This window comes from Dysgonomonas sp. Marseille-Q5470 (assembly GCF_951230145.1).
Classification (GTDB): domain Bacteria; phylum Bacteroidota; class Bacteroidia; order Bacteroidales; family Dysgonomonadaceae; genus Dysgonomonas.
The window spans coordinates 519045-576715 of sequence record NZ_CATNVE010000001.1 but is presented as its reverse complement, the minus strand read 5'-3'; the positions used below and the strand labels follow the sequence as shown (position 1 = coordinate 576715).

Annotated in this window: 48 protein-coding genes (2 of these 48 cut by a window edge); 31 read left to right on the top strand and 17 right to left on the bottom strand. The window is 38.4% G+C overall.

All coding sequences use genetic code 11. From position 1 onward, the window contains the following. From QOX35_RS02505 to tatC, 10 genes are all read left to right on the top strand, one after another. On the top strand, positions 1 to 880 hold the 3' portion of the coding sequence (locus QOX35_RS02505; RefSeq protein WP_283685651.1) for a RagB/SusD family nutrient uptake outer membrane protein. The gene continues 833 nt to the left of window position 1, outside the view; 880 of the gene's 1713 nt are visible here — the last part of the coding sequence; its start codon lies off the left edge, out of view; the stop codon is at positions 878 to 880. Positions 881 to 1073: 193 nt separating this feature from the next. Then, the gene (locus QOX35_RS02500) at positions 1074 to 2087 is read left to right on the top strand and encodes a Gfo/Idh/MocA family protein (RefSeq protein WP_283685650.1); all 1014 of its coding nucleotides are present in this window, start codon (positions 1074 to 1076) and stop codon (positions 2085 to 2087) included. Positions 2088 to 2465: 378 nt separating this feature from the next. Continuing rightward, the gene (locus QOX35_RS02495) at positions 2466 to 2960 is read left to right on the top strand and encodes a DoxX family protein (RefSeq protein ID WP_135106623.1); all 495 of its coding nucleotides are present in this window, start codon (positions 2466 to 2468) and stop codon (positions 2958 to 2960) included. A 5-nt stretch (positions 2961 to 2965) separates the two neighbouring features. Continuing rightward, entirely contained in the window at positions 2966 to 4657 is a 1692-nt protein-coding gene (locus QOX35_RS02490) for a Gfo/Idh/MocA family protein (RefSeq protein ID WP_283685649.1), read from the top strand. 79 nt (positions 4658 to 4736) lie between these two features. Further along, on the top strand, positions 4737 to 6212 hold the full coding sequence (locus QOX35_RS02485; protein ID WP_283685648.1) for a glycoside 3-dehydrogenase: 1476 nt from the start codon (positions 4737 to 4739) through the stop codon (positions 6210 to 6212). Positions 6213 to 6250: 38 nt separating this feature from the next. Continuing rightward, positions 6251 to 7138 carry a 3-keto-disaccharide hydrolase gene (locus tag QOX35_RS02480; RefSeq protein ID WP_135106617.1) on the top strand — a complete coding sequence of 296 codons (888 nt, stop codon included), beginning with the start codon at positions 6251 to 6253 and terminating at the stop codon, positions 7136 to 7138. A gap of 88 nt (positions 7139 to 7226) precedes the next feature. After that, positions 7227 to 8117: a sugar phosphate isomerase/epimerase family protein gene (locus QOX35_RS02475; protein ID WP_283685647.1), complete on the top strand. Its 891-nt coding sequence runs from the start codon at positions 7227 to 7229 to the stop codon at positions 8115 to 8117. A gap of 138 nt (positions 8118 to 8255) precedes the next feature. Continuing rightward, on the top strand, positions 8256 to 9224 hold the full coding sequence (locus QOX35_RS02470) for an FAD:protein FMN transferase (RefSeq protein WP_283685646.1): 969 nt from the start codon (positions 8256 to 8258) through the stop codon (positions 9222 to 9224). A 135-nt stretch (positions 9225 to 9359) separates the two neighbouring features. Beyond that, on the top strand, positions 9360 to 9563 hold the full coding sequence (tatA, locus tag QOX35_RS02465) for a twin-arginine translocase TatA/TatE family subunit (protein ID WP_006841533.1): 204 nt from the start codon (positions 9360 to 9362) through the stop codon (positions 9561 to 9563). A gap of 14 nt (positions 9564 to 9577) precedes the next feature. Further along, complete coding sequence (gene tatC / locus QOX35_RS02460; protein ID WP_283685645.1) at positions 9578 to 10426, top strand: twin-arginine translocase subunit TatC; 849 nt, start codon at positions 9578 to 9580, stop codon at positions 10424 to 10426. A gap of 132 nt (positions 10427 to 10558) precedes the next feature. On the opposite strand, the gene pnp is transcribed toward tatC, so the two are convergent. Further along, positions 10559 to 12730 (bottom strand): polyribonucleotide nucleotidyltransferase, encoded by a 2172-nt coding sequence (pnp, locus tag QOX35_RS02455; RefSeq protein ID WP_283685644.1) that lies wholly within the window; start codon positions 12728 to 12730, stop codon positions 10559 to 10561. A 289-nt stretch (positions 12731 to 13019) separates the two neighbouring features. Here pnp and QOX35_RS02450 point away from each other — a divergent pair, with 289 nt between their 5' ends. The 4 genes from QOX35_RS02450 to QOX35_RS02435 all read left to right on the top strand — a co-directional run bounded on the left by QOX35_RS02450 (position 13020) and on the right by QOX35_RS02435 (position 18431). Further along, on the top strand, positions 13020 to 15116 hold the full coding sequence (locus QOX35_RS02450; protein ID WP_283685643.1) for a TonB-dependent receptor: 2097 nt from the start codon (positions 13020 to 13022) through the stop codon (positions 15114 to 15116). Between the two features lies 1 nt (position 15117). Further along, the gene (locus QOX35_RS02445) at positions 15118 to 16362 is read left to right on the top strand and encodes an MFS transporter (protein WP_283685642.1); all 1245 of its coding nucleotides are present in this window, start codon (positions 15118 to 15120) and stop codon (positions 16360 to 16362) included. Next, positions 16340 to 17707 (top strand): oxygen-independent coproporphyrinogen III oxidase, encoded by a 1368-nt coding sequence (gene hemN, locus QOX35_RS02440; RefSeq protein ID WP_283685641.1) that lies wholly within the window; start codon positions 16340 to 16342, stop codon positions 17705 to 17707. The genes QOX35_RS02445 and hemN overlap by 23 nt, the downstream gene beginning before the upstream one ends. 223 nt (positions 17708 to 17930) lie before the next feature. Beyond that, a complete protein-coding gene (locus QOX35_RS02435) occupies positions 17931 to 18431 on the top strand; it encodes a hypothetical protein (protein ID WP_283685640.1) in 501 nt (166 codons plus the stop codon). 81 nt (positions 18432 to 18512) lie between these two features. On the opposite strand, the gene fabG is transcribed toward QOX35_RS02435, so the two are convergent. The 3 genes from fabG to QOX35_RS02420 form a co-directional block, all read right to left on the bottom strand. Continuing rightward, complete coding sequence (fabG, locus tag QOX35_RS02430; RefSeq protein ID WP_283685639.1) at positions 18513 to 19253, bottom strand: 3-oxoacyl-[acyl-carrier-protein] reductase; 741 nt, start codon at positions 19251 to 19253, stop codon at positions 18513 to 18515. Positions 19254 to 19290: 37 nt separating this feature from the next. Further along, positions 19291 to 19884 (bottom strand): TetR/AcrR family transcriptional regulator, encoded by a 594-nt coding sequence (locus tag QOX35_RS02425; RefSeq protein WP_135106597.1) that lies wholly within the window; start codon positions 19882 to 19884, stop codon positions 19291 to 19293. 218 nt (positions 19885 to 20102) lie between these two features. Next, complete coding sequence (locus QOX35_RS02420; RefSeq protein WP_283685638.1) at positions 20103 to 20894, bottom strand: TrmH family RNA methyltransferase; 792 nt, start codon at positions 20892 to 20894, stop codon at positions 20103 to 20105. Positions 20895 to 21021: 127 nt separating this feature from the next. Here QOX35_RS02420 and QOX35_RS02415 point away from each other — a divergent pair, with 127 nt between their 5' ends. Genes QOX35_RS02415 through QOX35_RS02395 form a run of 5 tightly spaced genes read left to right on the top strand, consistent with a single transcriptional unit; the run spans position 21022 to position 25201 of the window. Beyond that, positions 21022 to 21678, top strand: coding sequence for a DUF5715 family protein (locus QOX35_RS02415; protein ID WP_006841542.1), 657 nt, complete (start codon positions 21022 to 21024; stop codon positions 21676 to 21678). Positions 21679 to 21711: 33 nt separating this feature from the next. Beyond that, positions 21712 to 22464, top strand: coding sequence for a tRNA pseudouridine(38-40) synthase TruA (gene truA / locus QOX35_RS02410; RefSeq protein ID WP_283685637.1), 753 nt, complete (start codon positions 21712 to 21714; stop codon positions 22462 to 22464). Beyond that, the gene (gene nhaA / locus QOX35_RS02405) at positions 22461 to 23630 is read left to right on the top strand and encodes a Na+/H+ antiporter NhaA (protein ID WP_283685636.1); all 1170 of its coding nucleotides are present in this window, start codon (positions 22461 to 22463) and stop codon (positions 23628 to 23630) included. The genes truA and nhaA overlap by 4 nt, the downstream gene beginning before the upstream one ends. 18 nt (positions 23631 to 23648) lie before the next feature. Continuing rightward, positions 23649 to 24548 carry an EamA family transporter gene (locus tag QOX35_RS02400; protein WP_283685635.1) on the top strand — a complete coding sequence of 300 codons (900 nt, stop codon included), beginning with the start codon at positions 23649 to 23651 and terminating at the stop codon, positions 24546 to 24548. Positions 24549 to 24559: 11 nt separating this feature from the next. After that, positions 24560 to 25201, top strand: coding sequence for a DUF3256 family protein (locus QOX35_RS02395; protein ID WP_283685634.1), 642 nt, complete (start codon positions 24560 to 24562; stop codon positions 25199 to 25201). Positions 25202 to 25204: 3 nt separating this feature from the next. Here the strand turns inward: QOX35_RS02395 and QOX35_RS02390 are convergent, their stop codons facing one another. From QOX35_RS02390 to QOX35_RS02375, 4 genes are all read right to left on the bottom strand, one after another. Next, positions 25205 to 25909 carry a 16S rRNA (uracil(1498)-N(3))-methyltransferase gene (locus QOX35_RS02390; RefSeq protein ID WP_283685632.1) on the bottom strand — a complete coding sequence of 235 codons (705 nt, stop codon included), beginning with the start codon at positions 25907 to 25909 and terminating at the stop codon, positions 25205 to 25207. Between the two features lie 84 nt (positions 25910 to 25993). Next, positions 25994 to 26563: a xanthine phosphoribosyltransferase gene (xpt, locus tag QOX35_RS02385; protein WP_135106583.1), complete on the bottom strand. Its 570-nt coding sequence runs from the start codon at positions 26561 to 26563 to the stop codon at positions 25994 to 25996. A gap of 11 nt (positions 26564 to 26574) precedes the next feature. Next, complete coding sequence (locus tag QOX35_RS02380; protein ID WP_135106581.1) at positions 26575 to 27957, bottom strand: nucleobase:cation symporter-2 family protein; 1383 nt, start codon at positions 27955 to 27957, stop codon at positions 26575 to 26577. A 24-nt stretch (positions 27958 to 27981) separates the two neighbouring features. Beyond that, positions 27982 to 28650 (bottom strand): DUF2625 domain-containing protein, encoded by a 669-nt coding sequence (locus QOX35_RS02375; RefSeq protein WP_283685631.1) that lies wholly within the window; start codon positions 28648 to 28650, stop codon positions 27982 to 27984. Between the two features lie 457 nt (positions 28651 to 29107). Between QOX35_RS02375 and QOX35_RS02370 the strand changes: the two genes are divergently transcribed. The 7 genes from QOX35_RS02370 to QOX35_RS02340 all read left to right on the top strand — a co-directional run bounded on the left by QOX35_RS02370 (position 29108) and on the right by QOX35_RS02340 (position 39760). Continuing rightward, on the top strand, positions 29108 to 31429 hold the full coding sequence (locus QOX35_RS02370; protein WP_283685630.1) for a monovalent cation:proton antiporter family protein: 2322 nt from the start codon (positions 29108 to 29110) through the stop codon (positions 31427 to 31429). 47 nt (positions 31430 to 31476) lie between these two features. Continuing rightward, positions 31477 to 31941, top strand: a complete 465-nt coding sequence (locus tag QOX35_RS02365) for a GNAT family N-acetyltransferase (protein WP_283685629.1) — start codon at positions 31477 to 31479, stop codon at positions 31939 to 31941. 58 nt (positions 31942 to 31999) lie between these two features. After that, positions 32000 to 33304, top strand: coding sequence for an anaerobic C4-dicarboxylate transporter family protein (locus tag QOX35_RS02360; protein ID WP_283685628.1), 1305 nt, complete (start codon positions 32000 to 32002; stop codon positions 33302 to 33304). 10 nt (positions 33305 to 33314) lie between these two features. Continuing rightward, on the top strand, positions 33315 to 33905 hold the full coding sequence (locus QOX35_RS02355) for a sugar O-acetyltransferase (protein ID WP_006841553.1): 591 nt from the start codon (positions 33315 to 33317) through the stop codon (positions 33903 to 33905). Positions 33906 to 33992: 87 nt separating this feature from the next. After that, entirely contained in the window at positions 33993 to 36557 is a 2565-nt protein-coding gene (locus QOX35_RS02350) for a BamA/TamA family outer membrane protein (RefSeq protein WP_283685627.1), read from the top strand. 392 nt (positions 36558 to 36949) lie between these two features. Further along, positions 36950 to 38977: an OPT family oligopeptide transporter gene (locus QOX35_RS02345; RefSeq protein ID WP_135106572.1), complete on the top strand. Its 2028-nt coding sequence runs from the start codon at positions 36950 to 36952 to the stop codon at positions 38975 to 38977. A 33-nt stretch (positions 38978 to 39010) separates the two neighbouring features. After that, entirely contained in the window at positions 39011 to 39760 is a 750-nt protein-coding gene (locus QOX35_RS02340; protein ID WP_283685626.1) for a GNAT family N-acetyltransferase, read from the top strand. Between the two features lie 12 nt (positions 39761 to 39772). Here the strand turns inward: QOX35_RS02340 and QOX35_RS02335 are convergent, their stop codons facing one another. Further along, entirely contained in the window at positions 39773 to 40681 is a 909-nt protein-coding gene (locus QOX35_RS02335) for a DMT family transporter (RefSeq protein ID WP_135106568.1), read from the bottom strand. A 232-nt stretch (positions 40682 to 40913) separates the two neighbouring features. Between QOX35_RS02335 and fsa the strand changes: the two genes are divergently transcribed. After that, positions 40914 to 41570 (top strand): fructose-6-phosphate aldolase, encoded by a 657-nt coding sequence (fsa, locus tag QOX35_RS02330; protein WP_135106566.1) that lies wholly within the window; start codon positions 40914 to 40916, stop codon positions 41568 to 41570. 128 nt (positions 41571 to 41698) lie between these two features. On the opposite strand, the gene phoR is transcribed toward fsa, so the two are convergent. The 8 genes from phoR to trhO all read right to left on the bottom strand — a co-directional run bounded on the left by phoR (position 41699) and on the right by trhO (position 50003). Then, entirely contained in the window at positions 41699 to 43405 is a 1707-nt protein-coding gene (gene phoR / locus QOX35_RS02325; RefSeq protein WP_283685625.1) for a sensor histidine kinase, read from the bottom strand. Further along, the gene (phoB, locus tag QOX35_RS02320; protein WP_006841561.1) at positions 43405 to 44091 is read right to left on the bottom strand and encodes a two-component system response regulator PhoB; all 687 of its coding nucleotides are present in this window, start codon (positions 44089 to 44091) and stop codon (positions 43405 to 43407) included. Before phoB ends, phoR begins: the two co-directional genes overlap by 1 nt. Before the next feature lie 43 nt (positions 44092 to 44134). Next, positions 44135 to 44827, bottom strand: coding sequence for a phosphate signaling complex protein PhoU (gene phoU / locus QOX35_RS02315; RefSeq protein ID WP_306461441.1), 693 nt, complete (start codon positions 44825 to 44827; stop codon positions 44135 to 44137). A 61-nt stretch (positions 44828 to 44888) separates the two neighbouring features. Continuing rightward, the gene (pstB, locus tag QOX35_RS02310; protein WP_252637033.1) at positions 44889 to 45635 is read right to left on the bottom strand and encodes a phosphate ABC transporter ATP-binding protein PstB; all 747 of its coding nucleotides are present in this window, start codon (positions 45633 to 45635) and stop codon (positions 44889 to 44891) included. Between the two features lie 13 nt (positions 45636 to 45648). After that, positions 45649 to 46503 (bottom strand): phosphate ABC transporter permease PstA, encoded by an 855-nt coding sequence (gene pstA / locus QOX35_RS02305; RefSeq protein ID WP_283685624.1) that lies wholly within the window; start codon positions 46501 to 46503, stop codon positions 45649 to 45651. Between the two features lie 2 nt (positions 46504 to 46505). Further along, positions 46506 to 47714: a phosphate ABC transporter permease subunit PstC gene (gene pstC, locus QOX35_RS02300; RefSeq protein ID WP_283685623.1), complete on the bottom strand. Its 1209-nt coding sequence runs from the start codon at positions 47712 to 47714 to the stop codon at positions 46506 to 46508. 25 nt (positions 47715 to 47739) lie between these two features. Then, positions 47740 to 48555, bottom strand: a complete 816-nt coding sequence (locus QOX35_RS02295; protein WP_283685622.1) for a PstS family phosphate ABC transporter substrate-binding protein — start codon at positions 48553 to 48555, stop codon at positions 47740 to 47742. Between the two features lie 413 nt (positions 48556 to 48968). Further along, positions 48969 to 50003 (bottom strand): oxygen-dependent tRNA uridine(34) hydroxylase TrhO, encoded by a 1035-nt coding sequence (gene trhO, locus QOX35_RS02290; protein WP_283685621.1) that lies wholly within the window; start codon positions 50001 to 50003, stop codon positions 48969 to 48971. An 855-nt stretch (positions 50004 to 50858) separates the two neighbouring features. Between trhO and QOX35_RS02285 the strand changes: the two genes are divergently transcribed. From QOX35_RS02285 to QOX35_RS02270, 4 genes are all read left to right on the top strand, one after another. Beyond that, positions 50859 to 53873 carry a SusC/RagA family TonB-linked outer membrane protein gene (locus QOX35_RS02285; protein ID WP_283685620.1) on the top strand — a complete coding sequence of 1005 codons (3015 nt, stop codon included), beginning with the start codon at positions 50859 to 50861 and terminating at the stop codon, positions 53871 to 53873. 39 nt (positions 53874 to 53912) lie between these two features. Further along, a complete protein-coding gene (locus QOX35_RS02280) occupies positions 53913 to 55265 on the top strand; it encodes a RagB/SusD family nutrient uptake outer membrane protein (protein ID WP_283685619.1) in 1353 nt (450 codons plus the stop codon). Between the two features lie 80 nt (positions 55266 to 55345). Continuing rightward, positions 55346 to 56731: a pyridoxal-phosphate dependent enzyme gene (locus QOX35_RS02275; protein ID WP_283685618.1), complete on the top strand. Its 1386-nt coding sequence runs from the start codon at positions 55346 to 55348 to the stop codon at positions 56729 to 56731. Positions 56732 to 56871: 140 nt separating this feature from the next. Then, positions 56872 to 57671 carry the 5' portion of a cystathionine gamma-synthase gene (locus QOX35_RS02270; protein WP_283685617.1) on the top strand. Its footprint extends 382 nt past the window's final position, so the window shows 800 of its 1182 coding nt (coding positions 1-800); the start codon lies at positions 56872 to 56874; its stop codon lies off the right edge, out of view.

Sequence of the window (57671 nt, the reverse complement as noted above, 5' to 3'; positions counted from 1 at the left end):
CGAAATTATTTGGTCTGTACCAAGCGAGAATGCTAAGCTGGAAACTGATGGTATGTACTGGAGCTATATGGTACCTTACAACTACAAGAATTATTTGGGAGGACTAGAAGGCTCAGGCTCTAATAACGGTATTGGACTAATACCAAGCCTCGATCCGACAGGTAAAAAATATTCTTACAAATTGGGTGGTGCTTATGCCAAATTCAACGATAACGACATTCGCAAACAACTATATGTATACGAAGGAGCCGGCAAGTATCGTGGAATGTTTATTGTAGGAGAACTTGTAAATCCGACAAATCCAAGCTGGACATGTACAGGGAGCCGAGAATACAGCGGAAAAACACTTGTAGTAAGAGATCAGGTTGCTTATTTTGCAAAAGTTGGATCGGCAGAATATCCGACATTGGAGTCACTTCCATCTACAATTGCCACAGCAGAAGAAGCTTCTTGTGTGCGTGTTACCAAACGTAGCCCACGTCCTAATCAGAGTGAGAAAAACCGCAAATTCGATCCGGACGTTCCTGTAATTCGTCTTGCAGAAATTTATTATACATTGGCAGAATGCAAAATGCGGGCAGGAGACAAAGATGGCGCAGCCGAATTGATCAACACCGTACGTAAACGCTATTTTGCAAATGGCAACGACCCTGACCCTGTAACGGGCTCTAAACTGGATAAATACCGCATGCTGGATGAATGGCAATTAGAATTTTTGGCAGAAGGCAGAAGACGAACCGATTTAGTACGTTGGGATGCCTATGTAACAGAAAATTGGTGGGATCATAAAGCAACTAACAATACAGACCTGAATAGATTCCCTATTCACTATAGTCTGATAGGGGCGAACAACTTATTGAAGCAAAATCCCGGATATTAAAAATTAAAAATCTCTGTAGTGCATTCCTCTCTGTTTGCACTACAGAGATAATAATCGATAAAATGACAACTAAATGCCCTCAAAGTCTCTAAAAATCTTTAATTAAGCAACATTTTAAGAACAAATGAAATATTTTTATCTAGTTCCTTAAATAATAAATATTTACCTTTGTCTTTCTATAAATACATTATATATGGAATCGTTGGAAAATGGCTCATTTAAAGTCCGCTTCGGAGTTATAGGCACAAATTTTATAGTAGACAAAGTTCTGGAAGCGGCGAGACTTGACCATCGTTTCGAACTTACAGCAATCTATTCCCGTACACAAGAACGCGCAGATGAATTTGCGAAAAAGCACAACGTTCCCCATACGTTCACTTCTCTTGAAGATATGCTTTCGAGCAATTTGATAGATGCGGTATATATTGCATCGCCGAATTCGCGACATGCTTCACAAAGCATTTTGTGTATGCAACATGGCAAACACGTATTTTGTGAAAAGCCATTTGCATCGAATGCGAATGAAGTAAAAGCCATGATAGCGGCAGCCGAGAAGTATAATGTAACGCTAATGGAAGCAATGAAGCCGACAATGACCCCAAACTTCTCTACAATAAAAGACAACCTAAAAGAAATAGGTACAATACGTAAATATTTCTCTTGTTATTGCCAATACTCCTCTCGGTACGACAAACTAAAAGAAGGTGTTATATTAAATGCCTTCGACCCGTCGTTATCTAACGGAGCAGTAATGGATTTGGGCGTATATACCATATATCCGATGGTGGTCTTATTCGGGCGACCTAAAAAAATTAGTGCTACAGGCCTTAAACTGTTTACAGGGGCCGATGGACAAGGAAGTGTTAATTTTGAATATGAAGGCATGGATGCAACAATCATGTATTCCAAAATAGCAGATTCGAGCCTACCAACAGAGATACAGGGAGAAGAGGGTACAATAACTGCCGACCGGATAAATATCATAAACAAAGTAACACTAAAAAAACGAGGAGGAGAGGAAACTATAATAAGTACTCCCAATCCTACACATGAGTATTATTTTGAAGTCGCAGAATTCATTGACCTAATTCAAAAAAATGAAAGAGAATCGACAATCAATAGCCTTGAAAATTCATTAATTACAATAGAAATTATTGATGAAATAAGGAAACAATTGGAGATAATTTATCCTGCAGATAGCATATAATATTAAATTGTCACAAATACGCGTTTGTTTTATTACATTATTTTGAATAAAAAAAGATTTTTGCTCTAAGAGATTTACTATTGTTATACAATTTATTATAAATACCAACTTTTTTTAACAGTAATGAGAGATTTACTTATTTAAAATATTCCTAGCTTTATTCCGCATTTTCATTTACTTTTTAGGATTGAATAAATGCTACCGTGATTGCACATTATAGCACTCATTAACAAAAACTTAAAGCCGTCTTGTTTGTCATTGACAAAATAGGCTCAAGACAACAAGAAAAATGCTCAGCTTTTTATAAATTATATGAACAATTAAACAATCTATATTTTAACTTTCTTGAAAAAGACAGAACTTATTATTTACTAACCCATGAATAAACTAACATCTTATTCGCGCCCTCAGACCCTCTGGCTGGTAATACTCAGATTACTGATTGGCTGGCATTTTTTATACGAAGGTCTTGTAAAACTCTTCAGTTCAAGTTGGACTGCTTATCCTTACCTTATGGATTCACGAGGATTTATGGCAGACTTCTTCCACAGTATTGCCGAAAACGCAGAATTTCTAGCCTTTTCGAATTATGTTAATATCTACGGATTAACACTTGTCGGACTCGGACTTATACTTGGTTGCTTTTCGCGTTATGCATCTATCGGAGGTATCGTTTTTCTTAGCCTATACTATTTGTCTCACATACCTTATATAGGCGCAAATTCTATGATGCCAACCGAAGGCTCTTATCTATGGATAGACAAGAACCTGATAGAGATAGGAGCATTGATGGTATTAATATATTTCCCTACCTCGCACATTATCGGATTTGACCGATACATTTCAAGATTATTAAAACGCAAAACAGCTTAACAAACATGACATCCGAAGATAAGATAGTTCCAGAGCCAAATAAAGATAACAACGCTCAGTCTAACGACAGTCAACTGCCCGAATCACAAGGCAGACGAGAAGCATTGAAGGCATTAGCTACAGTTCCTGTATTGGGAGCTTTAGCCTATGGTGTTTATAAGAAGCAAAAATATGATAAGACGATGCACGATGTGAGCGACGTCTTTAAATTAAGTAAAGAAACAGCAACTATCCCCGAACTACAGCCAAACGGAAAACAGATTCGATTAGGGATTATTGGTTGCGGCATCAGAGGGAAACAATTGTTAAGAGCTGCAGGATTTGCAACTCCAGAGTCTCTCCAAAAGCTGATTGACTCTTCAAAAAAAGATAAAAAGGATACTAGATACCAACTCTTTAGAGAACAAGAAAACCTCAATATCGTCTTAACAGGCGTGTGCGACATATTCGATACATTTGCCGAAGAAGGTATTGCAGCCGGATCAAATATAAACAGGGAAGGTGTAGGCGGTAAACTGGGACCTGCTCCAAAACGATATCGTCACTATCAGGAAATGCTTGCAGCCGACGACATCGACGCTGTTATTATTGCTACACCCGATCACTGGCATAGCACAATGGCTATGGATGCAGCAAAAGCAGGAAAACATGTCTACGTAGAAAAACCGCTTTCGTGGACTGTACCCGAAACGTACATGATAAGAGAGGTTATTAAACAGACCGGCGTAGTTTTTCAGCTAGGACATCAAGGCAGACAGGTAGACAGCTATCATAAAGCTAAAGAGATATTAGACAAAGGACTACTTGGCCCTGTTACGCTTATAGAAGTTTGTACAAACCGTAATGATCCTAACGGAGCTTGGGTTTATGATATTCATCCTACAGCAAACCCACAGACAGTTGACTGGAAACAATTTGAGGGTGATCCTGAAAGAGTGAAAGAATATATGGACTATATGACAGCGCATAATCTTGCCAAATATGTGGGTCCGGATGCTAGAGATAAGTTTAGCCTCGAACGTTTCTTCCGTTGGCGTTGCTGGTGGGATTACAGTACAGGACTAAGTGGAGACTTGCTTACACACGAGTACGATGCTGTAAACCAATTGATGGGCGTGGGCATTCCTCATTCTGCAACTTCTTCCGGTGGTGTTTATTTCTTCAAGGATGGAAGAACCGTTCCGGATGTGCTGCAAACAACATTCGAATTCCCTGATAAAAATATGACAATGTTATATAGTGCAACATTAGCGAGCAACCGCAATAGGGGAAAAGTAATCATGGGGCACGATGCATCGATGGAAGTCGGAGATACGCTAACCGTTAAAGTAGATAGTGGATCTACAAGATACAAGGAGAAGATTGAAAAAGGAATCATCAAACCCGATGTACCTTTCTATACATACGTTCCGGGCAAAAGCAATGTAGACGCAGTAACTTCTGCCACCGAGTTGTATTTTGCACAACGTGGTCTCTTATATTCGTATCTGGGAGGGAAACGGTATGATACAACATTCCTTCATATCAGAGAATGGCTGGAGTGTATCCGCGACAACAGTAAGAAAACTTCTTGTGGTATCGATGCTGCTTTCGACGAAGCCATTACAGCACACATGGGAACTCGTGCATATCTGGAAGGTCGTACAATGTATTGGGATAAAGACAAAGAGGAAATAGTAAGAGGCGAAATAAATTAATATATTTAGCAGTGAAAAGTGAAAACTAAAATATACCATTAAATCTAAAAACAATATTAACCAAAAAACAAAAAAAATTATGGCATCAGACATTTCGAGAAGAAAGTTCCTCTCAACAGGAGCAAAAGCCGCTATTGGACTGACGATCATCCCAAGCACTGTATTGGGGAAAAACTTTGGGCATGTAGCTCCGAGTGACAAATTGAATATTGCTGCTGTTGGTATTGGCGGCATGGGACATGCTAATATCAAAGCTGTGGAAGCTACAGAAAACATAGTCGGACTATGTGACGTAGACTGGAAATATGCGAAAGGTGTATTTGAAAGATTCCCAAATGCTAAAAAATATTGGGACTTCCGTAAGATGTACGACGAAATGGGTAAATCCATTGATGCGGTAATAGTAGCAACAGCAGACCATACACATGCTATCGTTTCTGCCGATGCAATGACAATGGGCAAACATGTGTACTGTCAAAAACCGCTTACTCATACAGTTTATGAATCACGCTTGCTAACTAAGTTGGCTAAAAAACATAAAGTCGCTACTCAAATGGGTAACCAAGGCTCATCGGGTGAAGGCGTTAACCTCGTTTGCGAATGGATTGCCAATGGCGAGATAGGTGAAGTAACAAAAGTTGAATGTGCTACCGACCGTCCTATTTGGCCACAGGGACTGAATGCCCCTGAAAAAGTAGACAAAATACCAAGCACCCTAAATTGGGACTTATTTTCAGGACCTGCAAAAGTACGCCCTTATAATGCATTATATACTCCTTGGAACTGGCGTGGCTGGTGGGATTATGGTACAGGTGCATTAGGCGACATGGCTTGTCACATCATGCATCCGGTATTCAAAGGCTTGAATTTGGGCTACCCTACTAAAGTACAAGGTTCATCTACCCTGCTGTTGCAGGATTGCGCACCACAAGCACAACACGTTAAATTGACATTCCCTGCTCGCGATAATATGCCGAAAGTGGGTATGCCTGAAGTGGAAGTACATTGGTATGATGGCGGTATGATGCCGGATCGTCCAAAAGGTTTCCCTCAAGGAAAACAATTAATGGGCGAAGGCGGTGGATTGGTTATCTTCCATGGAACAAAAGATACACTGATTTGCGGATGCTACGGAGTGAACCCTTGGTTGTTGTCGGGTCGTGTTCCGAAAGCGCCTAAAACACAACGCCGTGTAGAAACATCTCACGAAATGGATTGGGTACGCGCTTGTAAGGAAGATGCTTCCAGTCGTGTAATAACTAAATCCGATTTCAGCGAAGCAGGCCCATTCAACGAAATGGTAGTAATGGGAGTATTGGCTATTCGTTTGCAGACCTTGAATAAGGAATTATATTGGGATGGAGACAATATGAAGTTCACAAATATCGATCCTAACGAACAAATTAAGATATTAGTTAAGGATGACTTCAAGATCGTTGACGGCGACCCTAAATTCAATAAGATCTGGACTGATCCTATCAATGCTCAGGAGTTTGCAAATGAACTGATCAAGCATACATATCGTCAGGGATGGAAATTGCCTGATATGCCATAACTAAGTAATATTGTTTTAATTTAAAAATCAAAATAAAGATGAAAAAAATTATCTATTCATTAAGCTGTTGCATGATTGCCGGAGCATTTATTGCTTGTGGCGGTGGGGCTAAGAATGCTGAGAAAAAAGGGACTGATACTGATTCAACAAAAACAACTGAAGCAATGAAACCTGAATATACTGTATTAGACAAACCTCAAGTAGACCTGTCTAAATTCAAAAAAGATAAAGACGGTTATATCGTTATCTTCGATGGCAAATCTACTGAAGGATGGAGAGGATACGGAAAAGACGTCCTACCTGGAAAATGGAGTATAGATAACGGAGCTCTGAAATTTACTGGTTCTGGGAAAGGTGAAGCTCAGGAAAAAGACGGTGGCGACATTATCTTTGCTCACAAGTTCAAAAATTTTGAACTGGAACTAGAATGGAAAGTAGCTAAAGGAAGCAACTCCGGTATTTTCTATCTGGCACAAGAGGTTCAAACAAAGGATCCTAAAACAGGAGAGTTAAGAATGGAACCTATATATATTTCAGCTCCTGAAGCTCAAGTATTAGACAACGCAAATCACCCTGATGCAAAATTGGGTAAAGACAACAATCGTCAATCAATGTCATTGTATGATATGATTCCTGCTAAACCACAAAATTCCAAACCTTTTGGTGAATGGAACAAAGCGAAAGTCATGGTTTACAAAGGAACTGTGGTTCATGGACAAAATGGCGAAAACGTAGTTGAATATCACCTATGGACTCCACAATGGACAGAAATGCTTCAAGCAAGCAAATTCAGCGAAGAAAAATGGCCTTTGGCATTCGAACTGCTAAACAACTGTGGTGGACCTAATAGAGAAGGATATATTGGTCTTCAAGATCATAGCGATGATGTTTGGTTCCGTAATATCAGAATCAAAATCCTTGACTAATAACTAGTTTTTTCTATTAAAATATCTTCCAAATCCTTGAAGGGCTTGCCTCTTCTTGGATTTGGCTTTTAAATAATCTTACATTATCATGAAAGTATCAATTATTATAGCTACTACTCTCCTTATGTTAGCTTCTTGCAATCCAAAAGCAGATGCAACTCAGCAACAAGCTGCACCTGTAAAGAAAGATATTTCTCTACAATTGTACTCGTTGAGAGACGATATTGCTAAAGACTACGATGCAACAATCAAGAAAGCCGGAGAAATGGGATTCACATCGGTAGAGGCTGCGAACTATGCAGACGGAAAATTCTATAGAAAAACACCTGAAGAATTTAAGGCAAGCATAGAAAAAGCCGGAATGAAAGTGCTTTCTTCTCATACAGGAAAAGGCCTTACAGAAAAAGAACTGGCTTCTAAAGATTTTACAGAAGCGCTTAAATGGTGGGATCAATGTATTGCAGCACACAAAGCAGCAGGAATGAAATACATTGTAACTCCATGGATGGATACACCTAAAACATTGAAAGACTTACAAACATATTGTGAGTACTATAACGAAATAGGAAAGAGATGCAAAGAAAACGGCATGCTCTTTGGCTATCACAATCACGACTTCGAACTGAAAAATAAGATCGAAGATAAGCTTATGTACGACTACATGCTAGAAAACACAAACCCTGAATATGTATTCTTCGAAATGGATGTATACTGGGTAGTAAGAGGAGGAAAAAGTCCTGTAGATTATTTCAATAAATACAAAAACCGTTTCACTTTATTACATATCAAAGACAACAGAGAACTTGGACAAAGTGGTATGGTAGGCTTTGACGCTATTTTCAACAATACTGATGCTGCAGGAGTTAAACATCTTGTGGTAGAAGTAGAGCAATACAGCTTTACTCCTGAAGAAAGTGTAAAGAAAAGCCTAGACTATTTATTAAATTGTCCTTTAGTAAAAGAAAGCTACGACAAATAAGAAAAATTAGATATGCTTTTGTCAGATTGGACGGAGTGGTTTGAAAATCTATTTAGCAAATGTATATTTCTTTAAAGAAATTCTTCTCTCCGTTCATTATGACAAGCCGCATCGCTAAAAAAGTATATAAGCGAATAGATGAACGCAATAATGGCCGACAACGGCTCCTTCTACTACAATATACAAGGTAGAGCCGAAGGAACCAGTTATAATATTATATATCAAGATAGTGAAGATAGAGATTTTCAACCCGAAATAGAAGAGCTGCTTGCCTACTTTGAGAAATCATTATCGGTATATGACAATGAATCCATTATTTCGCGAGTCAACAGAAATGAAGACGTAGAAATAGATGATTATTTTTATACAGTCTTCAACAAAGCAAAAGAAATAAGTGCCCACACAGAAAATACTTTCGATATCTCGGCAGAGCCGCTATTCAGGGCTTGGGGATTTAGCTCTCAAGAAAAATGTCCGCCCAATAAGGAGCAGATAGAAGAGATGAGGAAGTATATAGGAATGGACAAAATAAGCATCAAGGACAGACGCATTGTAAAAGATCATCCCAACATTGTATTGAATGTAAATGCTATTGCAAAAGGATATTCTGCTGATATTGTAGCTTTATTCTTGGAACAGCATAAATGCCTTAATTATCTTGTAGAGATCGGAGGAGAAATTCGAGTAAGAGGAGAAAACCTTCATGGCGAAGACTGGAGAATAGGTATTGACCGCCCATCCGAAAGCAACCTCATTCCCGGACAAGATATGCAAGCTATTTTACAAATTACAAATAAAGGAATAGCGACTTCCGGAAATTACAGACAATTTTATATCGAAAATGGAGAAAAAATAACGCATACAATCAATCCGGCAACGGGCTATCCGGCACAGCATAATCTACTATCCACAACAGTGATAGCGAACGACTGCCTCACAGCAGATGCTTATGCCACAGCATTTCTGGTTGCGGGAGTAGATAAGTCGTTGGAATGGATAAATAACAACGCTGAGATTGAGGCTATATTTATCTGTGACGAGGATGGAGAATATAAAATGTACTGTACTCCGGCATTAGAAGACAAGATCATTCAAGGAGACGAATAAGATGCCTTTCTTACTGTGTTAAAAAGAAATAAATATTAAAACATATCCGCTTTGTTAGATATTATTTGTATTATTTTGTCAACTGAAAACAATCTAACAGAAATAATATCATAAAGCACTAAAAAAACAAAAATCATGAATACCTTATTATTTTTAGGAAATCTGGGAACAGGTGAAATCATCATCATAGCCATAGTTGTACTTTTACTTTTCGGGGGACGCAAAATACCTGAACTAATGAAAGGACTAGGGAAAGGTATCAAAAACTTCAAAGAGGGAGTTAAAGGTATAGAAGATGATATAACCGGGGATAACGATACAACAACTAAAAAAGATTGATGTAGTATACTTCTATGGAAGAGAACAGTGGAGGAATGTCCTTTTGGGATCATTTAGAAGAACTACGGTGGACCCTTGTCAGGTCTATAATTGCCTTATTTGTTTTTGCGATACTTGGTTTTGCAATCATGCCGTATATATACGACAGCTGGATAATGGGTCCTACCCGTGCCGACTTTGTATTGTATAAATATCTATGTTATGTGACATCATCCGTACCCTTTATGCCCGACTTCTGCGATGATACATTTCATATTAAGATTATAAACTATAATCTTACTTCGCAGTTTTTCAGGCACATGACCACTTCATTTTGGTTTGCTCTAATATTGACATTCCCATACCTTGCATTTGAAGTGTGGCGCTTTGTAAGCCCTGCTCTCTATTCTAATGAGAAGAAGAGTATCAGATGGGTATTTCTGTTCGGAACAGGTATGTTCTTTATCGGATGTGCTGTAGGATATTTTCTTGTATTTCCTATGACATTCCGATTCTTATCGACATACCAGTTAAGTGAGATGATCGAGAATACAATTTCGCTCGATTCATATATGGATAATTTCCTTACATTGATATTCATTATGGGAATTGTATTCGAACTTCCTTTGGTATCGTGGCTTTTATCTCAATTGGGCTTTTTAAATAGATCTTTTTTCAAGAAATTTAGAAGACATGCCATTGTCGGACTATTGGTATTATCTGCCGTAATCACTCCATCAGGAGATCCATTTACCCTTTCGGTTGTATTTGTGCCGCTTTATATGCTCTTTGAATTGAGCCGCTTTATGGTAAAACCTGCACCGAAAGAAACTGATGAGGATGAAGATGAAGATACTGCCGATATAGAAATAAAGACTTCGTAATTGTAAATATTACTTGGGAGAGAAATCATCAAAAGAATCTGTATTTCTATTAAAAGATAAAATATCGATAAATAAAAAACCCCGATTGGTAACCAATCGGGGTTTTTATTATATATAAGATTTCTTATGCGCTTAAGCCTCTGCCGGAGCATCTCCGTTTGCCTTCTGTACAGGCTTCTCTGGTCTTGGAGGACGAGGAAGAAGAACCTTACGAGACAGTTTGAACTTACCTGTCTTAGGGTCGATATCGATGAGTTTCACCTCAATCTTATCACCTTCTTTCAATCCTACTTTTTCCATGTCTTCTACGCGATCCCACGAAATTTCAGAGATATGAAGCAATCCGTCTTTTCCTGGAAGGAATTCACAGAATGCACCGTAAGGCATTACCGAACGTACTTTTGCAGTATATACCTCTCCGACTTCCGGTACAGCAACGATTCCTCTAATCTTAGCCATTGCAGCTTCGATAGCAGTTTTGTTAGTAGCTGAAACTTCAACGCGTCCATAACCATCAATTTCTTCGATAGTAACAGTTGCTCCTGTTTCTTCCTGAATACCTTGAATGATTTTACCACCGGGTCCTATTACAGCTCCGATAAATTCTTTGCTGATAATTAGAACTTCGATACGTGGAGCATTTTCTTTGAAGTCGGCACGTGGTTCAGGTAATGTCTCAAGGATTTTACCCATAATATGTAAACGCCCTTCACGAGCCTGATTCAATGCCTTTTCTAGAATTTCGTAAGAAAGTCCATCTACTTTTATATCCATCTGGGTAGCTGTAATACCATCTTTTGTTCCACAAACCTTAAAGTCCATGTCTCCCAGATGATCTTCGTCACCCAAAATGTCTGAAAGTACAGCAAAGTTAGTACCTTTCTTCTCTGAGATAAGTCCCATTGCTATACCTGTCACCGGCTTTTTAATTTTCACCCCTGCATCCATTAATGCCAATGTACCGGCACAAACTGTAGCCATAGATGAAGAACCGTTCGACTCTAATATATCAGATACCACACGTATAACATAAGGGTAATCGGAAGGAATCATTGGTTTCAATGCACGGTGTGCAAGATTACCATGACCGATTTCACGACGACCTACCCCACGTTGTGGTCTTGCGTCTCCTGTTGAGAACGGAGGGAAATTATAATGTAGAAGGAATCTCTCCTTACCATTGTTCAATACATCATCAATGATTTTCTCATCAAGCTTTGTGCCTAATGTTACAGTTGTCAATGATTGTGTTTCACCACGTGTGAAAACAGCCGATCCGTGAGCTCCCGGAAGATAATCTACTTCGCTCCAGATAGGACGTATCTCTGTTGTTGTACGACCATCAAGACGTTTTCCTTCGTCTAAGATAGAACGACGCATCGCTTCTTTTTCTACATCATGGTAGTAACGAGAAATCAATGCACCTTTTTCTGCAAGCTCTTCCTCAGTAAGGTTCGCTTTATATTCTTCTTCTATAGCCTTGAAGTTATCTACACGCTCATGTTTGTTTGTATTTCCTGATGCTGCTACAGCAAAAGCTTTATCATAACATTTTTCCCAAACATCTTTGCGTAGGTCTTCGTCATTTGTTTCGTGGCTATATTCACGTTTTTTTGTAGTACCAACAAGTTCCATCAATTCGATCTGAGCCTGACATTGTACTTTAATTGCTTCGTGAGCAAACTTGATAGCTTCCAGCATTTCTGCTTCCGAAACTTCTTTCATTTCACCTTCCACCATCATAATGTTATCAATAGTAGCACCTACCATGATATCCATATCAGCTTTAGCTAATTGAGAAAATGTTGGATTTAAAATGAATTGTCCATCAACACGAGCTACTCTTACTTCTGAGATAGGACCATTGAACGGTATATCTGAAACAGCTAAAGCTGCCGAAGCTGCCAATCCGGCCAATGCATCAGGCATATCTTCACCGTCCGAAGAGAATAGAGTCACATTAACAAATACTTCCGCATGATAATCGTCCGGAAACAATGGACGAAGTGCACGGTCTACCAAGCGGCAAACCAATATTTCGTAATCTGAAGCACGTCCTTCTCGGCGTTGAAAACCTCCCGGGAAGCGGCCATATGCTGCAAATTTTTCTTTATACTCTACCTGTAAAGGCATAAAATCAACACCCGGATTTGCATCTTTTGCGGCACATACAGTGGCTAATAACATCGTATTACCCATCCGTACCATTACAGACCCATCAGCCTGTTTTGCCAATTTTCCGGTTTCAATGGTGATAGTCCTTCCATCACCTAAATCGATACTCTTTGTAATCGGATTAATCATAAATTTTTTTCTTAACGTCTTAAAATCAAACAAAGGTAAGTAAAGTTTTTGAAAATTAAGGGAATGGAGATCGAAAACTCCATCGGGAAAGACGAAATACAATAATAATATCAAGGTTTTCTTTTACTTAATTTCATTCATCTAACCACCCGTTTAAGTTCAATATTCCTATTCTAGGCTTATTCTGAGAATAAAAAATATCACTACATGTAGTGATTGACTGCTATTTTAAGTTTTCATACATTTGCAGATCAACTAAAAACTATAAATATCAACACATTAAGAAATAATGAGATCAAAGTCCTTTCTCTTTTTGACCCTCTTATTCTGTGCCATTATCAATAATACTTATGCTGATGATATCGTCATTGATAATGATTCTATCAAAATGAAATACACAGCAAAAGAGGTTGTAATAGAATCATTTAAGCAAAACAGTGATTTATCGATACAACCTGTCTCGGCATCCGTTCTATCTGAAAGTATTATTAAAGAAAACAATATAACCAACATAAAAGAGGTGACGGCTTTTGTACCCAATCTATTCATGGTAGACTATGGCTCTAAAATGTACTGCCCGGTTTTTATACGAGGAATAGGGGCTGCAAAAAACACGCCTTCTGTAGGGCTATATGTAGATGGAGTGCCGTATTTCGACCGCTCAACTTTTGATATGAACATTAGCGATGTAGACCGCATTGAAGTTCTGCGAGGGCCACAAGGAACTATCTATGGCAGAAATACGATGGGGGGCATCATTAATGTTTTCACAAAATCCCCATTAAAGACAAAGGGAACTTTTTTGAATCTCTCTGCCGGTAATTACAATACTTATCAGACCGGAATCTCGCATTATGGAAATGTAGATAATAAAGTAGGCTATTCACTATCCGGTAATTATTCCCATTCGGGAGGCTACTTTATGAATAAAACCACAGGTAAACGAGCCGACCCCATTGATGGTGTTTCCACTCGTGCCCGACTAAGTTGGCGTATTATGCCACGGTTGACGATGAACCTTATTTTTGCTTATGAATATTCCGATCAGGATGGTTATCCTTACCGTATCTATGATAAAAAAACGGGCAAAATAGAAGATATAAATTATAATGAACGGAGTTTCTACCGTCGTAATATGTCTAACAATGGACTGAATATAGAATATGTTACAGATAATTTCAAACTGAGTTCGCAATCATCTTTTCAGTTTTACGACGGGAAACAAGGTATCGATCAGGACTTTTCACCCAAAGACCTTTACTACGTAAACTTCTATCACCGTCAGCAAATGTACTCTCAAGAGTTTAATATCAAATCAATAAAAGAAGACAGCAAGTATAAATGGCAGTTTGGAGTATTTGGATTCCACCAGAATTATTTCCAAACAAACGATACTGACTACCGCACATCGGGAAAACATGCAATCCAAAATGTAAACAATCCGACCGAAGGAATTGCTCTATATCATCAGTCTACTCTGAACGATATCTTCATTCCGGGACTATCGGCTACTCTTGGAATTCGCTACGACTGGGAGAAAACAAAATCTTCATTGACACGCATCACTGCAAATCCGAATGCAGACCCTGTTGTCGATCCCGAAGTAAAGGCTAAGGACGATTTTTCTCAAATTACACCAAAAGCATCTATCCAATATGCGTACAATCAGGATGGATTGACATATTTATCTGTAAGTAAAGGATATAAAACAGGAGGTTTCAACAATACGGCCGATGAAGATAAAGACCGTACGTTTGATCCTGAATATAGCTGGTCTTACGAATTAGGAACAAAATCAAGCTTTCTGAACAACTTGCTTTATCTCGACTTCAGCCTCTTTTATATTAGATGGAGCAACCAACAGATTTCGCAGGTTAAACCCACAGGGCAAGGTTTTTTGACTCGCAATGCAGGGAAATCGGAAAGCAAAGGCTTTGAGTTAACAACTCAGATAAACCCTTCGAGAAATCTGAACTTCCAGATAGCCTATGGTTATACGCATGCTAAATACAAAGAGTATAAAGAAAGTGAGACGGTAAATTATAATAATAATTACTTACTCATGGTGCCTAAGTATACATTGGCGATATCTGCAAATTACACCATAGACACAAACCTGAGATGGCTCGACAATGTTGTGCTTAACGCTCAATATACAGGAGTAGGTAAATTATATTGGAATGATGCCAACGATGTCGAACAACCGTTTTATGGAGTGTATAATGGTAAAGTTTCTTTCGTTAAAAAACAATTTTCACTAGATTTGTGGGCTAAAAATATAGGTTCTAAAGATTACATCGCATATTACTTCGCAACATCAGGTAATAATTTTGTACAAAAAGGGAAGCCTTTCACATGTGGATTAAATCTGAACCTTAAATTCTAATATGGGAATAAACATTCAAAAAGGAGAAAAGCTATTTACATTCTTTTGCCTGTACATTGCACAATCGATACCAATGAGTTTCTTCTCTACGGTGATACCTGTAATTATGCGGCAACAGAACTTCTCGCTCGAAAGTATAGGGATGCTCCAATTGCTAAAACTCCCTTGGATACTAAAATTCCTATGGTCTCCTGCAGTCGACCGTTCCACTTTCAGAATAGGTGATTTTAAAAGATGGATTTTCTCCTCAGAATTAATATATGCATCCATCATATTTGCTGTCTCATTTCTCGATTTTCAAACCACACCTTATCTTATTATTGGGCTTGTAGTATTATCTTTTATCGCTTCGGCCACACAAGATATTGCAACCGACTCACTTGCTGTTCTATCTTTTAGTAAAAAGGACAAAAGCCTTGCAAACAGTATGCAGTCGATGGGAAACTTTGCTGGCGCTATGATTGGCGGCGGCATATTACTGTTACTCTATCATAAATTCGGGTGGGGAAATCTATTACCATTCCTCGCTGTATTTGTTATTATAGCTCTAATTCCTCTAATATTTTTCAAGAGGGGAAATAACCAAGTAATCATAAAAGCAAAACAAGAGAAGAAGCCAACCCCCGACGATCTTCTTGGCTTTTTCAAACAAAAAGGTATCTGGAAACAAGTTGTCTTCTTATTTGTCTATTATGCAGGTCTTATTGGTGTGTTAGCGATGCTTAAGCCCATGCTGGTAGATTATGGCTACAACATGAAAGAAATAGGCGTCATGTCCGGGATTGTGGGTACATCTATTGGCTGCCTTGCTTCTTTTGGGGGAGGCTTTATCGTTCGAAAAATAGGTAGACATTCCGCTCGAATATTGTTTGCCGTTTTCACATTGATTACCACTATCTACTTCTGCCTGTTAGTATCTGCTCTTCCCGTAAATATAGCAACTCTGCATTTAGGCATCTCATTACTTTGGGCAAGCTATGGTATGGCGGTTATTGTTGTATATACCACAGCTATGGACTGTGTACGTCCGGGTTTTGAAGGAACGGACTTCACAATACAAACTGTGATTACACACCTGAGCGGAATTATTATGGGTGTAAGCTCCGGTAAAATAGCAGCAATGATAACATACAAAGGACTCTTTGTTGTGGAAATGTGTATCGCAGCCATATCTCTGGCATTTATCTTATTTGCATTCAAACTTAAAGCACCGAAAGAACAAAATGAAACAAGAATTACTGAATAAATATAGCATCCCGGTTCCAAGATATACAAGCTACCCTCCGGCTAACTTTTTCAATGAATCATTTACTGCCGATTCATATAAGGAAGCTATTATACAATCAAATGAACAAAACCCTCAGCATATATCCATCTATATACATATCCCTTTTTGCTACCACATGTGCTATTATTGCGGCTGCAATTCACAGTTGCTCAAAGACAAAAATGTAGTAAAAGAGTATATAGAAACCTTGAAAAAGGAGATACGGATGGTGCTTCCCCTACTCGACCATAGTCGTAAAATATCACAAATACACTATGGAGGAGGAACACCTACGTCACAGCCCGTCTCCGTTCTAAAAGAGATCAACCGGATAATCTTATCCGAGTTTGAATGCATCGAAAATCCGGAAATTGCAATAGAGTGTCATCCCGGATATCTGGATGAAAACTATTGGAATGATCTGATTGATGCCGGATTCAACCGAATAAGTATTGGCATTCAAGATTTTAACGAAGGAGTTTTGAAGGCTTCCGCCCGTAAGCCATCACGAATGGCGATAGAGGATATAGTACACATACTCAGGAGTAAAGGCGTATCCGTTAACATGGATTTTATATACGGACTACCTCTACAAACTCCTGAATCTTTTGCAGAAACTATTCGGAAAGCAATATCCCTCAAGCCGGACAGAATTGTCACTTTTTCTTACGCCCATGTTCCTTGGGTAAATGAGTTGCAAAAAAATCTCGAAAAGATTGGCTTGCCATCAGTTTCTACAAAAAACGAAATATACGAAACAGCTAAGAAATTGCTAATCGATGCTGGATATAAAACGATAGGGCTCGACCACTTTGTATTAGCAAACGATGAGCTCTACGAGGCTTTACAAACAAAATCACTGCATCGCAATTTTCAAGGATACTGTACCCGCCGCACGACAGGTCAGGTTTATGCATTCGGAAATACCGGGATCAGTCAATTATCTACAGCTTACAGCCAAAATGCAAAAGATCTGAGCACATACATATCATCAGTAAATGAGGGTAAATATCCGATAACTAAAGGGTATATACTGAATAAGGAAGAACAAATTACCCGTGAAGTAATAGCTTCACTAATGTGTAACTATACAGTAAGTTGGTCGGATATAGCGACCCGAATGAATATGTCTGAAAAGGAAGTAAAAAATGCTCTGAACTATAACAAAGAGCAGCTCTTTGATTTTCAAAAAGATGGAATTATCGAATTTTCGGAAGATCACATTACAGTATTACCGGAAGCTGCTCCCTTTGTCCGCAATGTTGCTGCTTCGCTCGACAAACTGATGGTAAATAACGAAAAGCGTTATTCCAAATCGGTATAATCAATTTTTGGGTAATAGTTTATTAAAGAAAAGATCTTTCAAGCATGGCTTAATTAATAAAGAATGTATATCTTTAACAAATAGATTAAAAATTAACATTAATACTATGAAAGCTTATTCACAAATATTACTTCTTTTCATCTTTATGTCTTGTCTTTTTATATCCTGCAGCAATGATAAAGACTTACCAGAAGAAAATAAAACATACACATTTCATTCTATTATGTGGAAGTTAGAAGAGGGAGATAAACAAGAGGTAATAGAAGACCATAGAAGCATCTCTATCCATAACAACGTAGACGAACAAGCTATAATAACAAATAAATCAGAAGATTACATTAAGGACTATTCCCATTTTCATAACTCAGAGGATGCAGAACTATTAACCCAATTAATGGGTGAAGATTATACTGTCTCTATACCATCTGAGATCAGTCTATTATCTTCTGATTATGTTTATTATTCAGGTAAAGAAGCTCCGCTACGCATTGGAGAAAAAGTAGAGCTAGAACCTTCCACGAAGGTTAAAGAATCTACAACATTACCACCACATAGCAAGTTAACTACTAATGTGACGATATATCAGAATAAAATAACAGCCACATATCGCATTCGTCTAGTGGCAGACGATGATTCTTTTGATTACAAAGATATACATGGAAAATGGACCGGCGTATTTTTAAGAAATATGGAAAGTAGCTCTGTCGTTGAAGAAATAAAATAAAAACGAATCATTGGACAACATAATAATAAAAAACGGCTTCAATATAATTTGAAGCCGTTTCTATTTTGATACAATATGTTTTTACATACCTCCTGTAACAGGAATAACTTCTCCTGTAACATAAGCGGACAAATCCGATGCAAGGAATACAGCAACATTCGCTACATCCTCAGGTGTTCCTCCACGACGTAACGGAATTTGCTCTGCCCATTTTTTCTTTACATCCTCAGACAATACTCCTGTCATTTCTGTAATGATGAATCCCGGACAAATACAGTTTGCACGAACATTTCTCGAGCCGAGTTCTTTTGCTACAGATTTAGCCAAGCCAATCATCCCTGCCTTAGATGCAGAATAGTTAGCTTGTCCGGCATTACCGTTAAGCCCAACGATAGAACTCATATTTATGACATTTCCGCTCTTTTGCTTCATAAATATTGGAGTAAGTGCGTGAATAAAGTTGAATGCAGACTTTAAGTTTATATTGATTACCATGTCCCATTGCTGTTCAGTCATACGCATCATCAGTCCGTCACGGGTAATCCCTGCATTATTTACAAGAATATCTATCTGTCCGAAATCTTTAGCTATTTCTTCTACCACTTTATGAGTGTCTTCAAAATTTGCAGCATTAGATGCATATCCTTTTGCTTTCACTCCAAATTTTTCAATCTCTGCTTCAGTCGCTTTTGCGTTGTCATCTATAGCTAAGTCAGTAAATGCAATATTTGCTCCCTGCTCTGCAAATTTAAGTGCGATGGCTTTACCTATACCACGAGCTGCACCTGTAATAATAGCGGTTTTACCTTCTAGTAATTTCATAATTTAAAGTATAAATTAAATTTATATAGTTTACAATCTACTTTTTCTTCTTTTTTATTCCCTCAAATATAAGGTAAGCAATATTTTCTCTTTGCGATTCGGTTTGCAGGCTCTCTGCTCTAATCTGCCCTCTGATGTAAGGTACTTCCAATCCTTTGAGCGCATGGTGAAGTATTTCAGCTGTAGCTTGAGTGTCGGGCATCTCGAAAGTACCCTCTTCCACTCCTTTGTTCAGAATATCTTTCAGTACCTGAATTTCTTTTCTATCAAACGATTTCCTTACATTTTGCACACGCCAGATATCACGGAAGAAATCGGCTTTCAATGTACCATTCCTTGCCACAACATTTTTCACTGCATCAAATCGCGTATAAAAAAACAAAAGAAGTTTCTCGTCTGCGGGAAGATTCTTATTTGCTACAGTCTGCAAAGCATGGAACATCTGATCGAGCTCCGTCTCCAGAACCGCCTGATACACCTCATTCTTATTATTGAAATATGTATATAGTGTCCTCCGCCCTTTGTGCGAAGCTACTGCAATATCATTCATGGTGGTATTTTCCACCCCCAACCTTGCAAATAGCTGACGAGCTACATCTATCAGGATATTTCGGGTTTTGTTTATGGCCATAAACTAAATTTGCACACAAATATTACAAGTGTGCAAATTTAGCATAAAAATATTGAATACATAAGATTTTCCTTTGGTTTTATCACTTTTAGGAATTTTATACATACAGAATAAGTATAAGCCTACTCATGCTTTTTATCCTGTCGACTACGTATATATCAATAGCAAATGCTTAATATAATCAAAATAGACAAATTGCCCTGGGAGATTCCGGAGGTTTAAAAACCTCTCTGTCGCATCGCCTCAAATGTAAGGATGGCAGTAGAAACAGACACATTGAGCGAATCGATCTTACCCCTCATTGGAATCTTTACGCGATAGTCAGCGTTATCGAGCCAAAAGTGAGTCAATCCATCTGCTTCTGTACCCATAACGATAGCAGAGGGTTTAGTAAAATCGGTATCCTGATACCATTGTGAAGCATTCAGTTCAGCAGCATAAGCCTTTATACTTCTGCTTTTCAAATAGCTCAATGCTTCCTGAGATGTACAAACGGCTGTCTGCACAGTAAAAACACATCCTACGCTAGAGCGTATTGCATTCGGATTATAGATATCAGTGGCAGGATCGCAAACAATTACAGCATCAGCTTGCGCTGCATCGGCCGTACGTAGAACAGCTCCTAAATTACCGGGTTTTTCTACAGATTCGAGTATAATAAGGAACGGATTATCTGAAAGTTTAAGATCTGCCAACGTATGTCCTTTGGGTTTAGCCAAAGTTAAAAGCCCATCAGAGCCTTCACGATAGGCTATTTTTTCAAAAACAGCTTCCGAAACTTCAAATTTTTTATTGTCAGATATAGATTCTAGAACATGGGGATAATCTGTTTTCACAAACAGTTCGGGACAGACAAACACTGAGTCTGCCTCATAGCCCGCCATCAGAGCAAGATTTAATTCCCTAGCCCCTTCTATTATAAATAAATTTTGCTCTCTCCGTTCTTTTGCTTTCGAAAGCTTTACAATATTTTTTATCCTCGAATTTTGCAGGCTGACAATTTTTTCCATTATATCCTAATTGTTATCATAATGCAAAAATAAGAATTAATTACCGACAAAATCCTGTTATTTTATACCTTTGTAAGCTTTATTAGACAATCAATTTATATATACAACTCTAAACGATAATTATTTTATGAGATATATCTGGATGCTTTCCGTTGGTATTCTATTCTTAATAAGTTGCAGCACAAAAGGAAAAAACAAAGAAGAGGTTCCAACCGAGCCAAAGAAATATACTCGTTTCAACGGGAATTACAATCTCACATTTAACGATTTACCGGATTTACATATCGAGGCCGCCGAAGCAAACGGCGTAGGACCTTTGGAGACAAGAGCAGACACTGCATTATATCAGGACAAGCTTGTACGTATCCCAATAGAACTGGATATTTACCGTGTTGATAAGCTTACACACTCAATGCCTTTTCTAGTTCCTAAAGCAGCAAATTTACTATCCGAGATCTGTATTAACTTCAGAGACTCGCTCATCAGTAAAAAAATGCCGCTTTATAAGCCGATCATTACGAGCATAACACGCACTAATGATGATGTAAAAGGGCTAAGCAGAAGAAATAGAAATGCAAGTGATAATTCTGCACACCGTTATGGAACAACAATAGATATAGCGTGGACCCGATTTGACAAAGTGAACCCAACAGACAGCCGGGTTTTGGACGACGGCAGACTAAAAGCCATATTGGGGCAGGTTTTGCATGATCTGCATGAACGCGACAGGTGCTATATAAAACATGAGAGAAAACAATCTTGCTTTCATATCACGGTAAGATAATTTTTAAATAAGCAATTAGTTGCTGCTAAAAATATGAAACGCTACTTTATATACCTTGCATACAATGGAGAAAATTACTGTGGTTGGCAGATACAGCCGAATGGCGTATCGGTACAAGAAACCATAGAAAAAGCTCTCACAACGCTACTGCGTACTCCGACAACAATAGTGGGTGCGGGACGTACCGATGCGGGTGTACATGCGCGAATGATGGCAGCACATTTTGACTATGAGACTGAAAATCTTGATTTGCCCCTTCTTGCCAAAAAACTAAATAGCATACTCCCTAAAGATATTTCGATATATAATATTGTAGAAGTAAAACCCGATGCTCACGCACGTTTTGATGCAACAAGCAGACTATACAGATATTATATCACTACAGAAAAAGATCCTTTCTTACATCATTTGAAATATAAAGTACATGGAAATCTTGATATAGATAAGATGAATGCATGTGCCGATATCTTATTCAAATATGAAGATTTTACGAGTTTTAGCAAGTTGCACACCGATGTAAAGACGAATAATTGTACCATTCTAGCTGCACAATGGGAGAAAAAAGGCAATGATTACATCTTCACCATCAAGGCAAATCGCTTCCTGCGCAATATGGTACGCTCCATAGTAGGCACATTGCTGGAAGCAGGAAAAGGGAAGATAGATTCGGGAGAAATGCGAAGGATTATAGAGGCTAAAGACAGAGGTGAAGCCGGAACATCCGTTCCGGGACATGCTCTTTTTTTAGAAGAAATAGAATACAATAATGACATTTTTATACAATGAGAATAAATATTCTTAGCGGTAGGACATTAAGAGGGTTCATGGAAAGTGAAAAGTCAGGAGGACTTGTGCTTATTGTTTGCACAATCGTCTCCATACTTTTGGCAAACTCATCATGGATTGGAGAACAATACAGAGGCATCTGGGAATTTGGGGTAGGAAGCCATAGCATTGCCGAATGGATAAACGATGGTTTGATGGCGGTATTCTTCCTATTGGTAGGACTTGAACTTATACAGGAAATATACGAAGGAGAGCTGTCTAATATAAAACGTGCGATGCTGCCCATATCCGGCGCATTAGGCGGCATGTTAGTACCCGCAGGTATTTATATGTTTCTCAACCACGGCACACCTACTCTATCGGGTTTTGGTATTCCTATGGCTACGGACATTGCTTTTGCATTGGGTATTTTATCCCTGTTGGGCAATCGTGTACCTACTTCCTTGAAAGTGTTCCTTACGGCTCTGGCTGTAATTGACGATCTGGGCGCAATTATCGTAATTGCCATATTTTATACATCCTCTCTATCTTGGGTTAGCTTGCTGATGGCTTTAGGAATATTTGTTCTTTTATTATTGCTGAATAAAAAATTCCATGTAAATAATATGATCCCTTACATTGTCGGGGGGATCGTCATGTGGTATTTTATGCTCAACTCGGGAGTACATGCCACTATCGCCGGTGTATTATTAGCTATAACGATCCCTTTCAAGAAAAGGGAGAAGAGATGCATGTCGAATCGTTGGCAGCACTTTTTGCACTACCCTATAGCTTTCGGAGTATTACCTTTGTTTGCTTTGGCCAATACAGCAATGATAATAGAAGGAAACTGGGATCAGTCGATAGGTGAACCTTTCGCACAAGGTATCCTGCTAGGACTCATTGTAGGAAAACCAATCGGAATCACTCTCTTTAGCTTTATCTTTGTGAAAACAGGTATTTGTGCCTTGCCAAGAGGAATCAATTGGAAGGGGCTATTGGGTGCCGGCATGCTTGGAGGAATCGGATTTACAATGTCCATTTTCATTACTCTTCTTGCCTTCGATGATATACATTATATCAACGAATCAAAATTGATGATACTGCTGGCATCTTTGGCTTCAGGTATTATCGGCTATACATGGCTAAACTTCGTGATGAAAAAAGAAAGAGAACGAATTTCGTAGATAATAAGATTTAAATAAATGTGGCTAGCTCTCGCCTTTGTTTCAGCGTTCTTCCTTGGATGCTATGATATTTGTAAAAAAAAATCAGTAGATGGAAATGCAGTAATTCCCGTATTATTTCTTAACACGCTTTTTTGTTCCTTATTGCTGCTTCCGTTAGTTGTTATATCAAAAATATCTCCTGATATTCTTTATGGAACAATCGGATATGTACCGTCGGTGTCGATAGAAACTCATGGGTATATTTTTGTTAAGTCGGTTATTGTACTTACATCATGGATATTCGGCTATTTCGCCATAAAACATCTTCCCCTGACAATTACAGGGCCCATAAACGCTACACGTCCGGTTATGACTCTGGTGGGAGCATTGCTGATATTCGGTGAGAGGCTCAATTTATATCAATGGATAGGGGTGATTATCACTATTATTTCATTCTTCCTGTTATCCCTTTCGGGCAAAAAGGAGGGAATCAGCTTTCACAAAAACAAATGGATACTCTTTATGATTCTGGCTGCTATAGCCGGTTCAGCAAGCGGGCTATACGATAAATTTCTGATGCAGAAATTCAGTTCTACCGCAGTTCAATTCTGGTTCAACTCGTACCAATGTCTGCTGATGCTGATCGTGATGGTTGTATTATGGTATCCTAAAAAAAAGAACAACACTCCTTTCAGGTGGAAATGGAGTATTATCTTGGTTTCTGTTTTCCTTACAATAGCGGACTTTGTGTACTTCTATGCCCTTACAGACCCGGATGCAATGATCTCAATCGTATCTATGGTAAGGCGCAGCAGCGTGCTTGTTTCTTTTGCCGGAGGAGTACTCTTATTCCATGAAAAAAACTTAAAAGGAAAAGCGATAGACCTTGTTTTAATAATCATAGCAATGTTTTTCCTATATTTGGGGACAAAATAATTCGATACAAAATGAGAAAGTTTATACTTGCAATTATTATCATATTCAGTATTGTTTCCCGAGTTTCGGCTCAGGATCTGAAAACAATTTTTCTTGCTATGCCTGAAAACATGATTACAGGACTCGATGCTGCCGGAAAAGAGAAACTACTTTCGAATCCGAATGATACAACAGGCATTACAGCTCCAAGGGGCTCTTTTGGAGAAGTAGAAAGAATTGGTATTTCTTCTGATTATATATCCCTGCAAACTTCCGAGGCCGGAACAGTTCAGATAAAGCTTTTACCTTTGATAAACGAGTCGAAAATAATTTGCGTTGTAAAGACTGTTTGTGGAAAAGCGTGTGACAGTCAAATACAATTTTATACTACACAATGGTTCCCGATACCTCAAAATGATCTGTTTCCGAAGATAAACAAGGATACTTTCATTATAGCAAATGCAGACAAGAATAGCCAGGAGTTTCGCAACGCTTATGCTGCACTGGATATGAATCCGATAACAATAGATCTTTCGCCCGACAGCACATCGTTAGAAATAAGTTACGATATAGAGAATTATCTTACCGGGGAAGATTACAAGATGATAGAGCCTTTCCTCATCGAAAATCCTAAACGGTATACATGGGATAAGCTCTCTTTCAAGCCCGAATAAGTGCTACCAGTTTAGCACATGAATAGAATGACATGCGGCTAATGCAGCTGTCTCGGTACGCAAGCGGCTTTCCCCTAAAGTAACAGGTTGAAAGCCATTTTTTATTGCCTCTTCTACCTCCTGCTCCGAAAAATCGCCTTCAGGACCAATCAAGATCAGAACATTTTCCCCTAATTTATAAGCATCCTTCAACGATTTTTTTTCAGAGGGGTAGCAATGAGCGATAAATTTTTGTCCTTTAAAATCTTGTTTAACAAACTTCGAAAAAGATTGCATTTCATCCAATTGAGGAAGGATTGCTTTTTGCGATTGCTTCATTGCCGAAACGAGAATTTTCTCTATTCGCTGAAGCTTTATTTCTCTGCGCTCCGAATGTTGACAAAGAAGCGGAGAAAACCGATCTATACCTATTTCTGTTGCCTTCTCGGCAAACCATTCGATGCGATCTATATTTTTTGTAGGGGCAAAAGCAATATGAATATTACATTCCCAGTTTTTGGGCTGTACTATTGTTTTCAGGATATTTACGTGACAATGTTTAGGGTTAGCCTGTATGATTTCAGCATCATAAAAGCACCCTTTCCCGTCTGTTAAAAGGATCTCATCCCCCTCCTTTTTACGCAGTACCTTTATACAATGTTGCGCTTCCTCGAGAGGTAATTCGGGATTACTCAATATATCGGGTGTATAGAAAATTGTCTTATCCATTCTTCTTAAAAATCAGATCCTCTTTACAAAGATACATACTTCTTCATAAAGAGGACACTACCAAAATGTTTAAATCACTTACTTCTATTCTTCAAAAATAATTTTATTCGCTCCCAATTCTTTTATTTTAGCTAGCGACTCTACATGAATCCCGAGCTCGCGCAAACGTCGTCCACCGTCCTGAAAGCTTTTCTCGATGATAAAGCCCATACCGTATAGTTCAGCGCCCGATTGCTTAATAATATCATATACACCTACCGCAGCATTTCCGTTTGCAAGAAAGTCATCAATAAAGACCACCTTATCATCCTTTGTAAGAAAATCACCACTTACCGACACGGTATATTCCTTGTCTTTTGTAAAAGAATATACTGTAGTAGACAACATATTCACCATTGTTTTAGGTACGGCCTTCTTTACGAAAACAACAGGCAGCTCGAGTAAGTATCCCAACATAATAGCCGGAGCAATACCACTAGCTTCAATTGTAACAACTTTGTTGATAGGCATATTCCCAAAACGACGAACAAATTCAACGCCTATCGATTTCATCAGGATAGGATCCATCTGATGATTGATAAAACTATCTACTTTAAGGATTCCCCCTTCAAAACTTTTTCCGTCTTTTAGAATACGATCTTTAAGTAATTTCATTGTAATATTTTTTATTCCTTAATACGGATAACAACATTAGCGATTATAGCAACTACACCTCCTGTAGTAATACCGGACGAGAAAATACCGCTTATGGTAGCAGGCATCTGCGAAAGAATATTAGGTACTAGTTCAACTCCCAGTCCGCATGCAAAGCTTACTGCAAGTACAAGTATTGCTTTTCTGTCGATATCCTGAGAAGCAATAATACGCACACCAGATGCAGCTACCGTACCGAACATCAAAAGTGTAGCTCCACCCAATACAGGCTCAGGCATAATAGAGAATATACCTCCAACAAAAGGGAAAGCACTCAGAATAACCAGAAATGCGGCAATATAATAACCTACACGACGACTGGCAACACCTGTCAACTGTATCAAACCATTATTTTGAGCAAATATTGAATTCGGGAAAGAGTTGAGTACCCCAGCCAAAGCGGAATTTATACCATCGGCCAATACGCCTCCTTGTACACGTTTCATAAATTTAGGACCTTCAATAGGTTCTCCACCAATCATCGAATTGGCAGTAATATCACCATAAGCTTCTATCGAAGTTATAAAGTAGATAAGAGCAACCGCGATAAATGCCGACAGGTCAAAGCCCAGACCGTATTTAAACGGCTGAGGAATTGTTATTGCCCCTATCGCTCCCATCTTAGAGAAATCTATCCAGCCCATAAAATAAGCAGTCACATATCCTATGATAATACCTATGATAATAGAACTCATGCGGATATATTTATTTCTTATACTGTTCAATACAAGTATAGAAACAAGAACAAGTGCTGCCAGACCTAAGTTCTGCATACTGCCAAATGATCTTGCACCCTCAACACTCATTGCATTGAAACCTCCTCCACAAGAAATAATCGCTACTTTTATAAGAGAAAGTCCTATCATTGTAACCACGATACCTGAAACAAGGGGAGTGATAATCTTTTTTGTATATTTAAGTAATCGGCTAACTATCATTTCCACAGGTGATGCGGCAATACATACTCCGAATATAGCGGCAAGTATAGCAGCTTCGCCCATATCACCTTTGGCGGCAAAACTAGCGGTAAGCGCACCAATGAAGGAGAAACTTGTTCCTTGTATACAAAGCAGGCCACAACCTACGGGGCCAAACTTACGGCATTGTATAAATGTAGATATACCCGATGCCAATAAAGCCATAGAAACAAGAAACCCTGTTGTTTCGACTGTAAAATTTAGAGCCTGGGAAATAATCAGCGGAGGGGTTATTATTGCTATAAATATAGCCAAAAGGTGCTGTAGACCGGCAAAGACAGCCTCTTTAAATGGAGGATTATCTTCTATCTGATAAATAAGATCTGTTTTACGAATCGGTTGGATAAATTTATCAACCTCATTTTCTGTCATTTCCATTTGAGCCTCCTTCTTTTTTGATTATTAACCTTTTATATTCATCGATTCCATATTGAAGCTATATACTTCTTCAATCGGAATAGCATTTCTTTCTATAGTATTGATGTCTTTAGCTTCTTCAGTCCACAAAAAAGGGAAAAAACTATATGCATAGTCAGGGCGCAGATGCATTACATCCTGTTGCCAGCCATCCCACCTCATACCGGGATAAAATTCATCCATATCTGTCTCGAAGCAGAATAAAAGAAACTGGCTATATTCCATTTCCAAAGGAATCCATTGAAGCATATCGGGAGCAAAGTAGTACAGGTTTCCGGTGTCTTCTCCCAAAAAACCGCCGTTAATTGCATAAAACCCGCCGATGGCATCGTCTGCAACCAATAAATATGGAGCAGGTTCTCCAAATTCAGAAAAAGATTTGCCCATATTCCAGTCGGGAAGAGTTCTTTTCATACGATCACTGCCTGATCCAAGAATACGAATCCATCCATTGTCGATTAATAGCCCGCCTGTTTCGTAGATAATTGCTCCCATCAGAGAGCGTGTGGTAACTTGTGCGTGTATCAGACTTTTTTCGGCTCGTTGACGCTCGCAAGGCAGAATTTCCACCTTGTTTTTGGCCTGATCAATCCATTTTTTTACAATCGGCCAACCCGGGTCTTCCGTGTTTACAAGCTCTTGTAGCGTACGCATTGGCACATATACTGATGGTAAAACGTCGTTTACCTCATTTTTAATTTAAGGTGCAAAAGTAGTATATTTATAGATATTCTCTAAATAATTAATGAAAGAATAATAGAATATATACGGACACACCACCAAACATACATTTAAACAATTGATTATAAGAACAAAATATCGGCCTAATCAATTATAAAAGAATACAAAATAGCAGCTGTTTGCAGTATTAAAAATCCCATTCAACAAAAAAAGAATGTCCAAGTTCCGACAATTTTTATTAAATTTATACCCATAAAAGCGTGAAATACTGTATTTTTAACCATTTCCTAATTGCTAGGATTACCGAAGGGTTAAATTATATTCACAAATAATAGATTATATAGAGTATTCATTTGTAGATAAATAAACTATCCACATGAAATAGTTTTGTCTAAAAAGAAAGTTCTAGTTCACATATAAAATAAACACAATGACTCATTTACCATCTATAATTAGCGATTTAGCTTTTATATTGATAATTGCGGGAATAATAACCATCATATTCAAATGGTTAAACCAACCTTTAGTATTAGGGTATATAGTTGCTGGATTCTTGACAGGTCCACACTCTAGTTTTTTCCCTACAGTTACCGATGCTGAAAATATAAATATCTGGGCAGAGATTGGTGTTATATTCCTCTTATTTGGTATGGGGCTTGAATTTAGCTTCAAGAAACTCATCAGTAATGGAAAGACAGGATTTATAACACTCATCATGATTGCCATAGGGCTCGGTGTATCCGGTTACTTTATCGGGCTATGGCTCGGATGGGGTACATGGAACAGTCTTATACTGGGCTGTATGCTCTGTTTGTCGTCCACTACTATTATCGTAAAAGGATTCGAAGACCCAAAATATAGAGGCAAACGTTTTACAGAAGTAGTTTTCGGCATACTTATATTTGACGACCTTTTTGCCATCCTCGTCATGGTATTTATGGGAACAATTGCCGTAAGCCGCCACTTTGAAGGCACCGAAATGTTGCTCAGCTTAGGGAAATTGATCTTCTTTATGGTCGTATGGGTTGTATGTGGTATATTCCTTATACCTACCTTTCTCAAAAAAGCAAAAAAATGGCTCAATGATGAAACACTGCTTATCATTTCCTTAGGCTTGTGTTTGGGTATGGTAGTCTTTGCTACAGAAGTTGAACTTTCTTCGGCATTGGGCGCATTTATCATGGGATCTATTTTAGCAGAAACAATAAAGCTCGAAAAAATAGAAACCCTCACCAAACCTATAAAAGACTTTTTCGGAGCTGTCTTTTTTGTTTCGGTGGGTATGATGATGAATCCTACCGTAATACAAGAGAACTTCGTGAGTGTAATCATAATTACATTGGCAGTTTTATTAGGAAAAATAATATTCACTGCTATAGGAGCACGCTTATCCGGCGAATCGATGTTAGTATCCATTCAGTCGGGATTCAGTATGGCTCAGGTTGGCGAGTTTGCTTTTATTGTGGCAAGTTCGGCGATAGCCTATCAATTGGCAGACAATTTTATTTACCCTATTATTATTGCCGTTTCTATACTTACTACGTTTACTACTCCATACCTTATGGCTGCAAGTATTCCTTTTTATAATTGGATGATGAAAACCATACCCGACTCATGGAGGCAGAAAATACTTGAAAAAGACGAAAGGCTTGAAAATCCTAAAAATCAAAGTGACTGGAGTGTATTTCTAACTAATTACATATCGAATGTCATTGTTTTCATATCATTATGTATTGGTGCTATTATCGTTACATCGAGCTTCATCGCTCCATTTATCAACGAACATATAGCAGAACCTTGGGGAAATATTATTTGCCTTGTAATCACTTTTCTGGCTATCTCTCCAATTCTCAAAGGGCTTGTCTATAGAGGAGGGCAACAGCCTTACCTGATATTGAAACTTTGGCAACGAAGTGTAAGAAACAGAATTATACTATCTTCGTTAATACTACTTCGGTTTATCATTGCTTATGCTTTTATCTATGTTCTCTTATGGCTGTTTCTAACCATCCCTATTTGGGTATCGGTACTGATTGCTGGCGTGCTTATCTTCCTTGTGATACAATCGAAGCACCTGCTCAAGCTGTATTGGAAAATAGAATACAGGTTTGTAGTAAACTTTAACCAGAGGATATTGGAAGAAAGACGAAGAAATTCCCTAAAGCAGAACGGTGGAGTAGTCGTTTACGATCTCGACAATACAAACTGGATAGAAAGCAACCTGTATGTAGGGAAATTCAAACTGGAACCCGGCTCGGAATATGAGCATAAAATGCTTAAGGATACCGACTTCAGGCAACGATACGATCTGATTATCATAACAGTACGTAGAGGCGAAGAAGATCTATATTTTCCCAATGGAGACTTTGTGCTAGAGTCCGGCGACCTGCTCTTAGTGGCCGGAAACATTATGAATATCGACCGCCTGATGACTATGAAGAATTGCATAACAATGTTCAAGAGCACCTTGCGCACAATACACGAATTCTCTAAGCAGCAAGACAATGATCCGCATTCTAACATCAAATGTATATCCCTCATCGTGGAAGAAAATTCTGTTCTGAATAACAAAAGCCTATACGAATCGGAAATGGGCAAAGAAAAGAAATGCTTTGTTGTGGGATTTGAGAGTAAAGGAACTGTTAAGATCAATCCCCCGGCAAATACAACCTTCTCTACAGGAGATATTTTGTGGATTATTGGAGATAAGCAAAGTATATATGGTTTTGTAAAAGAAAATCTTCATCTATAAAAAGTTAGAAAGATAAATCGGGATATAATTTTTTAGCAACAACAATAATGAATATTTACAAAGCAACTTTGGATGATATTAGCGATCTGATCCAACTTCGGATTGATTTCTTGACAATGGATCAGGGACGTTTATCAGATCAGAACGAAAAGGATATCCGGGCTCAACTAAAAGTTTATTTGGCAAAGCATATCCCGTTGGAAGATTTCATAGCTGTGATAGCTAAACACCCAACAGGCAAAATAGCATCTGCCGCATTCCTCATCATACAAGAAAGGCCTGCAAACCCTTCTTTTATCACAGGATTGACAGGTACATTGCTAAATGTTGTTACTTATCCTGAATTCAGGCGCAAGGGCATTGCCTCACAAGTTATTGGAGAGATCATAAATGAAGCGAGACAAAAAGGTGTTTCTTCTATCGATCTGTACGCAACAGATGACGGTAGAGAACTATATAAAAAATTAGGTTTTGTAGAGCCTTCATATACATCCATGCGTTTAAAATTATGACAGACAAAAACAATCATCTATTTTTGTCGTTATATTTTAAACATTTTGATCGCAATATATGCTGATTCAGTTTCTTTTTATACTTGCCGCAATCATTGTAGGCGCGCGTTTGCAAGGTATCGGCCTTGGAGTGATGGGTGGTCTCGGATTGGCTATTCTGGTCTTCGGGTTTGGTCTGGAGCCAACCTCCCCTCCTATCGATGTAATGCTGATGATAGTCGCTGTGATAGCAGCAGCGGGCTGTATGCAGGCAGCAGGCGGGCTCGACCTTATGGTATCCCTTGCCGAAAAATTCCTGCGTAAACACCCCCAACGGATCACACTGTTCAGCCCAATCGTCACATATCTATTCACATTCGTAGCCGGAACAGGGCATGTCGCCTACTCCGTACTGCCAGTGATAGCCGAAGTAGCACGAGAAACGAAAATACGCCCCGAGCGACCTCTTTCAATTGCCGTAATCGCCTCACAACAAGCCATAACCGCCAGCCCAATCTCTGCGGCAACGGTTGCCCTGTTGAGCATGCTTGCCGGATACAATATATCCTTACTCAACATCCTAATGATAAGCATACCCTCAACCCTGATAGGAGTATTGCTTGGTGCATTCGTGAGTATGCGCATGGGAAAAGAATTGCATGAAGACCCTGAATATCTTAAACGCCTCGGTGCAGGAATGTTCAGCCAAGATAAAGTCTCTGACAAAAAAATATATAGTCTAAAAAGTAAGGCAGGGTTATCTGTCCTTATCTTTATATTGGCTACCGTTCTCATTATTCTTTTCGGATCTATAGATGGTTTAAGGCAAATAGGAGGTAAAACGCTGAATATGCCCATCATTATAGAAATACTGATGCTTTCGGCCGCTGCACTCATTCTGCTCTTAACACGTACCGATGGCATAAAAGCGGCTCAGGGGTCTGTATTCGTCGCAGGAATGCAAGCGGTAGTTGCCATCTTTGGTATTGCATGGATGGGAGATACTTTTATCAACGGCAACATGGAGCAACTTCGTGCTTCTATAGAAGGAGTTGTTACCTCCATGCCCTGGATATTTGGTGTCGCATTATTTGTTATGTCTATTCTATTATACAGCCAAGCTGCAACCGTACGGGCATTGATGCCATTAGGTATTGCTTTGGGTATATCGCCCTGGATGCTTATCGCATTGTTCCCTACAGTCAACGGGTACTTTTTCTTACCCAACTACCCAACAGTAGTGGCTGCTATCAACTTTGACCGCACAGGAACAACCCGTATCGGACGGTGGGTACTCAATCACTCGTTTATGATTCCGGGTCTGGTGGCTACGATCACCGCTGTATGCGTAGGGTTATTAATCATCACTTTAACAGGTCTATAAAATATACAAAATGAAAACAGAGAAAGAGAAAATGCTGGCAGGCGAATATTATGATCCGGGAGATACCGAATTAATTACACGCTGGCATTTGGCAAAAAAACTAACACAGCAATACAACCAAACAGCAAGCGACGATAAAGAAACGCTAGATAAATTGCTCGGTCAGATCCTTGGATCGAAAGGAGAAAACGTTTGGATTACTGCACCTTTTTATGTCGATTATGGTGAAAATATCCATATTGGAGACAATTGCGAAATCAATATGAATTGTGTGTTTCTTGATTGCAACAAAATAACAATCGGGAATAATACAGGTATAGGTCCTAATGTACAGATATACGCTGTTTCGCATCCCGTAAACCCGAATGAACGCTTATCTTACAATACCGATGAGAATGCTGCGCCTTCGTTCTGGAAAATAGATTCGGCTCCTGTTACTATCGGTTCCAATGTATGGATATGCGGGGGATCTATTATACTTGCCGGTGTAACTATCGGCGACAATACTACTATCGGAGCAGGGAGTGTGGTCACAAAGTCGATTCCAGCAAATTGTCTTGCAGCAGGCAATCCATGTAAAGTAATAAGAGAATTAAAGTAAATTGAGTTTGCTTTTCGTTTTTTTAATTACATTTACACCGATACTCTACAACAAAACATTATTACACCAGAAATAAACTGTAAAATATTGCTTAAACCACTCCTGAAATATTACATCACAATATTCAGCTTTATCTGCTTACATTTTACTTCGCTAAATGTATTGGCACAAGATAATGCGGATGATTCTATACCTGTGCGCATTGGGCAAAATATAGAAAAGCCTATCTATTCTAACGAAAAGAAAAAGCACAGTTCGTTTTACACCTGGGCGTGGGGTAAACATTACAGAGACGTATACTACAAACCCATCACAGCCAAAGCAGCGTCTTTAGATTCATCTTATGGAGGGCTATCCATTATCAGCGAACGCCCGATGCTTCATGCGTTTATTCTGAAGAACAAACGAGACCAGCTATTTATGCTAAAGCCACTTGGCGGTTCTTCAAGCTTTTTGGAGTCCAAATTTTTCAGAGATGTATATCATCATGAAGATTTTAAAGATACATATCTGGATGATTTTATTACTGAAGCGTATACAATCGTTCATCCATATATGTTTCTTGTGTCGGAAAAGCTGGCAAGGTCGGCAAATATTTGTTCGATGAATACCCGTATTTACTACATGCTTGATGACGGAACGGACACGATTATAGACGATAATCAGTTAAAGAATAAACTCGTGAGTATATCAGAGCTGCCCGCTTTGAAGAATAAAAAAATCCTCACCAATGTAGAGGCATTAATAGATAGCCTGCACAGTACAAATCCTACATCAGTAGATCAGGACTTATATATCAAGATGCGATTGTTTGATATGCTTATCGGCGATTGGAACAAAGTATCGGAAAACTGGTACTGGATATCAACTCCGAAAGGTGATTCTGTTGTATATCAACCTCAGGTGATAGACAGAAGCCATGCTTTCTCCAAAGTAGACGGCTTTCTCTTCAAAGGACTATTAGGGATGCTGGGTGTCGGCTTTATTACCAACTATGAAGCTCATATAAAAAATATCAAGAAAATAAATACACTGGCTCAGCCTCTCGATATTGCAATTACACAAAGAAGCACAGCCGAAGATTGGCAAGAGCAAGCACGAATCTTAAAATTAGACTTAACAGATAGGGATATAGATAATGCGTTTTCAGCGCTACCGAAGGAAATGCAAAATGAGGATATCAACAAACTAAAAGAAAGACTTAAAGCCAGAAGAAAAAATCTGGAGGATATCGCTTTGAAATATTATACTACTTTACAAAAGAATCCGGTTATAACGGGTACAGATAGGAGCGAGAAGTTTGTAATAGATCAGAATGGAAAGGAATTGCACATACGCATCTTTGATAAAAATACCAATAAGCTCACTTTCGACAAAAAATATTCGCCAAAACGGACGAAAGAGATATGGCTATACGGACTAGGAGGTGAAGACAGCTTCGAAGTAAATAAACGGAGAAGAAATATTGCGATCTTACTTATTGGGGGTAACGATAATAACGACTATGATGTAAAACAAGGGAATAACGTATTTATTTACGAGTCGAAGTCGGAGAAAGAGCAGCTAAAAGCCATCAACAACGCAAAAGTAATTATCCCTAACGACGAAAGTGCTTTGGAGTATGACTATCAGCGGTTGAGACACACATCACTTTCTGTCACTCCGATAGGAATATATGATTCCGATTTGGGTTTGAATCTCGGAACATCCTTTTCATATACCGTATACGGCTTTAGGCGAGCTCCTTATACTCGAAGACATCAGATAAGCTACGATTTAAACAATGGGTTTATATATCAGGGAATTTTTCCAAGCTATGATGAGAAAAAAAGCCTGCACGTATTGGCTCTGGTGGGTAGCCCTTCTTATTTTAGCAACTTCTTCGGGTTCGGCAACAACACGGATGGTTATAAAAATGAGAACAAGAACTACAATCGTGTTAATATCAAAAAGTACATGTTAAAGCCGTCTTTGTATTACAATATCAACAAAGACCAGACATTCAACATCTATACTTCCATAGAATCGTATCAAGTGAAAAACCCTAAAAATCGTGATCGCTTCATCAATACATTCTACGATGATGACAACTCCATATTCTCTACCAAATACTTTGTTGATCTTGGGGCGGCGTATGAGTTCAATAAAAAAATACAATCTTTTGTTTCGTCTGTCAAGTTCTCCGTTTCATCAGGATGGACTGTAAACGTAACCAAACCCGAGCGTAATTTTGCCTATACAACAGGAGAATTCGGTTTGAATCTTAAACTAACAGACAGAATTACTTTTGCTACTCTACTTAAAGGAAAGAGCTTATTCTCTGACAAATATGATTTCTTTCAGGCAGCAACAACCGAACTGAGAGGATATAGGAGTAACCGTTTCATCGGTCGTCATTCATTCTATCAGTACTCGGATATACGGCTTGATATGGGACGGCTCAACAATCCCCTCACTCCGCTTAACTATGGAGTATTTGTTGGAGTAGATCATGGACGTGTATGGTATCCTGACGATGTTTCACAAAAGTGGCATTCCTCTTATGGAGGAGGATTCTGGTTAACATTACTCCGCAAATTCACAGGTAAATTCTCTTATTTTGGTTCGAGCGATGCCAACAGGTTAATGTTTGAGCTTGGTATGGGATTTTAAGTCTGTAGTTGAAAAGAAATCACTTGTTGCGCTGTCATCCTAAACGACATGAAGAACCTCTTGCAAATAAGACAGACTGTGTTTTATAATCCATAATTTATCTTATATCAGTTACTGATCAGGACAAAAAGGTGACAGATAAAAACAGGCTAAAAAGTGTCACTTTTGTCACCTTTCATTCTCAAAACAGCTGATAAAAACATTATAATGTGACACTTAACAAGCTTCTGGGATTATCGTATAAAAATCGTATTTTGTCACTTTTTAAACTTTATGATGTTGGAAATAAAAAAGATGTTGGAATAAGTTCTTTTTCATAACTGTAAAAAATAATGTAGATTTGTATCTGTAATACTTTCAGAAGAAATTTGTAACAAAAAAATAGTTAGCCCGTGAAAACAGAAAATGAAGACAAGATAAGCGGATTACCTGAAAACGCTTTTCATGAGCTCAAAGAGGGAGAAGAGTACAACCCCATAATGTCTCCCAATAAGCAATACAAAGAAGTTACGCCATGGTCGGTTATGTGGGGACTACTGATGGCCGTTTTGTTTAGTGCTGCAGCAGCCTATCTGGGTCTGAAAGTAGGACAAGTATTCGAAGCCGCTATTCCTATCGCTATTATTGCCGTAGGGCTATCGAGCGCCACCAAGCGTAAAAACGCACTTGGTGAGAATGTCATAATACAATCCATTGGGGCAAGTAGCGGGGTTATTGTAGCCGGAGCTATATTCACCCTGCCTGCACTTTACATCCTGCAAGCTAAATATCCCGATATTTCGGTCGATTTCTTTCAGGTGTTTCTTAGTTCATTGCTCGGAGGTATTTTAGGAATCTTGTTCCTTATTCCTTTCCGTAAATATTTTGTTTCCGATATGCACGGAAAATATCCTTTCCCCGAGGCTACCGCCACTACACAAGTACTGGTATCGGGCGAAAAAGGAGGAGATCAGGCCAAGCCCCTTATTATAGCCGGGCTGATCGGAGGACTTTATGACTTTGTTATAGCCACATTCGGTACATGGGGCGAAACCTTCACATCACGTGTGATACCTTATGGTGAGACCTTAGCCAATAAAGTGAAGATGCTATTCAGCGTTAATGTTGGAGCAGCAGTTCTCGGCTTGGGATATATCGTAGGACTAAGATACGCCGCTATCATCTGTGCCGGCTCTGCATTGGTTTGGTTTGTACTTGTTCCTCTTCTGCCATTATTAGGAGATACGACACTGCAAATGTTAAATCCTGCACCTTATTTGCCGGGAGGAGGGCTTATTGACGGAATAGCATCTGCCAGCCCTGAAGTGATATTCTCATCTATGGCACGCCATATTGGTATCGGAGGTATTGCAATGGCAGGTATAATCGGTATCATTCGGTCATGGCCTATTATCAAAAGTGCTGTAGGACTTGCTTCTAAAGAGTTTAAAGGAGGTAATAAAGATGCATCGAAAATAGATAAGCGCACTCAGCTTGATCTCCCCATGAAAATAATTTCTATCGGAGTAATAGTCGCTTTGCTTGCAACATTCATTTTCTTCTATCTGGGTGTAATGCACAATCTGTTCTATGCTGTCATAGCTATTCTGGTGGTAGCGATAATTGCTTTCTTATTCACCACCGTAGCTGCCAATGCGATTGCCATAGTGGGAACAAACCCTGTTTCGGGGATGACACTGATGACCCTTATCCTTGCCTCAGTTATCATGGTGGCAGTAGGACTGAAAGGGACTTCGGGTATGGTGGCAGCCCTGATTATGGGAGGGGTAGTATGTACGGCCCTGTCTATGGCGGGTGGATTTATAACCGACCTAAAGATCGGTTATTGGCTGGGAACGACTCCGGCTAAACAACAATCGTGGAAGTTTCTAGGAACACTCGTTTCTGCTGCAACAGTAGGAGGAGTAATGATCATATTGAACGATACGTACGGCTTTACCGGAGAGGGTGCTCTTGTAGCTCCACAGGCTAACGCAATGGCTGCCGTTATAGACCCGTTGATGTCGGGTACAGGTGCGCCATGGATACTATATGGCATTGGTGCATTGATCGCTCTATTGCTTACATTCTTTAGAGTGCCGGCTCTTGCCTTTGCTTTAGGAATGTTTATCCCGCTTCAACTGAATGTGCCGCTATTAGTTGGTGGTGCAGTAAACTGGTATGTAGGCAGTCGCAGCAAAGATAAAGCTTTGAATTCTGCTCGATTGGACAAAGGAACATTATTAGCGTCAGGATTCATTGCGGGAGGCGCTTTGATGGGGGTTGTTAGCGCAACCTTACGTTTCGGAGGAGTTGATCTTGTTGACAAAGAGTGGTTAGACTCTGCCGGCTCACAATGGCTCGCATTGTTCATGTATGCGGTAATCATATTCTATCTGGGCTATTCATCAATGAAGGCTAAAAAAGACGGACTGAAATAAGACGAGATATATGTTAGTTTGAAACAAAAGCAGATGATTGATGATTTTGTAAACTTAACAATAGAAAACCTTACCGATGAACACTTATGCTGCATTATCCGTAGTAAAAAGACTCATCAAGGTATTGAAGCAAAAAGACAATGGCTCTCAGACAGACTGACTGAGGGCCATGTCTTTAGAAAACTAAATGCAAAAGCTACCGTTTTTATTGAATATGCCCCTTTGGAAACGGCTTGGGTTCCCATAATCGGAGACAACTATTACTATGTATATTGCTTGTGGGTTTTAGGCAATTACAAAGGAAAAGGTTATGGAAGATCGCTGATGGAGTATTGCTTGGCTGATGCAAAGAAAAAGGGCAAATCGGGCATCTGCATGCTCGGAGCGCAAAAACAAAAATCGTGGCTCTCTGACCAATCATTTGCAAAAAGGTTTGGGTTCGAGGTTGTTGATACAACCGTAAATGGATATGAATTACTAGCACTTTCTCTTGACGGAACAACACCAAAGTTTGCACAAAACGCCAAGAGCCTGAAAATAGCAAACAAAGAGCTTACAATATATTATGATATGCAATGCCCCTATGTCTATCAGAGTATTGAGATGACAAAAGAGTATTGCGAAACGAACAATGTCCCGGTGTCATTCATTCAAGTGGATACGCTGCAAAAGGCAAAAGAGCTGCCTTGCGTTTTCAACAACTGGGGAGTGTTTTATAAAGGAACTTTTGAGACTGTGAATCTGTTAGATATATCCTACTTAAAGAGAATACTCAAAGGCTGAAAATATACTTCCTTATACGACCTTTTTCTTCAAACCAAATCTGAATCCTTTCTCGGCAACATATACACCGAATAGAATAAACACAGACCCTAGAAGAGCAACCAATGTAATATGTTCATCTATTACAATGGCAGAAGTAAGCAGTGTTACCAGCGGTACAAAGTAGATATAGTTGGATGTCTGCACAATACCAAGTTCTTTTACAGCTGTGTTCCATGCTATAAAACAAAGCAGTGAAGCGATCAGCCCTAAGAACAACAGGTTAGCAATAATAACAGGCTGCACAAGCAATTCAGGATGAAGGGATGAAGGACTAAAAGCAAGAAAAGGAAGCATGGTAATTATACCATAAATAAATACCTTACGGGTAATAAAAAGTGTTGAATAACGCCCGTTGACCTTGCGCAATACAATCCCATAAAAAGCCCACGACAGGGCAGACAGTATTGTCAAAATATCACCTAGAGGATTGATCTGCAATATAAAGCTACCATTGAAAACAACCAAGCCAACCCCAAGCAGAGCTGTGAGAGAACCAAATATAAGGGATGCTTTCAATTTTTCCTTTCTGTACATCAAGTAGGAAAGAAAGGCGGTAAATATAGGAGAGGTACATATAATAAGAGATACATTGGATGCCAGCGTTATTTGCAGTGCGGTATTTTCGAATACAAAATAGAGGGAACCCCCACATAGTCCGGCGGCAACAAACAGAAGCTCATCTTTAACAGATTTAGCAAAAAGCCTTTTCGGGCAGACAAACCAAATACCTATATATGCCAACAGGAAACGATAAATCAGAATTTCGGAAGGGGATAATCCATACCCTATAAGAACCTTTGTGGAAACAAAGGTAGTACCCCAAACAATTACTGTGAGAATAGCAATAGTATGATACCAGTAGTGTTTAGATATAGCCATAGCGTTTTGTTGAGATAAACCTGAATGAGATTGCAAAAGTAATAGGTATTATCTCATATGGCAACGATCTGCTAAACAATCTTCAGAACAGAGTGCAAAAGAATTATATCTGTCTATATATTAAGATGGTATAAAGCATATCCAGAGTGGAAACAAACAGCCTATCTGATTTGTTTTAATTAAAATATATTCGGATATTAGAGGATAGTATTCATAAATATAATAACATATCATGAAATTCTTTATCGACACAGCGAATTTGGATCAAATCCGCGAAGCTAACAATTTAGGAGTATTAGACGGAGTAACTACCAATCCGTCCCTTATGGCAAAGGAAGGAATAAAAGGAGTAGAAAATCAACGGAATCATTATTTGGAAATCTGCAAAATTGTAGATGGAGATGTCAGCGCAGAAGTGATTTCAACGGATTATGAAGGGATGATACGTGAGGGTGAAGAGCTTGCGGCTTTACACAAAAACATTGTTGTGAAAGTTCCTTGTATAGAGGATGGAATCAAGGCGATTAAATATTTCACGAAGAAGGGAATCCGCACTAACTGCACATTGGTATTTTCAGTTGGTCAGGCTTTATTAGCAGCAAAAGCCGGGGCTACCTATGTATCTCCATTTGTTGGGCGCCTTGATGATATTTCAAGTGATGGCATCGAGTTGGTAAGTAAGATTGTAGATATGTACACTACTTATGATATGTCTACTCAGGTGTTGGCTGCATCTATCCGCAGTACTCAACATATTATACAGTGTATCGAAGTCGGGGCTGATGTTGCTACTTGCCCGTTGTCTGCAATCAAAGGATTACTGAAGCACCCTCTTACAGATAGCGGATTAGCCACATTCCTTGCAGATTATAAAAAAGTAAATGGATAAAACTGAAATATTTTTTGTTGTTCTGAGTGAAGTGAAGAATCTATTTTGAGTCTGGCTCTAAAGATGCTTCGTTTCCCTCAGGATGACAAAAAGATTATAAGTGATGGTTTAATATAAAATCAGGTATTCTATTTTTTTAGCTTGAATAAGAACTCCAAGCCTCCTTCTTTTCTATTTTTAGCGATAATAGAACCATTGTGAAACGCGATGGCATTCTTAACAATAGAGAGCCCTAAGCCCGAACCTCCTGTGTCACGAGTGCGACCTTCATTGACTCTATAGAAGCGTTCGAATAAGCGTTTCAGATGTTTTTCATCAGAGATTCCTACCCCTGTATCGTAGAATGAGAAGTAATAATAGTCTTTGTCTTCGTTATATACACTTACACATATCGTTACATCTTCTCCTGCATAGCGAATGGTATTATCCACCAAATTACGAAAGATAGAATATAACAAACTCCTATTCCCGTTTATCGCCAAACCTTCAGGAATATTATTGGTTGTCATTACTATATTTTTGCTCTGCAAAGCTGTCGCAAGATCGTCATTCAATTCATTAAGCAACTGATAAATATTCACTTCTTCTTTTCGGAAAGAAGTGGGTGCCTCCTCTATTTTAGTTATGAGGCTCATATCTCCGATCAATTCCGAAAGGATAATTGTCTGATTGTAAGCCTTGCTTATAAAGTGCTGCTTCTTATTTTCGTCTAAAGCCGATTGTACAAGGACTGTTTCAAGATATCCCCGTATGCTTGTTACAGGTGTACGCAATTCGTGTGCTATATTGCTTGTCATTTCCTGTTTCAGTAATCGGGTTTTTTCTTCCTCTGTCATGTCATTCAGTACGATCTCAAAACTACGGTCTTCAAATATATTCAACCGCAGAATAAATAGTCTTCCATGCTTTCTGATATGTATCTCAAAATAATTCTCTTCCTTATCTTCACGCAACAGAAAATCATTGAGTTCATCAAAAGCACTATCTGAAAATATTTCTTTGGGATTGCTATTCGGTTCACTCGAAATTGTGTTGAGATATTGAATAAATAGCCCATTATAAAATTCAACATTTCTATCTGCCGAAAAGAAACAAATTCCTTCTTCGGATGAATGAACGTGTTGCAATAGCTTCTCTCGTTCGAGAGCTATTCGCTTTTGGCTTCTTCTTAGCTGTTTGTAATTTTCTACAAGCTTGGTACTTATTTGCCCCAATTCATCATTCGGAAAATCAAGCTTCGGAAGCTTATCACTATCTGAAGTCATTACAAAATCTCGAAGCTGCCTGATGGATTTTCCAAAACGGTTTGTTATGGCATTCAGCAGAATGAGTATAATAAAGAAAAATGCTAATATAAAATACAAAAATAAATTATCAGGCTCCAAAAAACGACGTGTTTGAATATCATACGGAAGGGCTACCCGAACATAACCGTTGCCTATTTTCTTTGCATAATATAGATATTCCTTGTTGAGAGAAGCAGACATTCTTATATTACTACCTCGTCCTTTTGCTATTGCAGCTTGTACTTCGGGGCGCATTGTATGATTTTCGAGAGAATGTACATCTTTTACAGAGTTGTCGTACAATACATTCCCGTCATTATCGATTAAGGTAAGGCGTATATTTGAAGGAAGAAGCTGTTCGAGGCTATCCAGAGACAGGAAACCATGACTAGAGTTAATGATTTCCGCATAAGCATCCAATTTTTCTTCCAATGCTTCAGTCCTCAACCTCCGCTCCCTCGACTGCTCGAACACAAAGATTCCGGCAGTAAATAGAGTGAAAATAATAGCAAAGTATAAAAATAATCGTTGCTTATAAGTCAGCTTCATTATTCTCCTATATTAAATCTATAACCATAACCCGAACGATTGGCGATAAGTGAGGAGTATTCTCCCATTTTTTTCCTCAGGCGGGCAATATGCACATCCACAGTCCGCTCTGTAATATAAGGGGTTTCACGCCATACAGTCTGGATAATATCTTCACGAGAAAACACCTTATCTACATTTGTTGCCAATAAAGCAAGTATCTCAAATTCGGTCTTTGTAAGTGCTACTTTTTCTCCATCCACAGTTAATTCTTTTTTGTCCATATTGATCACAATACCGGCAAAGGTTAACTCAGTAGTTGACTCTTTTGTATTTTTTTTGACTTCGAGCCTTTTTACCACTGCCTTGATACGGGCAATAACTTCCTTTATAGAGAATGGCTTCGAAATATAATCATCTCCTCCCACCGAGAAACCAGTAAGCATATCATTCTCGGTATCTTTGGCCGTTAAGAAAACAATAGGAATATTATTGCCTTCTTTCCTCAACTTTTCCGCCATTTTGTAGCCGGACATTCCGCCCATCATTACATCTAGGAGGATAAGAGAAAAATCGGGGTTCAATTTCTTAAGGGCTTCTTCTGCCGAATAAGCTAATTCAACGTCAAAGCCTTCGTTGCTTAAATTGAATTCTAATATCTCGCAAATGTCTTTTTCGTCATCAACGATCAGAATCTTATTTCCCATACATTCTGTATTTACTCTTTACAAAGATAAGCTATTCAAGAAATTACTCATCTTTTTTTTCAATTTTTCCTATTTTACCCGAGTGTTTAAGAACTTTGGCATCAACATAAAAGACAATCTCTTCTACGATATTGCTACAATGGTCTCCAATGCGTTCCAACTTGCGAATAAGCAATAAAAGTTTCAAACCGCAATATATAAAAGTAGGATTATTTTCCAGATAGACTGTCAATACATCTATGGCATTGCGATAGATATTATCTACCTCTTCATCTTTGGCTAATATTTTACCCGCTATTTTTGTATTTTCCGACTCGAGAGCTACAAATACATCCGAAAGCATTCCTATCAGGACATCGAATACTCTTTCTAATTGTAACTCTTCCAACAATTGTGAGCCCGGCTTATTACAGTCATCATCAATCACATATCGAGCTATTCCATCACAGAAATCACCAATACGTTCCAACGTGCTACTAATCTTTATGAGTGATAAGATCAGCCTTAGGTCTACAGCCACAGGACTGTAGAGAGCAATATAGTTTTCACAATCGCTATCTATTTTCAGCTCGAATGCATTCACGCGCTTCTCACGGCTTACAATCTCACGGGCAAGCTCTACATCTCCATTAAGAAAAGATTGTTTTGCTTTTTCTAACTGAGATATAACCAACTTCCACATCTGATTTACCTCTTCTCTCAGAGCTAACATTTCCCGTTCTGTATGTTTCATCATATTCATCTCTTTCTTCTTTTAATAGTAATTTTAAGAAACTAATTTTAATTCAACCTCCTTCTTAACCGAATCTTCCGGTTATATAATTTTGAGTTTCTTGCTTTTGCGGGTTCAAGAACATCTTTTTTGTCTCGCTGAATTCAACCAATTCTCCTAACATGAAGAATCCGGTTTTATCACTTACCCGAGCCGCTTGTTGCATATTGTGAGTAACAATAACAATTGTATAGTCTTTCTTAAGATTGTGGATCAATTCCTCTATTTTTGAAGTAGAGATCGGGTCGAGAGCCGATGCCGGCTCATCCATCAACAGGATAGAAGGAGAAACGGCTAATGCCCTCGCAATACAAAGACGTTGCTGTTGTCCTCCCGATAATTCGAATGCCGATTTCTTTAGTTTATCTTTCACCTCATCCCATAAGGCTGCTGCCTTGAGAGACTCTTCAACTCGCTGCTCCAAATCTTTTTTACTAGCCATGTCATTCACGCGCAAGCCATAGGCTACATTTTCAAATATCGATTTGGGAAAAGGATTAGGTTTCTGAAAAACCATCCCCACTCTTTTCCTCAATTCATCTACCTGAACTGTCTTATCGTATATATTTTCATTTTCAATTAAACACTCTCCGGTAAGTCTTGTTCCGTCGATAAGGTCATTCATCCTATTAAAAAGGCGTAGGAATGTAGACTTTCCGCATCCTGAAGGTCCGATGAAAGCCGTAATAGTATTGGCCTCCATTTTCATATTTATACCCTTCAATGCATGAAAGTCTCCGTAATAAAAATCTATATTTTTTGCTTCAATCATTTTCTTATTCTAATTAATTAGTCTTTACTTTTTTGCCGAAGTAACGTCTTAAAACAGTAGCTAAAATATTCATAAACAATACAATGACAATCAACACCAATGCCGTTCCGTAAGCAATAGGACGAGACGCTTCTATATCGGTACCACTAGTGGCAATTACATATAGATGATATGGCAATGCCATGACCTGATCATACATACTTTCGGGCAACTTAGGCAAGAAATAGGCTGCAACCGTAAATAGAATAGGAGCAGTTTCTCCTGACACACGCCCTATAGACAGAATTAAACCGGTAGTTATATTGGGAAGAGCAGCAGGCAAAACAACCCTGCGAATGGTTTGTAATTTAGTTGCTCCCAGTGCCAGACTTCCCGTGCGGTACGAATCCGGTACAGCTTTGAGTGCTTCTTCGGTAGTACGAATAATAAGAGGAAGAACAAGCAAGCCAAGTGTTAATGAACCGGCAATAATAGAATCCCCAAAACCGAGCGTATTTACAAATAAAGCCATACCAAAAAGTCCAAAAACAATGGAAGGAATACTCCCCAGATTATTGGTCATTACACGTATGAATTTTACAATCCAGCTGTTTCCGGCATATTCATTTGTATAAATAGCAGACATTACTCCCAACGGGAAAGCAAATATCATACTGCCTATAATCAGATACATAGTTCCTACGATAGCCGGAAATATTCCACCCGAGGTCATACCTTCTGTTGGAGCTGAAGTTAAAAACTCCCAATTGATAACTCCTATACCGTTGTAGATAATAAATCCTAATATCCAGAAAAGGATACCTACTACTGCTATACCCAGTATACGAAATATAATAAATGCAATGCGCTGACTTAATTTCTTATCCATAACTATAATCCTTTATTATATTGCTTTTTAGAAATTGCCTCAGCTGTAATGCTGATAATCATAGTTATCACAAACAGAATACATCCGAGCAAAAACAAAGCCTGATAATGAGCTCCTCCTGCCGGAGCTTCACCTAATTCAGCGGCTATAGTTGCAGGAATTGTCCGCACCGATTGGAACACTGAGTGAGGTATTATAGCTGCGTTCCCCGTAACCATCAACACTGCCATAGTTTCACCTATAGCCCTGCCTATACCTAATACAACTGCGGCTGATATACCCGATATCGAATAAGGAATAACTACTTTGTAAACAGTTTGCCAATGGGTAGCACCTAATGCCAGACTTGCTTCACGCATAGCCCGAGGCGTATTACGCATCGCATCTTCGGCAACAGTTATAATGGTAGGTAATGCCATAATAGCAAGGATAAGGCTACCTGTAAATGCCGTTTCGCCGACAGGTAAGTGAAAAACCTTTTGCACAATCGGAACCAAAACCACTAAGCCGAAGAAACCATAGACCACAGAGGGAATTCCCGCTAATAGCTCAATTGTTGGTTTCATAAGCTTGCGTGTTCGTTCATTAGCCAGCTCTGATATATAGATAGCAACTCCGAGCCCTAAAGGAAGTGCTATTAGAATAGCAACTATACTCACAAGTAGAGTTCCCAATATCAAAGGTAATACCCCGAATAAAGGAGCAGGCGTTGCTGTGGGCATCCACTGCTTTCCTCCAAAAAAATCCTCAACATTAATATTCCCTGTTGTAATCACCTTCACTCCGGGCATATTTGTTGGAGCGTATTTTTCGGGTAAAAATGCTATGATATTCGGGTTCTGTGCAATCACTTCACCTAGCTTTTGTGGTAGTAGAGCATAATCTTCTCCAAATTCTTCTTCAGAATACATATTAAAAATATCATCTATTCTGAAAATCTTTATTTCTTCATCTGCTCCGCCAAGCTCTGCCCAATTCGTTATTTCTGAATCAAATATCTCTTTTATCTCAAGAACATTTAATTTGTTAACTGCATTCTTAGAGTTTACAACAAGTGTATAGCCATGTTCGACAGAAGGAGAATTAAACAATCCGAATCCTTCTTTGAATAAGAATATTACGATAAGGAGTATAGCGATGCTTGTTACAGCACCGCTAACTGTTAGTATGCTTTCAACTATCCGCTCTAATATTCGTTTTAGTTGTTTCATGTTATTCCTTTTGTTTCTAAAATCGTTATTTTACAGGGATAAATCCAACGTCCGATACTATTTTCTGTCCTTTAGCCGATAATACATAGTCAACAAAAGGTTTTACTGTTTTCTCTGATTTTGCTTCGTAATAGAAGTATAAAGGACGTACAACAGGATAAGTCTTATTCTTGGCATTGGCTACTGATGGCTCTATAAATTTCTTTCCTCCATCATACGATACATGCACTGATTTTACCGATTTATTAAGATAAGCAAGCCCTACATAGCCGATAGCCCCCTTCGTTTGTCCTACCGACTGGATAATAGCTCCTGTTGCCGGCAAGCTCATTATTCCGTTTACATAGTTTTTATTTGCCAGCACGTGCTCTCTAAAAAACTCGTAAGTACCGGATGATGTTTCGCGAGAATAAGGAACTATTTTTAAGTCTGCTCCACCCACCTGTTTCCAGTTAGTTATCTTTCCTGTAAAAATACCTTCCAGTTGTTCGCGAGTTAAGTTCGATACTTTATTCGAAGGATGTACTACTACCGCAAGTGCATCATAGGCAATAATTACCTCTTTCGCCTCTTTCCCTTTATCTTTTAGCTGTTGTCTCTCCGAGAATTTAATTTTTCTTGAAGCCTGTGCGATATCAGTAGTTCCTGCCAAAAGCGAAGATATACCAACTCCACTTCCTCCACCTGTTACTGTAACAGTTCTGGATGGATTTGCCTTCATAAAACTTTCTGCTTCTTTTTGTGATAAAGGCAATACTGTGTCCGAACCTTTAATCTTTTGAGCACTAACACCAATACTTAATGATAGTAATGCTATAGAAACCAAAATTGTTTTTTTCATAATCTTTTTATTTTTAGTGATATTTTATTCCCTTGTTTTTACAGCAGCAAAATTATTACACTGTTGTTACAGCCTCTTTTCTATTTTGTTACGTTTACGTTAAGATTTGTTTAGGAAAAAGTCTATCACACACCAATCATTCGCCTGGAATATTGATATTTATGAAAAAATATTTGATGTAAGAATCTATCTACCCAAAAATACATCCATGGGAAGTTTCTCTAAGATTTAAGATGTTTTTTAGAATGGTGGGTAATAAGGAGGAGTTGCAATACTAATCACTTTATTGTAAGAGCCTGTTTAGATTTTATTTAAACAGGCTCTTATATGTTTTATAAATAAAAAGGAGTACCTTTTGATCTGGTCTGAACAATAGTAGATACCGGACAAGTTACGAATAAAATGTGTTCTCTTTATTCGTTTTTTGGGAGAAGGTGCTTAGCTTTCCCTTTTCTAAAAATCATCGTATCATTTTTAATACCCTTGCGCAATATCTTTCTCTGCTCTTGAGGAAGTGTAACGATATTTTTGCAAGCATCGGAACAGCAATTATGCATCTTTTGGGCACATTTCGAGCATTGTATAAACAAAAGATGACAACCTTCGTTTGCACAATTAGTATGCGTATCGCAAGGCTCTCCACATTGATGGCAATGAGCTATAACATCATCGGTGATTCGTTCTCCGAGACGATTGTCGAAAACAAAGTTTTTGCCTATAAATCTCGATTTCAATCCTTCCGACTTTATTTGACGGGTATATTCGATAATACCGCCTTCTAACTGATAGACGTTTTTGAAGCCTTGGTGCTTGAAATATGCACTCGCCTTTTCGCAACGAATACCACCGGTGCAATACATCAGTAGTTTTTTAGACTCTTTGTAGTCCTTCAATTGCTCATTTATAATCGGAAGCGATTCTCTGAATGTAGTAACATCGGGAGTGATAGCCCCGTCAAAATGCCCTATTTCACTTTCGTAATGATTACGCATATCAATAACGATGGTATCGGGATCGTCCATCATATTGTTAAAGTCTTGTGCTTTCAGATGAATGCCTATGTTCGTAACGTCAAAGGTGTTGTCGTTAAGTCCATCGGCTACAATTTTGTCTCTTACCTTTATCTTCAATTTGAGGAAAGATTTATTGTCATGCTCTACTGCTATGTTCAACCTGATGTCTTTCATAAAGGTATAAGTGTCCAAAAAATCTTTAAAGGCACTCATATTATGAGCGGGTAATGATAATTGGGCATTGATCCCTTCTTTGGCTACATATATACGTCCCAGCACATCGAGCTCGCTCCATCTGACAAAGAGTTCGTCTCTGAACTGTTGGGGATTGTCGATGTGGGCATAAGCGTAGAATGATAAAGTAAGCCTATTAACACCGGCTTGGTCTATTAATTTTTCTCTTTCTTCGTTACTTAATGTATTATATAATTGCATTTTATATATTAATTAAAATAGTTGAACAGATTATAAGTTTCGATACGAGTACAAATATATAATATGATTTACTGATATAAGTGAAGATTTAATAGATATAATCAATGCGAGATAGGTGAATGTTTGCCTTAAGTGCAGATAGGTATCGTTGTTCGCTATAAAGTTTTGTTGTACCGTAAGCGAAATCCGTCTCTCGATCAGATAATCTACCGCTTCGGGTTACTTGTCAAAAGCAATTTCATTAAACATCATAACTTATTGTTTAAATGAGTTAATGGCTCAACAATAAATACCTCATTTATGGTATTTATGATTAAACGAAAGTCTTATATTTTTGCAATTGTTATATAAGTTAAACAAAAAATATGAAAATGATTATGGAAAAACTACTAGAGGTTTATTCACTGTCTCGGCGAATAAACCATTCATCAATCAAATACAAAAAGCTGAATTTACTCTTTCGCTTTTGTAACATCAACCACCTTCTATCTCCTAGCCTACTTAATACAGCCCCTTACTTTTCAGCACGAATGTGTTGTTGTAGATAATACTTTCCCCTTACATTCTTTATTTTGACTTATTATAGTTCATTAGTAAACAAAAGTTAACTGATTGAATTTTGCATCAAGAAGTTTTATAATATTATTGAGTTATACAAATAAGCAAGATGTGTTACAATCTTATATAAAAAAGAGAAGTTTTAATTATAAAAATAAACACTTCCTCCTCCGACGGCAATTGGTATTGGAAGTGTTCAATCTAAAATAGAATATGACAAATATATTTATTTTTTGGAAAAAAAAGTATCAACCCTCATGTGTTAAAAAGCATATTTATGTATTTTTAGTATTATTGATGCTATCTACGTTTGGGCTTTATTCCCAAACCATTATAAGAGGGAACGTAATAGACGATAAAACCAAAGAGCCTATTATCGGAGCTTCCGTCGCCTTAAAAGGAACGACAAATGGCACTCTTACTGATGCTCATGGTGGATTTTCGTTACAAGTAACAAAAGCACTACCCGCTACTTTATCTATAAGTCTGGTAGGATATAAATCACAAGATATTGATGTTTACGATGCAGAAGAACCTATCATCCTATCATTAAAAGAAGACTTTAACTTTCTTGACGAAGTTGTTGTAACAGGCTATACATCCCAACAACGAAGATCAGTCAGTGGAGCTATAACTTCCATTAATCTTTCAGATGGAATAAAAGAAACTGCGGCTTCCGGATTTGACCAGCTATTACAAGGAAAAGCTCCCGGCGTACAGATCTCATCAAATACCGGAGTTCCCGGAGGTGGTGTTATTTTTCGTGTAAGAGGTAGTAACTCTATTAATGCAGGAGTAGACCCATTATACATTATTGATGGTGTATTTATTAGCAACAGCAATCTCATTTCTACCGGTATGGGAGGACAAACCCAGTCAAATCCATTATCGGACATTAATCCATCAGACATCGAGAACATTACTGTACTTAAAGACGCTAATGCGACCGCAATATACGGATCATTAGGAGCAAATGGAGTAGTTATAATAACAACTAAGAGAGGTAAACAAGATACAAAAGCGAAAATATCGGTATCCCTGTCTCATGGATGGGCAAATGCTATTAAAAAATTCCGATCTATAACAGGCCCTGAAACGGCTATACTCGCTAACGAAGCAGCCTACAATACAGGTATCGATAGAGGATTGTCTCCATCTGACATAAAGTTACCTTTTGCTGATCCCTCCGGTATGCCCACATACGATCGCAATAGTGATTTATTTAGAACGGCTGCTTTATCAAATTATGAAATCTCAGCGCAGGGAGGTAATTCCAACAGTACCTACTATGTCGGCCTCGGATACACCAAGCAGGAATCTGTTGTTAAACCTTCCGATTTTGAACGCTATTCGGGACGACTCAACTATGACAATAATTTAACAAGCAAATTGAAAATAGGTACAAGCATTAACCTAAGTAAAGTATATCGTAATGTAAGTAGCAATGACAACAATCCAAAAGGAGTAATCAATTCTGCTATATTTGTTCGTTCATATTTACCTATTTACAATGAAGATGGCAGTTATGCAAGATATGGAAGTTTTGATAACCATCTGGCGCTGATAGAGCATCTTGATAATAATGCTACTACATGGCGAACTATCGGAAACTTGTTCTTGGAATATAACCTTCTCAAAGAACTTAAATTTCGTTCAAGCTGGAGCTTAGATAATACTGATCTGACTGAAAGCAATTATGCTGACACTTTTATCAGTGCCGGGATAGCAACTAATGGTTCTGCCACCTCATACAAAGCTAAAAACATTGTTTATACAGCAGAACAATTACTCACCTATAATAAAGTCTTTAAAGATAAACATGCACTTAATGTTTTACTTGGAAATACCGTCAATGCTGTACAAGAAGAGTACACCAGTGCATCGGGACAAGGTTTTGCAACCAATGATCTAAAAGATATTTCTGTAGCAGCAACTAAATCGGGTTCAGCATCCAAGTCTGAAAGTAGATTGCTATCATTCTTTGGAAAAGCTAGTTATACGTTTAATAATAAATATACAATAGATGGAAGCATAAGGGCTGATGCCTCATCTAAGTTCGGGAAAAACAAGCGTTGGGGCTACTTTCCGTCTGTTGGGCTTACATGGGATGCAAGTCAGGAGAGTTTTATAAAAAACATAAATTTCTTTGATGCGCTCAAATTTAGGGGCAGTTTTGGATATTCGGGAAATCAAAATGGAATAGGGTCATACGCTGCTTTGGGTTTATGGTCAGCAGGATCGAACTATTTAGAGACTGCCGGCACTGCCCCTTCTCAATTGGCAAATCCAGACTTGACATGGGAAACCACACGTCAGTTAGACCTCGGCTTTGATTTTGCAATCCTGAAAAATGCAATAAGCTTTAGTTTCGACTATTATAATAAATACACATACGATTTATTATTGAATGTTCCTGTTCCTTATCGTTCAGGGTTTACATCTTTTCTTCAAAACTATGGTGCTGTAAGAAACAGTGGGGTGGAATTAGGAATACAATCGACTAATATCAATAAAAAAGACTTCAAATGGACTACTGAATTTAATATATCATGGAACAAAAATAAAATAGAGAAATTAGCTTCTGATATTACCCTTGGAGCTTCGGGACGTAACGCATCCATATTACGCGAAGGCTATTCAGTAAACTCTTTTTATTTGTACAAACAGCTATATGTAGACCCTGAAACAGGGAATGCTGTTTATGAAGATGTTAACAAGGATGGTTTTATCACTTCAGCGGACAGACAAATTGTAGGTAATGCCTTACCTAACTATACCGGAGGCTTTACAAATGATATTACCTATAAAGATTTTTCTCTGAATCTATTCTTTTATTTTCAGCAAGGGAATAAAATTCTTAGTATGCACGATTTCTTCTTAGTACATGGCGGTACTCAAAACAATATAGGCTTTATTCCGAGACAGCTAGAAAGATGGCAAAAAGCGGGAGATATAACTGATATTCCCCGTCTGACCACATATAGTGGCGACCCTACTATTAACGGAGGTTCGGCAAACAACTATGGAGGGAATGTTGCAAATATGAGTAGCCGATATTTGAGTGACGGATCGTTTATCAGGCTCAAGAATCTGGCTCTAAGCTACAATCTGCCTAAATCTATTATAAGAAATTTGCAACTAAGCAGACTCAGAGCGACAGTCTCGGTTACCAATCTGTTTACCATTACAAAGTATAAAGGACTCGACCCGGAAGTAAATGCACAAAGCAGTAGCCAGAATACTTATGGATACGATTGGGCAACAGTGCCACAACCACGGACTATTCAGCTCACATTGAATGCTACATTCTAAAAAAAGAATTCATATTTAAGTTCCACAAAAACAAAAACAATGAAAAAGTTATATAAAAACTTAATTATCATAGCAGCTCTCTCAACACCCTTATTGTTCACAGCTTGTGAGGATTTTTTAGATTTGTCCCCCACAAATTCTATACCTTCTACGGTTGCAATAACGAATAAAGGAACAGCAAATGCTGCTATTATCGGAGCGTATAATTCAGTTCAGAATTATTATTCTAATTATTACATAACATTAGGAACAATAACGGCAGACAATGTTTCCTACAATGGAACATTGAGCCAATACTTACAACTCGATCAGAATTCGGTTTCTCCTGATAATGCGGGTACTGTTTATGTTTATCAAACTATTTATGCGGGCATCAACTCTGCAAATTCTATAATCGCAGCCATCGGGAATGTAAATGATCCGTTATTTACTGAAGCTGAAAAGAATAAGATTCTAGGCGAAGCGTACTTTATAAGAGCCCTTGGTTATTTCGACCTCGCTCGTGGATGGGGCGGAGTACAACTTCAATTAAACCCAACAACAGATTTGGGAGCATTATCAGGGATAAAAAGAAGTACTCTCGCTCAGACTTACGATCAGGTACTTGCCGATCTGACAAAAGCCGAAGAATTACTTCCTGAAGACGATTCGACAACACGCAACAGAGCTCAAAAAAATGCGGCTAGAGCTTTAAGAGCAAGACTCCATCTTTATAGAGAACAATGGGCAGAGGCGGAAACATATGCTACATCGGTAATCAACAGTACCAAATATTCTCTGGTGAAACCTTTTAAAACCTTTTTTACTTCACCATTTCTGTCTCCTGAATCTGTATTTGAATTAACTTTTACATCAAACGATAAAAATAGTTACTGGAATCTTTGGTATCCAAGCACTGTAGGAGGGCAATATACCTTAAAGCCGTCGGATGCATTAGTTGCCAAACTGAACGATTCGGATGTAGGGGGAACAAGAAAAGAAATTATAAAAGGTAGCGGTAACTCAGTATACGGAGTATTGTATAATACCGTATCAACAAGTACCGACCCGGCTTATGTTATTCGCATTGCTGAGCTATACTTAATACGGGCTGAGGCCAGGATAAAAAAAGCAACTCCGGATATATCAGGTGCTTTATCAGACTTAAATAAGGTTCGTAATAGAGCGGATGTTCCCGACTTTAATAGTACGGATAAAAATGTAATAATTCAAGCTATTGAAGATGAGAATAGTATTGAGTTTGCCTTTGAACCTCATCGTTGGTTTGATCTGGTTAGAACAAAAAGGACAGGATCAGTCCTCGGTCTGACAAATACCGACTATTGGTTGTTTCCATTCCCCGCTTCCGATATATTATCGGATCCTGATGTTGAACAAAATCCGGGCTATTGATAAATATTTTGCCTTTGGCTGATATTACAGGTTTGTAATATCAGCCAAAGTTATTATATCAACAAGTAAATATTATAACGATGAAAGAGTATAATGTTACAAATAGTGTATTAGACATGGTGGGCAACACGCCCATGATAGAAATTACAAAAATAAATACAGGCAAATGTAGATTGTTTGTCAAGCTCGAAAACCAAAATCCGGGGGGCTCGATAAAAGATCGTATAGGATTATCGATGATAACCATTGCCGAACAAGAAGGAAAGTTGAAACCCGGAGATACAATAATAGAAGCAACAGCGGGCAATACGGGTTTGGGTCTAGCCCTCATTGCTAAGATGAAGAACTATAAATTGAAACTGGTGATTCCCGACAAAATGAGTCAGGAAAAAATCAATCACCTCAGAGCCTTAGGCGTCGAAGTAATAATCACACGTTCTGATGTAATAAAAGGACATCCCGAATACTATCAGGATTTAGCACAGCAAATAGCAAAAGACACAGGAGCTTATTACATTAACCAGTTCGAAAACCCGGCTAACCCCCTAGCCCACGAAACTACCACAGGTCCGGAGATATGGAAACAAATGAATAAAGATGTTGATGCTGTCGTTGTCGGAGTTGGATCTTCAGGTACATTAACGGGACTAACTCACTTTTTTAAGAAAGTTTCTGATAAAACAGAATTTGTATTAGCCGATCCCAATGGATCAATATTAGCCGATTATGTAAATAAAGGAATTATACGATCCAACTCAGGATCGTGGTTGGTAGAAGGTATAGGTGAAGACTTCATCCCATCAATAGCCGATTTCTCACTTACTAAAAAGGCTTATTCCGTATCAGACAAAGAGAGTTTTGATGCAGTATACGAACTTCTTAATAAAGAAGGTATTCTTGCCGGATCATCTTCAGGAACACTTCTTTCGGCTGCCATTAAATATTGTAAGGAACAAACAGAACCGAAACGCGTAGTGACTCTCGTTTGCGACAGTGGAAACAAGTATTTATCGAAGATGTACAATAATTACTGGCTGCAAGACAATGGACTAGAACATAAAAAAGTACACAACGATCTTAGAGATTTTGCACAACGTAATATAGAAGATAAAGCCATAATATATGCGCAACCTTCTGACACATTACTGACTGTATATAAAAAAATGAAGCTTTACGATATCTCTCAATTACCTATACTCAAAAATAATAAAGCAGTAGGGATTATAGATGACTCAGACTTATTAAAGGCATATATAGAGGGATATACAAACAAGACACCGGTATCTCAGATAATGGCTAAAAATCTAGTCACTATACCATATACTGCCAGTTACGAACAACTCCTTGATATACTCAACGAGGGTTATGTAGCTATATTAGAAGGTAATTCAGGACTCTTTGTGGGATTAGTCACGAAAATAGACATTCTTACTAAAATCAATAATAATCGCACTGTACAAGCATAACTAAAAGACGAATTTCATGAGAAATGTATCCATTTTAGATACAGGTAATGCTGAATTTCTAAAATCTCGCTTTAGTATTGTTCCTGAGCTGGATGCCGATCTTAGAGTTAATTTAATGAAAATAAAATAATTAAAACGATATGAGAAATAAATATAGTCAATATGGATTTGACACAAAAGCAATTCATGCAGGAGAAACACCTGATTTCAGAGATGGAGCAACCGGAGATGTTGTAGTCCCAATACATCTGTCTACAACTTTTGCTAGGGAAAAAGTTGAGGAACCCACTGCCGGATACGAATATACGCGGTCGTTGAATCCAACCAGGAAAGCTTTGGAAGAAAAACTAGCTGCTCTTGAAAATGCAAAATACGCATTTGCCTTCAGTTCCGGATTAGCTGCTGAAACAAGTGTGATATTAGCCTTATTAAAAGCAGGAGATCATATCATTGCCTCTGACGATCTGTATGGCGGAACGAAGCGGCTATTCAACAAAATATTCAATGAGTATAAGATCGAGGTATCCTATATTGATACTATAGACATCCTGAATTTAGAAAAAAGCGTACGTCCTAATACCCGTTTAGTGTGGCTGGAATCACCAACGAATCCTTTACTTAAATTATCGGATATAGCCGCAGTATCAACCATCACGAAAAAGGAAGGATTAATTTTGGTAGTAGACAATACTTTTCTCTCTCCATATTTTCAAAGACCACTTAGCCTAGGAGCTGATATTGTACTACATAGTTCTACGAAATATATTGGAGGTCACAGTGATGTTTTGGGCGGATCTGTTATGCTGTCTGATGATAATTTATATCAAAAGATACAGTACTATCAAAATGCAGTAGGCGCAGTTTTATCCCCATTCGATTCTTACCTCACCTTAAGAGGAATTAAAACATTAGGACTAAGAATGCAAAAGCACGAAGAAAA

What these genes read in the sequence shown, in the direction of transcription:
- QOX35_RS02500 (WP_283685650.1), top strand. Translation starts at nt 1,074, where the DNA reads ATGGAATCGTTGGAAAATGGCTCATTTAAAGTCCGCTTCGGAGTTATA.
- QOX35_RS02495 (WP_135106623.1), top strand. Translation starts at nt 2,466, where the DNA reads ATGAATAAACTAACATCTTATTCGCGCCCTCAGACCCTCTGGCTGGTA.
- QOX35_RS02490 (WP_283685649.1), top strand. Translation starts at nt 2,966, where the DNA reads ATGACATCCGAAGATAAGATAGTTCCAGAGCCAAATAAAGATAACAAC.
- QOX35_RS02485 (WP_283685648.1), top strand. Translation starts at nt 4,737, where the DNA reads ATGGCATCAGACATTTCGAGAAGAAAGTTCCTCTCAACAGGAGCAAAA.
- QOX35_RS02480 (WP_135106617.1), top strand. Translation starts at nt 6,251, where the DNA reads ATGAAAAAAATTATCTATTCATTAAGCTGTTGCATGATTGCCGGAGCA.
- QOX35_RS02475 (WP_283685647.1), top strand. Translation starts at nt 7,227, where the DNA reads ATGAAAGTATCAATTATTATAGCTACTACTCTCCTTATGTTAGCTTCT.
- QOX35_RS02470 (WP_283685646.1), top strand. Translation starts at nt 8,256, where the DNA reads ATGAACGCAATAATGGCCGACAACGGCTCCTTCTACTACAATATACAA.
- tatA (WP_006841533.1), top strand. Translation starts at nt 9,360, where the DNA reads ATGAATACCTTATTATTTTTAGGAAATCTGGGAACAGGTGAAATCATC.
- tatC (WP_283685645.1), top strand. Translation starts at nt 9,578, where the DNA reads ATGGAAGAGAACAGTGGAGGAATGTCCTTTTGGGATCATTTAGAAGAA.
- pnp (WP_283685644.1), bottom strand. Translation starts at nt 12,730, where the DNA reads ATGATTAATCCGATTACAAAGAGTATCGATTTAGGTGATGGAAGGACT.
- QOX35_RS02450 (WP_283685643.1), top strand. Translation starts at nt 13,020, where the DNA reads ATGAGATCAAAGTCCTTTCTCTTTTTGACCCTCTTATTCTGTGCCATT.
- QOX35_RS02445 (WP_283685642.1), top strand. Translation starts at nt 15,118, where the DNA reads ATGGGAATAAACATTCAAAAAGGAGAAAAGCTATTTACATTCTTTTGC.
- hemN (WP_283685641.1), top strand. Translation starts at nt 16,340, where the DNA reads ATGAAACAAGAATTACTGAATAAATATAGCATCCCGGTTCCAAGATAT.
- QOX35_RS02435 (WP_283685640.1), top strand. Translation starts at nt 17,931, where the DNA reads ATGTGGAAGTTAGAAGAGGGAGATAAACAAGAGGTAATAGAAGACCAT.
- fabG (WP_283685639.1), bottom strand. Translation starts at nt 19,253, where the DNA reads ATGAAATTACTAGAAGGTAAAACCGCTATTATTACAGGTGCAGCTCGT.
- QOX35_RS02425 (WP_135106597.1), bottom strand. Translation starts at nt 19,884, where the DNA reads ATGGCCATAAACAAAACCCGAAATATCCTGATAGATGTAGCTCGTCAG.
- QOX35_RS02420 (WP_283685638.1), bottom strand. Translation starts at nt 20,894, where the DNA reads ATGGAAAAAATTGTCAGCCTGCAAAATTCGAGGATAAAAAATATTGTA.
- QOX35_RS02415 (WP_006841542.1), top strand. Translation starts at nt 21,022, where the DNA reads ATGAGATATATCTGGATGCTTTCCGTTGGTATTCTATTCTTAATAAGT.
- truA (WP_283685637.1), top strand. Translation starts at nt 21,712, where the DNA reads ATGAAACGCTACTTTATATACCTTGCATACAATGGAGAAAATTACTGT.
- nhaA (WP_283685636.1), top strand. Translation starts at nt 22,461, where the DNA reads ATGAGAATAAATATTCTTAGCGGTAGGACATTAAGAGGGTTCATGGAA.
- QOX35_RS02400 (WP_283685635.1), top strand. Translation starts at nt 23,649, where the DNA reads ATGTGGCTAGCTCTCGCCTTTGTTTCAGCGTTCTTCCTTGGATGCTAT.
- QOX35_RS02395 (WP_283685634.1), top strand. Translation starts at nt 24,560, where the DNA reads ATGAGAAAGTTTATACTTGCAATTATTATCATATTCAGTATTGTTTCC.
- QOX35_RS02390 (WP_283685632.1), bottom strand. Translation starts at nt 25,909, where the DNA reads ATGGATAAGACAATTTTCTATACACCCGATATATTGAGTAATCCCGAA.
- xpt (WP_135106583.1), bottom strand. Translation starts at nt 26,563, where the DNA reads ATGAAATTACTTAAAGATCGTATTCTAAAAGACGGAAAAAGTTTTGAA.
- QOX35_RS02380 (WP_135106581.1), bottom strand. Translation starts at nt 27,957, where the DNA reads ATGGAAATGACAGAAAATGAGGTTGATAAATTTATCCAACCGATTCGT.
- QOX35_RS02375 (WP_283685631.1), bottom strand. Translation starts at nt 28,650, where the DNA reads ATGCGTACGCTACAAGAGCTTGTAAACACGGAAGACCCGGGTTGGCCG.
- QOX35_RS02370 (WP_283685630.1), top strand. Translation starts at nt 29,108, where the DNA reads ATGACTCATTTACCATCTATAATTAGCGATTTAGCTTTTATATTGATA.
- QOX35_RS02365 (WP_283685629.1), top strand. Translation starts at nt 31,477, where the DNA reads ATGAATATTTACAAAGCAACTTTGGATGATATTAGCGATCTGATCCAA.
- QOX35_RS02360 (WP_283685628.1), top strand. Translation starts at nt 32,000, where the DNA reads ATGCTGATTCAGTTTCTTTTTATACTTGCCGCAATCATTGTAGGCGCG.
- QOX35_RS02355 (WP_006841553.1), top strand. Translation starts at nt 33,315, where the DNA reads ATGAAAACAGAGAAAGAGAAAATGCTGGCAGGCGAATATTATGATCCG.
- QOX35_RS02340 (WP_283685626.1), top strand. Translation starts at nt 39,011, where the DNA reads ATGATTGATGATTTTGTAAACTTAACAATAGAAAACCTTACCGATGAA.
- QOX35_RS02335 (WP_135106568.1), bottom strand. Translation starts at nt 40,681, where the DNA reads ATGGCTATATCTAAACACTACTGGTATCATACTATTGCTATTCTCACA.
- fsa (WP_135106566.1), top strand. Translation starts at nt 40,914, where the DNA reads ATGAAATTCTTTATCGACACAGCGAATTTGGATCAAATCCGCGAAGCT.
- phoR (WP_283685625.1), bottom strand. Translation starts at nt 43,405, where the DNA reads ATGAAGCTGACTTATAAGCAACGATTATTTTTATACTTTGCTATTATT.
- phoB (WP_006841561.1), bottom strand. Translation starts at nt 44,091, where the DNA reads ATGGGAAATAAGATTCTGATCGTTGATGACGAAAAAGACATTTGCGAG.
- phoU (WP_306461441.1), bottom strand. Translation starts at nt 44,827, where the DNA reads ATGATGAAACATACAGAACGGGAAATGTTAGCTCTGAGAGAAGAGGTA.
- pstB (WP_252637033.1), bottom strand. Translation starts at nt 45,635, where the DNA reads ATGATTGAAGCAAAAAATATAGATTTTTATTACGGAGACTTTCATGCA.
- pstA (WP_283685624.1), bottom strand. Translation starts at nt 46,503, where the DNA reads ATGGATAAGAAATTAAGTCAGCGCATTGCATTTATTATATTTCGTATA.
- pstC (WP_283685623.1), bottom strand. Translation starts at nt 47,714, where the DNA reads ATGAAACAACTAAAACGAATATTAGAGCGGATAGTTGAAAGCATACTA.
- QOX35_RS02295 (WP_283685622.1), bottom strand. Translation starts at nt 48,555, where the DNA reads ATGAAAAAAACAATTTTGGTTTCTATAGCATTACTATCATTAAGTATT.
- trhO (WP_283685621.1), bottom strand. Translation starts at nt 50,003, where the DNA reads ATGCAATTATATAATACATTAAGTAACGAAGAAAGAGAAAAATTAATA.
- QOX35_RS02285 (WP_283685620.1), top strand. Translation starts at nt 50,859, where the DNA reads ATGCTATCTACGTTTGGGCTTTATTCCCAAACCATTATAAGAGGGAAC.
- QOX35_RS02280 (WP_283685619.1), top strand. Translation starts at nt 53,913, where the DNA reads ATGAAAAAGTTATATAAAAACTTAATTATCATAGCAGCTCTCTCAACA.
- QOX35_RS02275 (WP_283685618.1), top strand. Translation starts at nt 55,346, where the DNA reads ATGAAAGAGTATAATGTTACAAATAGTGTATTAGACATGGTGGGCAAC.